The sequence below is a fragment of the Proteiniclasticum sp. genome (assembly GCF_032054185.1).
GTDB lineage: Bacteria > Bacillota > Clostridia > Clostridiales > Clostridiaceae > Proteiniclasticum.
The window spans coordinates 1-57671 of record NZ_DAMBTF010000006.1; the positions used below are offsets into that span (position 1 = coordinate 1).

General features: G+C 40.5%; 55 protein-coding genes, 1 other RNA gene and 1 pseudogene (1 of these 57 running past the window's edge). 8 read left to right on the forward strand and 49 right to left on the reverse strand.

The features are described 5' to 3' along the window. From RTX25_RS14585 to RTX25_RS04510, 5 genes and pseudogenes are all read right to left on the reverse strand, one after another. Positions 1-105 (reverse strand): annotated as a pseudogene (locus tag RTX25_RS14585) (RNA-guided endonuclease TnpB family protein); the annotation flags it as partial. Positions 106-550: 445 nt separating this feature from the next. Next, positions 551-1546, reverse strand: coding sequence for a siderophore ABC transporter substrate-binding protein (locus RTX25_RS04495; RefSeq protein WP_312650982.1), 996 nt, complete (start codon positions 1544-1546; stop codon positions 551-553). 73 nt (positions 1547-1619) lie between these two features. Next, positions 1620-2444: an ATP-binding cassette domain-containing protein gene (locus tag RTX25_RS04500; protein ID WP_312650985.1), complete on the reverse strand. Its 825-nt coding sequence runs from the start codon at positions 2442-2444 to the stop codon at positions 1620-1622. Further along, the gene (locus RTX25_RS04505) at positions 2441-3385 is read right to left on the reverse strand and encodes an iron chelate uptake ABC transporter family permease subunit (protein WP_312650988.1); all 945 of its coding nucleotides are present in this window, start codon (positions 3383-3385) and stop codon (positions 2441-2443) included. The genes RTX25_RS04500 and RTX25_RS04505 overlap by 4 nt, the downstream gene beginning before the upstream one ends. A gap of 1 nt (position 3386) precedes the next feature. After that, complete coding sequence (locus RTX25_RS04510) at positions 3387-4334, reverse strand: ABC transporter permease (protein ID WP_312650992.1); 948 nt, start codon at positions 4332-4334, stop codon at positions 3387-3389. Positions 4335-4509: 175 nt separating this feature from the next. Between RTX25_RS04510 and RTX25_RS04515 the strand changes: the two genes are divergently transcribed. Then, the gene (locus tag RTX25_RS04515) at positions 4510-5235 is read left to right on the forward strand and encodes an AraC family transcriptional regulator (RefSeq protein ID WP_312650995.1); all 726 of its coding nucleotides are present in this window, start codon (positions 4510-4512) and stop codon (positions 5233-5235) included. A 194-nt stretch (positions 5236-5429) separates the two neighbouring features. Next, complete coding sequence (locus RTX25_RS04520) at positions 5430-6377, forward strand: hypothetical protein (protein WP_312650998.1); 948 nt, start codon at positions 5430-5432, stop codon at positions 6375-6377. 66 nt (positions 6378-6443) lie between these two features. Here RTX25_RS04520 and RTX25_RS04525 read toward each other — a convergent pair whose 3' ends face one another. From RTX25_RS04525 to RTX25_RS04590, 14 genes are all read right to left on the reverse strand, one after another. Beyond that, positions 6444-6932, reverse strand: coding sequence for an immunoglobulin-like domain-containing protein (locus RTX25_RS04525; protein WP_312651000.1), 489 nt, complete (start codon positions 6930-6932; stop codon positions 6444-6446). Between the two features lie 142 nt (positions 6933-7074). Further along, positions 7075-7415, reverse strand: an RNA gene (gene rnpB / locus RTX25_RS04530) — RNase P RNA component class A. A 95-nt stretch (positions 7416-7510) separates the two neighbouring features. Beyond that, positions 7511-8311: a Nif3-like dinuclear metal center hexameric protein gene (locus tag RTX25_RS04535; RefSeq protein WP_312651003.1), complete on the reverse strand. Its 801-nt coding sequence runs from the start codon at positions 8309-8311 to the stop codon at positions 7511-7513. Further along, a complete protein-coding gene (locus tag RTX25_RS04540) occupies positions 8295-8996 on the reverse strand; it encodes a class I SAM-dependent methyltransferase (protein ID WP_312651006.1) in 702 nt (233 codons plus the stop codon). The genes RTX25_RS04535 and RTX25_RS04540 overlap by 17 nt, the downstream gene beginning before the upstream one ends. 48 nt (positions 8997-9044) lie before the next feature. Then, positions 9045-9857 carry a PH domain-containing protein gene (locus tag RTX25_RS04545; RefSeq protein WP_312651008.1) on the reverse strand — a complete coding sequence of 271 codons (813 nt, stop codon included), beginning with the start codon at positions 9855-9857 and terminating at the stop codon, positions 9045-9047. Between the two features lie 303 nt (positions 9858-10160). After that, positions 10161-11276: an RNA polymerase sigma factor RpoD gene (gene rpoD, locus RTX25_RS04550; RefSeq protein WP_312651356.1), complete on the reverse strand. Its 1116-nt coding sequence runs from the start codon at positions 11274-11276 to the stop codon at positions 10161-10163. A gap of 253 nt (positions 11277-11529) precedes the next feature. Then, positions 11530-13266, reverse strand: coding sequence for a DNA primase (gene dnaG / locus RTX25_RS04555; protein WP_312651010.1), 1737 nt, complete (start codon positions 13264-13266; stop codon positions 11530-11532). A gap of 50 nt (positions 13267-13316) precedes the next feature. After that, positions 13317-14342 carry a deoxyguanosinetriphosphate triphosphohydrolase gene (locus RTX25_RS04560; RefSeq protein WP_312651011.1) on the reverse strand — a complete coding sequence of 342 codons (1026 nt, stop codon included), beginning with the start codon at positions 14340-14342 and terminating at the stop codon, positions 13317-13319. Between the two features lie 208 nt (positions 14343-14550). Further along, complete coding sequence (locus RTX25_RS04565) at positions 14551-14733, reverse strand: hypothetical protein (RefSeq protein WP_312651013.1); 183 nt, start codon at positions 14731-14733, stop codon at positions 14551-14553. Positions 14734-14774: 41 nt separating this feature from the next. Continuing rightward, entirely contained in the window at positions 14775-15782 is a 1008-nt protein-coding gene (locus RTX25_RS04570) for a dipeptide ABC transporter ATP-binding protein (protein WP_312651015.1), read from the reverse strand. Positions 15783-15791: 9 nt separating this feature from the next. Continuing rightward, a complete protein-coding gene (locus tag RTX25_RS04575) occupies positions 15792-16775 on the reverse strand; it encodes an ABC transporter ATP-binding protein (protein ID WP_312651017.1) in 984 nt (327 codons plus the stop codon). A 7-nt stretch (positions 16776-16782) separates the two neighbouring features. Then, the gene (gene opp4C / locus RTX25_RS04580; protein WP_312651020.1) at positions 16783-17697 is read right to left on the reverse strand and encodes an oligopeptide ABC transporter permease; all 915 of its coding nucleotides are present in this window, start codon (positions 17695-17697) and stop codon (positions 16783-16785) included. An 11-nt stretch (positions 17698-17708) separates the two neighbouring features. Then, a complete protein-coding gene (locus RTX25_RS04585; RefSeq protein WP_312651023.1) occupies positions 17709-18686 on the reverse strand; it encodes an ABC transporter permease in 978 nt (325 codons plus the stop codon). Between the two features lie 88 nt (positions 18687-18774). Next, positions 18775-20499 (reverse strand): ABC transporter substrate-binding protein, encoded by a 1725-nt coding sequence (locus tag RTX25_RS04590; protein WP_312651027.1) that lies wholly within the window; start codon positions 20497-20499, stop codon positions 18775-18777. A 728-nt stretch (positions 20500-21227) separates the two neighbouring features. Here RTX25_RS04590 and RTX25_RS04595 point away from each other — a divergent pair. Next, positions 21228-21506 (forward strand): DUF1294 domain-containing protein, encoded by a 279-nt coding sequence (locus RTX25_RS04595; protein WP_312651030.1) that lies wholly within the window; start codon positions 21228-21230, stop codon positions 21504-21506. A 352-nt stretch (positions 21507-21858) separates the two neighbouring features. On the opposite strand, the gene ppdK is transcribed toward RTX25_RS04595, so the two are convergent. The 24 genes from ppdK to pgmB all read right to left on the reverse strand — a co-directional run bounded on the left by ppdK (position 21859) and on the right by pgmB (position 45626). Further along, positions 21859-24492: a pyruvate, phosphate dikinase gene (ppdK, locus tag RTX25_RS04600; protein ID WP_312651033.1), complete on the reverse strand. Its 2634-nt coding sequence runs from the start codon at positions 24490-24492 to the stop codon at positions 21859-21861. 292 nt (positions 24493-24784) lie between these two features. Then, positions 24785-25333: a hypothetical protein gene (locus RTX25_RS04605; RefSeq protein ID WP_312651036.1), complete on the reverse strand. Its 549-nt coding sequence runs from the start codon at positions 25331-25333 to the stop codon at positions 24785-24787. Positions 25334-25368: 35 nt separating this feature from the next. Beyond that, positions 25369-26013: a DNA repair protein RecO gene (gene recO, locus RTX25_RS04610; RefSeq protein ID WP_312651038.1), complete on the reverse strand. Its 645-nt coding sequence runs from the start codon at positions 26011-26013 to the stop codon at positions 25369-25371. Then, complete coding sequence (era, locus tag RTX25_RS04615; RefSeq protein ID WP_312651041.1) at positions 26013-26897, reverse strand: GTPase Era; 885 nt, start codon at positions 26895-26897, stop codon at positions 26013-26015. Before era ends, recO begins: the two co-directional genes overlap by 1 nt. Further along, a complete protein-coding gene (locus tag RTX25_RS04620) occupies positions 26890-27309 on the reverse strand; it encodes a cytidine deaminase (protein WP_397428517.1) in 420 nt (139 codons plus the stop codon). Before RTX25_RS04620 ends, era begins: the two co-directional genes overlap by 8 nt. A 59-nt stretch (positions 27310-27368) precedes the next feature. After that, positions 27369-28070 carry a diacylglycerol kinase gene (locus RTX25_RS04625; protein WP_312651044.1) on the reverse strand — a complete coding sequence of 234 codons (702 nt, stop codon included), beginning with the start codon at positions 28068-28070 and terminating at the stop codon, positions 27369-27371. A 4-nt stretch (positions 28071-28074) separates the two neighbouring features. Beyond that, a complete protein-coding gene (ybeY, locus tag RTX25_RS04630) occupies positions 28075-28587 on the reverse strand; it encodes an rRNA maturation RNase YbeY (protein WP_312651047.1) in 513 nt (170 codons plus the stop codon). Between the two features lie 18 nt (positions 28588-28605). Next, a complete protein-coding gene (locus RTX25_RS04635; protein ID WP_312651050.1) occupies positions 28606-30645 on the reverse strand; it encodes an HDIG domain-containing metalloprotein in 2040 nt (679 codons plus the stop codon). 119 nt (positions 30646-30764) lie between these two features. Next, the gene (locus RTX25_RS04640) at positions 30765-31745 is read right to left on the reverse strand and encodes an acryloyl-CoA reductase (protein WP_312651053.1); all 981 of its coding nucleotides are present in this window, start codon (positions 31743-31745) and stop codon (positions 30765-30767) included. An 83-nt stretch (positions 31746-31828) separates the two neighbouring features. Continuing rightward, on the reverse strand, positions 31829-32338 hold the full coding sequence (locus tag RTX25_RS04645; protein WP_312651055.1) for a hypothetical protein: 510 nt from the start codon (positions 32336-32338) through the stop codon (positions 31829-31831). A gap of 123 nt (positions 32339-32461) precedes the next feature. Beyond that, positions 32462-32908, reverse strand: a complete 447-nt coding sequence (locus tag RTX25_RS04650; RefSeq protein ID WP_397428518.1) for a GatB/YqeY domain-containing protein — start codon at positions 32906-32908, stop codon at positions 32462-32464. Between the two features lie 23 nt (positions 32909-32931). Beyond that, on the reverse strand, positions 32932-33108 hold the full coding sequence (gene rpsU / locus RTX25_RS04655) for a 30S ribosomal protein S21 (protein ID WP_031573182.1): 177 nt from the start codon (positions 33106-33108) through the stop codon (positions 32932-32934). A gap of 102 nt (positions 33109-33210) precedes the next feature. After that, the gene (locus RTX25_RS04660) at positions 33211-33552 is read right to left on the reverse strand and encodes a histidine triad nucleotide-binding protein (RefSeq protein ID WP_312651062.1); all 342 of its coding nucleotides are present in this window, start codon (positions 33550-33552) and stop codon (positions 33211-33213) included. A gap of 83 nt (positions 33553-33635) precedes the next feature. Further along, entirely contained in the window at positions 33636-34937 is a 1302-nt protein-coding gene (gene mtaB / locus RTX25_RS04665) for a tRNA (N(6)-L-threonylcarbamoyladenosine(37)-C(2))-methylthiotransferase MtaB (protein WP_312651064.1), read from the reverse strand. Beyond that, positions 34938-35675 carry a 16S rRNA (uracil(1498)-N(3))-methyltransferase gene (locus RTX25_RS04670; RefSeq protein ID WP_312651068.1) on the reverse strand — a complete coding sequence of 246 codons (738 nt, stop codon included), beginning with the start codon at positions 35673-35675 and terminating at the stop codon, positions 34938-34940. After that, a complete protein-coding gene (gene prmA, locus RTX25_RS04675) occupies positions 35668-36612 on the reverse strand; it encodes a 50S ribosomal protein L11 methyltransferase (RefSeq protein WP_312651071.1) in 945 nt (314 codons plus the stop codon). The genes RTX25_RS04670 and prmA overlap by 8 nt, the downstream gene beginning before the upstream one ends. A 265-nt stretch (positions 36613-36877) precedes the next feature. Next, positions 36878-38026 (reverse strand): molecular chaperone DnaJ, encoded by a 1149-nt coding sequence (dnaJ, locus tag RTX25_RS04680; protein ID WP_312651074.1) that lies wholly within the window; start codon positions 38024-38026, stop codon positions 36878-36880. Between the two features lie 116 nt (positions 38027-38142). Further along, the gene (gene dnaK / locus RTX25_RS04685) at positions 38143-39984 is read right to left on the reverse strand and encodes a molecular chaperone DnaK (protein ID WP_312651077.1); all 1842 of its coding nucleotides are present in this window, start codon (positions 39982-39984) and stop codon (positions 38143-38145) included. A 13-nt stretch (positions 39985-39997) separates the two neighbouring features. Then, positions 39998-40642 (reverse strand): nucleotide exchange factor GrpE, encoded by a 645-nt coding sequence (grpE, locus tag RTX25_RS04690; RefSeq protein WP_312651080.1) that lies wholly within the window; start codon positions 40640-40642, stop codon positions 39998-40000. Then, a complete protein-coding gene (gene hrcA, locus RTX25_RS04695; protein ID WP_312651082.1) occupies positions 40629-41687 on the reverse strand; it encodes a heat-inducible transcriptional repressor HrcA in 1059 nt (352 codons plus the stop codon). Before hrcA ends, grpE begins: the two co-directional genes overlap by 14 nt. Before the next feature lie 403 nt (positions 41688-42090). Further along, a complete protein-coding gene (locus tag RTX25_RS04700; protein ID WP_312651085.1) occupies positions 42091-43164 on the reverse strand; it encodes a DUF4236 domain-containing protein in 1074 nt (357 codons plus the stop codon). A gap of 273 nt (positions 43165-43437) precedes the next feature. Continuing rightward, entirely contained in the window at positions 43438-44217 is a 780-nt protein-coding gene (locus RTX25_RS04705) for a ribonuclease H-like domain-containing protein (RefSeq protein WP_312651088.1), read from the reverse strand. A gap of 15 nt (positions 44218-44232) precedes the next feature. Next, positions 44233-44961 carry an HAD-IB family hydrolase gene (locus RTX25_RS04710; protein ID WP_312651091.1) on the reverse strand — a complete coding sequence of 243 codons (729 nt, stop codon included), beginning with the start codon at positions 44959-44961 and terminating at the stop codon, positions 44233-44235. A 14-nt stretch (positions 44962-44975) separates the two neighbouring features. Next, complete coding sequence (gene pgmB, locus RTX25_RS04715) at positions 44976-45626, reverse strand: beta-phosphoglucomutase (RefSeq protein ID WP_312651093.1); 651 nt, start codon at positions 45624-45626, stop codon at positions 44976-44978. Between the two features lie 238 nt (positions 45627-45864). Between pgmB and RTX25_RS04720 the strand changes: the two genes are divergently transcribed. The 5 genes from RTX25_RS04720 to hpt all read left to right on the forward strand — a co-directional run bounded on the left by RTX25_RS04720 (position 45865) and on the right by hpt (position 49623). Next, positions 45865-46092 carry a ferrous iron transport protein A gene (locus RTX25_RS04720; protein ID WP_312651095.1) on the forward strand — a complete coding sequence of 76 codons (228 nt, stop codon included), beginning with the start codon at positions 45865-45867 and terminating at the stop codon, positions 46090-46092. Beyond that, positions 46092-47843 (forward strand): ferrous iron transport protein B, encoded by a 1752-nt coding sequence (gene feoB / locus RTX25_RS04725; protein WP_312651097.1) that lies wholly within the window; start codon positions 46092-46094, stop codon positions 47841-47843. The genes RTX25_RS04720 and feoB overlap by 1 nt, the downstream gene beginning before the upstream one ends. 9 nt (positions 47844-47852) lie before the next feature. Beyond that, complete coding sequence (locus tag RTX25_RS04730; protein WP_312651100.1) at positions 47853-48050, forward strand: FeoB-associated Cys-rich membrane protein; 198 nt, start codon at positions 47853-47855, stop codon at positions 48048-48050. Positions 48051-48178: 128 nt separating this feature from the next. Continuing rightward, the gene (locus RTX25_RS04735; protein WP_312651103.1) at positions 48179-49099 is read left to right on the forward strand and encodes a cytidylate kinase family protein; all 921 of its coding nucleotides are present in this window, start codon (positions 48179-48181) and stop codon (positions 49097-49099) included. Between the two features lie 2 nt (positions 49100-49101). Further along, positions 49102-49623 carry a hypoxanthine phosphoribosyltransferase gene (gene hpt / locus RTX25_RS04740; RefSeq protein ID WP_312651105.1) on the forward strand — a complete coding sequence of 174 codons (522 nt, stop codon included), beginning with the start codon at positions 49102-49104 and terminating at the stop codon, positions 49621-49623. Positions 49624-50151: 528 nt separating this feature from the next. Here the strand turns inward: hpt and RTX25_RS04745 are convergent. From RTX25_RS04745 to RTX25_RS04770, 6 genes are all read right to left on the reverse strand, one after another. Beyond that, a complete protein-coding gene (locus RTX25_RS04745; protein ID WP_312651107.1) occupies positions 50152-52092 on the reverse strand; it encodes an amylo-alpha-1,6-glucosidase in 1941 nt (646 codons plus the stop codon). Positions 52093-52352: 260 nt separating this feature from the next. Then, positions 52353-53084 carry a hypothetical protein gene (locus RTX25_RS04750; RefSeq protein WP_312651110.1) on the reverse strand — a complete coding sequence of 244 codons (732 nt, stop codon included), beginning with the start codon at positions 53082-53084 and terminating at the stop codon, positions 52353-52355. A 261-nt stretch (positions 53085-53345) separates the two neighbouring features. Next, positions 53346-53759: an arsenate reductase ArsC gene (locus tag RTX25_RS04755; RefSeq protein WP_397428520.1), complete on the reverse strand. Its 414-nt coding sequence runs from the start codon at positions 53757-53759 to the stop codon at positions 53346-53348. A 125-nt stretch (positions 53760-53884) separates the two neighbouring features. Then, positions 53885-55780, reverse strand: coding sequence for a glutamine synthetase (locus RTX25_RS04760; RefSeq protein WP_312651115.1), 1896 nt, complete (start codon positions 55778-55780; stop codon positions 53885-53887). A gap of 354 nt (positions 55781-56134) precedes the next feature. After that, entirely contained in the window at positions 56135-56755 is a 621-nt protein-coding gene (locus RTX25_RS04765; RefSeq protein WP_312651117.1) for a response regulator transcription factor, read from the reverse strand. A gap of 4 nt (positions 56756-56759) precedes the next feature. Then, positions 56760-57671, reverse strand: partial view of a histidine kinase gene (locus RTX25_RS04770; RefSeq protein ID WP_312651120.1) — the 3' portion only. 177 nt of this gene lie beyond the right edge of the window; only the last 912 of its 1089 coding nucleotides appear in the window; its start codon lies beyond the right edge, outside the window; the stop codon is at positions 56760-56762.

Here is a 57671-nt window from a genome sequence, read left to right on the forward strand (position 1 = left end):
AATGAGAACCGATTTGTCCTTGAATTTCAGCTTCACGTTGTCATTGTAGAACGAAACCTTCGATCTTTTTCTGCTTTTAAACCTGGGTTTCTTTGGCAACTTTTTCAGATGGTCCACGACAACATCATCCACAGAAACTGCTTTGAATCAATCTTATAAAATTTGCAGCTTTTCATAGCATTTTATAAGATTCTGGCAGCTGTTAAGTTACCTCTTCTCCGATCTATGAGTTTAATTTAACCCTAATGTATTCTTTGTCATCAGTCAAGGGTTGAACAATACTCTCCCGCGATTCTCTTGGAGGAGGTAGTCTTCCTGTTGGTTTATGATAAAAATACAACAATGAGAACAGAATAATGACTTATCAGATGAATCAATTACAGGTATTATCCCAGAAAATATTTATTTATCGGCTGATAACATCAATAAAAGCCCAGCAGAAAAACCGGGAGATGTTCCCGGTCTTTCTCTGCTAGGCTGAATTGGAAAGGAGTCCGTATATTTTAATTGTGTTTCTATATTTTCGGTTTAAATGAAATGAGCATGTATGCTATTTACCGAGCACCTTCTCCACTTCATCAAGCATCATGCCTGTACCGGTGAATCCACCTGAAGTGATGTACCATACTTCAGGGTTGAGGTAGTGAATCTTATTGTTTTTGAATGCTTCTGTCTCTTTGATGATGTCATTATCCATGGTGGATGAGGCAATCGTTTCCCCTCCTACCACAGCTGCTCTATCGATAATGAAGAGATTCTCAGGATTCTTCTCCAGAATGTATTCATAGGTTACACTCTGTCCATGAGTAGAGTCTTCAATATTCTCATCTGCTTCTTTGAATCCTAATGTGTTATGCAGAATTCCAAATCTTGATACTGAGCCATATGAGCTTAAAGATCCGTCATTCGCTAGTATGATCAGTGCATTTTCGTCCAGTTTTGCAACTTCGGCTTTAATGTTCTCTACTTTTCCGGTCAGTTCGCTGAACTTTTCTGATGCCTTATCTTTCTCACCGAAGAGTTCTCCGATAAGCTCTGCATTAGCCTCAACTGAGCTCATGTAGTCCGCATTGTCTACTGTAAGATATACGGTAGGTGCAATCTTTGAAAGCTCTTCATATGCCGCTGCTGTTCTTCCGGAGATGAAGATCACATCTGGTTCCATCTCAAAGACTGCTTCAAAATCTGGTTCTTTTAAGGTACCGACATTCTTATATACAGCTTCATCATTATACTTTTCAAGGAATGATGGAATATTTCCCATGGGTAGCCCTGAAACTTCAATTCCCAGATTATCCATGATATCGAGAAGTCCATAATCAAATACCACTACAGTTTCAGGATTCTTTTCAAGTGTCACCTCACCCAGTTCATGAGTTATGGTCATATTGCCTGATTCCTCCGATGTTTCTCCCGGCGACTGCACATTTGCATCAGTTGGCGTTTCCGCAGGAGTTTCTGCCTTTGCGCTGCTCCCGCATGCTGATAAAAGCATCACTGCTGATAGTAAAATACCGGATAACATAATATTCTTCTTGTTTGTCATGATTACACCTCATATTGTTATTTTTCTTTTTGTCGATTAATTATTATCATTTACAATTATTGATCTTTGCCGATTACTGAACGATGGTCAGATGACGGCTGTTATGGATACAGTCTCCATGTTTGCAGTCACAAGCACCTTCTTCATAGTAAGTACAGATTTTCTTTCCTCCGAGATGATGCACATTAAATTCCATATCGAATACGTCATTTAGCACCTCGGAATTGATGATTTTATCGGTATCGTCATAGTATCTGATTTTACCGTCCTGAAGAGCGACAATCTTATCTGAATAGCAGGAAGCGAAATTGATGTCGTGAATTACGATCACAACTGTTTTACCCAGATCATCAACGATGTTTCTGAGGATCTTCATGATTTCTACTGCATGCTTCATATCCAGGTTGTTTAAAGGCTCATCCAGCAGAATGTATTCAGTATCCTGCGCGATGACCATGGCGATATAGGCTCTCTGCTTCTGCCCACCGGAGAGTTCATTGATATAGCAGTCCTCGATGTCTTTCAGTTTCAGATAATCGATGGCCTGATCGATAAACTGATTATCTTCCTCAGTCAGATTACCTTTTGAATATGGGAATCTTCCAAAAGCGACCAGTTCTCTTACCGTGAGCCTGACATTCAGATTATTGCTTTGTCTGAGGATGGATATTTTCTGTGCAAGCTCCTTGGATTTCCAGTTCTTAAGCGAAATTCCATCAATCTGAACATCTCCATCGTTAGCTTCCATAAGTCTTGAAATCATGGACAGAAGCGTACTTTTCCCTGCTCCGTTTGGTCCGATGAAGGATGTGATCAATCCTTTTTCAATATTCAGAGTAACGTCTTTGACCACTTCCTTGTTTTCATATCTTTTCGTGAGATTTCTTACACTGATCATAACTGATTCTCCCTTAATAACAGATAGATGAAGTACAGTCCACCGATAAAGTTGATGATGACACTGATGGGGGTTGAGAAGACGAAAATTCTTTCCACCAGAAGCTGTCCGTAAACCAGCGCCGTCGAGCTGATCAGCATAGCCCCTGCGATGAGATAACTGTGTTTGTAGGTCTTGAGCAGTTCTCTTGAAAGATTCGTCACCAGAATTCCGAGGAATGTGATGGGTCCTACAAGAGCTGTGGATACAGATATAAGTATGGCCACAATCACAAGCATAGTATTCACGAGGCTTTTATGATTGACGCCAAGGTTTATGGCATTGTCTCTTCCAAGTGAAAGCACATCGAGTTCATTTGTCCTTGTCATCCCATAAGCCATAGCCGATACGAGAAAGATTCCCGAAATGACAAGAACTTCGGTATTCACATTGTTGAAACTTGCAAACAGGCTGCCCTGAAGAATCAGGAACTCATTCGGATCGATAATCACCTGTATAAAGGATGATCCGCTTCTAAAGAGCGTCCCTGTAATGATACCCACTAACAGTAAAAGGTAGATATTGCCTTTCACCTTTTTAAGAATCAGACCCAGTATTCCTACACTGAAGACGACCATTAAAAGAACAGAGACCATAAAGGTTATACGGCTGTCCACTTTTGCCAGAGCCTGAGATCCGATAAAGAATATGATGACGGTCTGGATGAATACATATAAAGCATCGAGTCCAAGTACACTCGGTGTCAATATCCGATTTTCCGTCACAGTCTGAAAGACCAATGAAGAGTAGGCAATGGCTGCACCCGTAAGAACGATGGCAATGATTTTCGGGATTCTCCTGGAAAGCGCATAAGCATAGTTCTTTTCACTGAGTCCCAGAAAAAGGAAGAGTGCTATACCGAGAATCAGAAACAGACTGAGAATAATGAGTTTCTTCTTCATGCTATTTCTTCACCCCCTTGAAAATCAGATAGATGAAGATGATGCTTCCAAGCACTCCAACAGTCAGGGATATGGAAATTTCATAGGGATAGATAATCACTCTGCCGAGAATATCGGCAAACAGAAGAAATACCGCACCAAGAAGTGCTGTTGTACCCAGACTGTTCTTGAGGTTATCTCCCCGAATCATGGAAACTATATTCGGCACCACAAGACCGATAAAGGGAATACTTCCGATGGTCACCAGAACCGCACTGGAAATCAGTGAGACGATGGTCAGACCGATATTGACCACAAGGTGGTAGTTCAATCCAAGATTCTTAGAAAAATCTTCGCCCATCCCCGCAATGGTAAATTTATTGGCAAAGAGATACGCAAGGATGCCAAGTGGAATGGTGATATAGATAATCTCATATCTTCCCTTGGTAACCATGGAAAAACTCCCCTGAAGCCATGAGTTGATGTTCTGTATGAGATCGAACCGGTATGCCACAAACGTGGTTACGGAATCAATCAGGTTACCCAGCATAATACCCACAAGAGGAATAATGATCACGTTTTTGACCTTCACTTTTTTCAGAATGAACATAAAAAGAAATGTTCCCGCTAAAGCAAAGATAAATGCGATGGCCATTTTTCCCATAACATGCATTCCAGGCATGAGCAGCATGGAAAACAGAATCCCGAATCTTGCTGAGTCCATGGTTGCAGCGGTACTGGGTGAAACAAATTTGTTCCTTGTAATCTGCTGCATGATAAGCCCCGAGATACTTAAAGCCATCCCGGTGACCAGAATGCTGATCAGCCTTGGCACCCTGCTGAGTACAAGGACAATCATTTCGGTTTCTCCCCCATTAATCAGTTCCTGAAATGAAATTGCTTTGGCGCCGATAAATAATGAAACTACGGATAAGATAACTGCTGCAATAATTAAGTGTTTATTCTTCATATCTTATAACGGAAAGCTCCATTACATTTGACACCTCACTTCAAAAATTGATATAATTGGACATAACGAAATTGATAATCATTCTCACTTATAATATCAAACAGGTGAAAGATTATCTAACTCAGTATTTGTTTTTTTATAACGATATTTGGGTAAAAGAAAGGAGAGGTCCAATTTGTTCATCGAAAGGAATCCCAGAGAAGTGGCTGAGGACTTCTATGCCGGCACGTTTATTGCCGTCAGCGCATATAGCCATGATGGTAAGATCCAGTATAGTGGTGGAGACCACTACAGATATGGAGATTATAGTATCATCAATAAACTGCTTGATAAGATGACGAGTCATTCAGACACAAGCTATACATCTTTGACCCTGACAAGTGAAAGCGGATATAATTATACAGCTTACTTTATCAATAAAACCCGGCCAAAAGACGGTTTCATCATCATGGGGCCATACAATCAGGATGATCTTGAACGGATCAACAGTCTTGACATCTGTTACTCGAATAATCTTTATATGGCTCCTCTTAACCAGACCTTAGATCTCTGCCCCAAGAAGGGATGTGCAGGATGCTACAGTCTTAATGTGAGAAGAGCGATGAATTATATACAGGCTCATTATAAAGAGAACATCACTCTTGACACGATCATCGGACATCTTAATCTCAATAAAAGCTATTTCTGTACACTGTTCAAGAAAGAAACAGGCGTAACATTCACCAGCTATGTCAATCTGGTGAGAATCGAAAAAAGTAAGAGACAGCTCCTTAAAGATAACCGTTCTGTTCTGGATATTGCTTTGTCAGTAGGCTTTTCCAATCAGAACTACTATACAATCATCTTTAAGAAGATGACCAGCATGACGCCAATGGAATTCAGAAAACAGGCATACAGCTGATTTCTTCCATTATACAATAATAGTTCTAGATTGTAACCATTATAAATTAAATTCAGTTATAATTTACAGGTTTATCTCATAATTTGGATTTCGCCATGACTTTCGGTGGCGATTTTTTGCGCGCTGTTAACAGATAATTTATGTGTCCTTATGATAGAATCTTCTTATAGCATTTAATCAACGGAGGTTATTTTATGAGAATGTTTGACCTGTTCTATGATGATTTCTTTAAAATGAAAAGGCAGGATATCCTTTCTGCCATTTCACAATCAGAAGGAAGAACCCTCATGTGTGAAACAATCATCAGCACGTTCCCCCTTCTTGATGGAGTTTCAAATCCTGAGACTGCTGCAGCGTTCAGCGCAGATATGATTACGCTCAACACCTTTAACTTCGATGCACCTTTCATATTCGGCTATGACGATTCTAAAATCAGTCCCTATCACGGTATACCGGAGTATGTTAAATCATTCGAGGATATTGTCCGACGGAACCTAAGCAACGAAAACTATATTCAGGATTTCAAAAAAATTGTGGGCAGGTTTCTCGGTGTTAATCTGGAACCTGTACCAGAGAACAGCACCTATCCTGCAGGGCTGAGATGCAGTGAAAAAAATCTGGAAAAAGTCAAAAAACTGGGTTTTGATTACATCGTCATTACAGCTAATCCAAATACTGGTGTAACCAGTCAGGGCATAACCGATGGCATCAGACGGGCAAGAAAAATACTTGGAGAAGATTTCCTCATTGTAGCCGGCAAAATGCATGGGGCTGGAGCCGGGAATATTTACGATCAGGAAACCATTAAAAACTTCGTTTCAGCCGGAGCAGATATCATACTCATTCCAGCTCCTGGAACCGTACCTGGATTTACGGTGGAACTGGTCAAGGGATTCGTGGATTCCATACATAATGAAGGTGCACTGGCCATGACAACCATCGGAACAAGCCAGGAAGGCTCAACCGAATCTTTCATAGAAAGTGTTGCACAGATGTCTAAAATGGCAGGTGCTGATGTTCAGCATACAGGTGATGCAGGTGTATCAGGTATGACACCACCCGAAAACATTTTAAGGCTCTCCATAACCATGAGAGGCAGACGTCATACCTATAGAAGAATGGCGAGATCCAGTCACAGATAGGAAGCAGCAAAAAAAGCGATGAATTTCATCGCTTTTTGTTATCCTAATTCATTTCTGTCAAACACCTTACTTTACAGGCAGTATGTCATTTTCAGTTACTTCGAATGATACTTCAGGAATATGGTCTTTGCCTTCTCTATCCATATACTTTCTTATTACATAGTATCTTCCTGGTTCTATTGTCTTTTCGATGAGCTCAAAACGGATTTCATCCGTGGCACTCTTCCCCGGTTCAACACTTGCAAGCATTTCAATAAACGCCATATCATCTGTAAGACCAGTTTCTTTCAATGTATTGTCTTGTGTAAGCTTCATCAGATTAAATGCAAACCCGTAATCTAAAATCTTACCCGTATTATTTTCAAGTTCATAACTTAATATATTGGTAGACTTATCATATTTGATTTCTTTTAATACGAGTTCCTCACTGAAATCCATTCCCTTAACATCCACTTTTACTGGTTCTTCTGCAGGCTGATCCCCTTTACCGCCGAATAGTGCATATCCGGAGATTGCTACTATAACAGCAAGAACAAAATATAAACTCTTTTTCATTTTCTTATCCTCCTATTGGTTGATATATCTATATTTATATTATATGGAATGCAACCCGTTGAGGAATGACAAAGCAGTTACTTATTGATGACAAATCAAAATAGCCCCAACAAAAAATGACTGGTTAATACCAGTCATCAATGGTGCAAGCAAATCTATAAGCCGAGTTCTGTATTTGATAATCATCTGTCTAGGCCATACATTTCTATATGGCTCAAGCGGCGCACCCGGGGACGGAACGAGCAGCTCCAAAATGTCCCTCTATTCGGCCTTGCATCAAATGGGGTTTACATAGCCGCAAAGTCACCATTGCGCTGGTGAGCTCTTACCTCACCTTTCCACCCTTACCTCAAAATGAGGCGGTATCTCTCTGTTGCACTTTCCTTAAGGTCACCCTCACTGGGAGTTACCCAGCACCCTGCTCTACGATGCTCGGACTTTCCTCTCCTGATTAAAATCAGCAGCGATTATCTGACTTACTTGCTTAATCATAATAGCAGAATTACGCTGTTTTGTAAACTTCAGCCGAGGAACCAACTTGAACGGCTCTACATTCAAGCGAAAACTGCAGTCCAGGATTATACAAACTTGTAAGGATCCTTCTCTATTTCGCTGAAGTAGACAGGCCCTTCATAACATACGGAAAACTCTTTGACCATCCGGTTCATTATATTGTAATAGACAAGTTTTTCCGAGAAGTAATGTCCCGGGTCCACTACTGCAATACCCAGCTCTTCAAGCTCCTGTACACTATGATAAGTGGTATCTCCGGTCAGAATACAATCGGCTCCTTGGGCAACCGCCTTTTTGAAATAACTCTGTCCGCTTCCGTTGATGATGGCGATTCTTCTGACACACTGGTCAAGATCACCGGAGTATCTCAAAGTCTCGACCCCAAGTACTTTCTTGGTTTTCTGTATGAAGTCACTAAGTTTAGTTGCTCGTCTAAGGTAAACGATTCTTCCGATTCCCGAGTCAAAATCAAAAGGACACTGATCAATAATATCGAAATCAATGTAATCAAACATTTTAACTATCGTGTCATTCATCCCATCCTTTACAGAATCAAGATTTGTATGGGCTGCATAGACGTTGATGTCATTTCGTATCAGCTCAATGATTTTTTTGCCCTGCATAGTTTTTGTTGTTATGCTTCTGGGTTTGACAAAAAGCATCGGGTGATGTGAAACAATAAGATTCGCACCCTTTTCCTTCGCCTCCTCAATGACACTTGAAGTGGTGTCCATGGAGAATAGGATGCCCTTTATTTCAGCCTTCTCATCACCCACCATAAGTCCCACGTTATCGTATTCCTCCTGATATGAAACAGGAGCATGCGACTCAACCATCTTCATAAAATCCTTAACCAGCGCTACCATCTCTTAATCTCCTTAGCTCATTTATTTTTTTATTGATTTCTATTTGTCTGTTTCTGGCATTTTCTGAAGACAAATCTATTTTGCTGAGAATCACTTCAAGCTCTTTTATTTTATCATTCAGAAAGTCTTCCATAAGGGGATGTTTTTTTCTGTACAGGATATCTCCTACACTGTAACCTGAAAGATTGTTCAGGCTGCATGTTTTGTTCTCATCATATTTAACCATGATGTATTCATAATACCTGCGATCTTCTTTTATGATCTCTTCATCTAAAACACTGAAATTATTCTCATAAAGAAATTTCCTCAAAATCTCGGGATTCTGCGCTGGCTGTAATAGGAGAAAATCAAGAGATTGTACGATTTCAGGAGAGCTCGTTATCAGCTCCTGTATCAGTATTCCACCCATTCCAGCAATAACTGCCCCACTGACTTCCCCCGGTGTAAGGGTATCAAACCCGCTTCCAAGCCGAAAATCAAGATGTGATGCAACACCTTCCTCTCTGGCGTTCATCATAGCCTTCTCAAGAGGTTTCTTCTTATTATCTGATGCAATACCCCTTCTGATTTTTCGTCTCTTCAGGAGAGCGATAAGAACATATCCATGATCGGTTCCGATATCTGCCACAGCATCACAATCGGGAATCATTTCCACCACATGATCCAGTCTCGAACTTATATCCATAAAAACTCCTTGTATTTATTATTCAATATATCAATTATAACACTGATTTCACAGCAATATGGGTATGAGGATATTTGCCAGATTCAGCAGTAAAAGGACACTGATCACAAGCGGAATCAGCATGACACGATAATAGTAAATCTTGTCAATTTTAGAATAGAACTTCGCAAGCACAAATGCAAGCAAAGCAATCATAAAAGCCATAATCCCATAAGCTACCGTGCTGTCCACATAAACTTTTGCCGGAACATAGGAAAGCATTGAAGTATCCAGCTGACTGATCGACACATATTCCGGTAAGCGCCCTAGGTAGAGCAGAACAATCGGTATTTCCACAAGTATAAGCACCATTACCGCATTCAGCAGAAAGAAATGTTTCAGCTTATCTGCACTTTCCCGGATGTCCTTATCCAGCACATCTCGTATGATGAATTCCTCTTTTACACCATTCTTCTTCAGAAGAGCAGAAAATCCCGCCATGTCTGCAGGCGATATTCCATAGTTTCCCTTTTCGGTTCCGAAAAAAATGGTTTTCTTGGAACTGGTGATATACATATCCACCTTACCAAGCCCTTCAATATAACCCTTGCCTACAGAAAACCTCTTACTCAGCATACCGGCAATTCCACTCTGATCAAGCAATGTAATTCTTTCAGTAAAATACACAATATTTTCTATTTTAATGTGTATATCTGTAAACCTGAAGATACTGCCGATTGTAACAATACCTTCTCCAACCTTATAATATAATGTCTTCATAAATATGAGAAAAGATGCGCCTACGATAAGTAAAGAAATGATGAGAAGCATCATTAAACTTTTCGTCAGAACATTATCGCTGACCTGAAGAATTATAATCATAACAATCAGACCCAAAGATAATAATGTCATGAGTTTATTTAAAAATTGCGCCTTTTCAGGAATAAATATCATAATAATCACCCACGATAATTATAGCATAGCAATATGGATAGTTTTTGAAAGTTCAGTGTCAAATTCGATGTTCTGTCAATAATATACTCATTCGGATGAAATCCTTACAGTGACTCAGTTCCCTATCTCTCCGGACTGCTCTCATGTAAAGATCCTGTAAATGTTATATACGGAATTGGCGTGAAAAAACAGAAGCACTTTTGTAGTGCCTCTGCTCTTAGTAGCCTTATATTAATCAAGATAATCTTTCAGCTTTTTGCTTCTTGAAGGATGTCTCAGTTTTCTGAGTGCTTTCGCTTCAATCTGTCTGATTCTTTCTCTGGTCACATTGAACTCTTTTCCGACTTCTTCAAGTGTTCTTGATCTTCCATCATCCAGGCCGAATCTGAGTCGAAGAACTTTTTCTTCTCTTGGTGTTAAAGTATCCAGAACACTGATCAGCTGTTCTTTAAGCATAGTGAATGCAGCAGCTTCGGCAGGTGCTAAAGCATCGTCATCCGGGATGAAATCACCAAGATGACTGTCCTCTTCTTCACCGATTGGTGTCTCCAGTGATACCGGTTCCTGGGCGATTTTCATGATTTCTCTGACCTTTTCAGGAGCCATCTCCATAATCTCTGCGATTTCTTCCGCCTGAGGAGCTCTACCCAGTTCCTGAAGCAGCTGTCTTTCTACTCTGATCAGTTTATTGATCGTTTCGACCATATGTACGGGGATTCTGATTGTTCTTGCCTGGTCAGCTATCGCTCTAGTGATTGCCTGTCTGATCCACCAGGTTGCATATGTCGAGAACTTGAATCCCTTTGTGAAGTCAAACTTTTCTACAGCCTTGATCAGACCCAGATTTCCTTCCTGAATTAGATCAAGGAAGAGCATTCCACGTCCGACATATCTTTTAGCGATGGAGACAACCAGTCTAAGGTTGGCTTCAGCAAGCTGCTTCGCAGCATATTCATCTCCTGCCTCTATTCTTTTTGCCAGTGCGACCTCCTGTTCGGAAGTTAAAAGTGGAACTTTACCTATTTCCTTCAGATACATTCTTACAGGATCATCTATGGCAACGCCTTCTGGAACAGAAAGATCCACTTCGGTTTCTTCTTCCTCTTCAACATCACCGATAATTTCAATATTCAGTCCTTCCAGTGTTTCATAGATCTTATCGATCTGTTCAGGGGAAAGATCAATTTCCTGAAGATCATCCAGTATCTCTTTTTCAGTAATGCTACCTGTCTTCTTGCCTTTATCGATGAGCTTTTTGACAACCGACATCTGGAAATCCTTATCATGGGTTTTCTTGTCTGATTTCAGATCATCATCATCATCATCAAGCAAGTCATCACTGTCCATATTTTCCTCATCAGGAACAATTTCAGAATCAGCTGATGTCTTCTTCTTTTTTCTGACTTTCGGTGTCTTCACATCTTTTGCTGTCTCTTCCAAAACTTCAGCATCCTCTATAATTTCGTTATCTGCTTTGGGTTTCTTTCTGGTTTTTACGGTTTTTACTTCTTTCTCTTTCACTTGTGGGTTTAACTCCTCTTCCAATATCTCTTCAGATATATTAATTTCATCATTTGTAGTCTTCTTCTTTGCTGCCATTTTAATACCTCCCTAAAGTCTTCTGAAGCTCGATCAATTTCTTTGCAAGTTCAAGTGATTCCTGTGTCCGCCCTTGCTTTTCCAGCTCTCTGATTTCAACCATGAGCTCCTTCTGGGTTAAAATTCCTTTATAGTGATTGATGGTTTTCATGAAATCATCAATCAGAATATCCACATCAATATCAGGTATTTCCACAAGTTCTGTTGTGATTGTCCACTCCTTTGATGTTTCAATATCATTGCAGTGGCTTTCAACATATCCAGTGATGTTTTCCTTTGGTCCTTCATATGAAGTGATGATCCGATATATTTTCCTGTGACTTGGTAAAATAAAATCTTCAAGCTGAATCCTGTCCTTAAGATAGGGTGCTTTAGACAATATCTTCAGAAGTGCCCTTTCTGCTTTGATATGGGCGGATTCAATATGGAGGGTCTTCTTCATGGATGAAGTATCCATGATTCTGATCCCTTCCTCATCACCCTTCATAAGACTCATCAGCGCGTTCTCTGATATGCCCGTATCTTCACTTACTTTCTGAACATAGACATCTTTCTCGATGGGATCCAGATCATTCAGGATACCCACTACTCTTTTGGCATAAGCGATTCTGCCTGAATCTTCTCTGATATTCAGTCCTTCTTTAGCTTTCTGAATTTTATAGTCGATGAGAGGCAGAGCCTTATTGACAAGCTGCAGATATTTGTCCAGTCCTTCTTTTCGGATATAGTCATCCGGATCTTTGCCTTCAGGAATGAGGATCACTTTTACATCGATTCCCTCAGCTCTCAGTATGTCAAGACCTCTAACTGTAGCCGCCTGTCCGGCATTATCCGCATCGTACGAGATATACACTTCTTCGGAGTTTCTTCTCAATAGCCTTGCCTGTATCTTTGTCAATGCTGTTCCCAGTGATGCAACCGCATTTTTAACTCCTGCCTGACTGAGGCTGATACAGTCCATATACCCCTCTACGATAATAAGGCTTTTTTCTTTGCTGTTTTTTCGAGCAAAATTCAATCCATATAAATGGGTGCCTTTGTTGTAGATGGGCGTTTCTGGAGAATTGAGATATTTGGGCTTGGAATCATCCATGACTCTGGCACCAAATGCGATCACTCTTCCTCTTACATCAAAAACCGGGAAAATAATGCGGTTTCTGAATCTGTCATATACTTTGCCTTTTTCATTTTTAGTCGCAAGACCACCTTTTACAATGTCGTCCTCTCTATAATTCATCGCTTTCAGATATTTGAGCAGACTGTCCCAGGAATTAAGTGCATACCCAAGTCCAAATGTCCTGATGGTATGGTCGGTAATACCTCTTCTGTAAAAATACTCTCGGATGTCCTTATGATCACTTAAGTTCTTGAAAAAAAATCTTGCAGCATCGACATGCATCTTGTAATAAATTTCAAGTCTGTCATGGCTTTTTTTATTCTCTGCAGTTTCTTCCAAGGTAATATTGGCTTTATCAGCCAGTATCCTTAAAGATTCATTGAAATCCAGATTCTTTGTCTTCATGATAAAAGTAATGACATTGCCGCCTTCACCACAGCCAAAACACTTGAATAGCTGTTTTTCTCTTGTCACACTGAAGGATGGCGTTTTTTCACTATGGAATGGACATAGTCCCCAATAATTACGTCCTACCCTTTTGAGGGGAACACTCTCAGAGATAATATCTACAATGTCATTACTTTCTTTGATTTTTTCTATTATCTCTTCTGCAACAAACAATTAATTCACACCTTTTTTTCATTGTACAAACATAAATTATAACATTAAGATCAGTAGATGACAATTTTTGGTACATATATCTGGTTGAACAGTATAATCGCATAATCATCAGTCATACCAGCAATAAAATCAGCTACCGCTCTTTCCGCACCTTCTTCTTCAGCAATATACCTGTAAAGTTCAGGCATATCCTGAACATTATCCATATAATTGTCAAACAGCTTACCCAATACAAATTTCGCTTTTTCTCTTTCATCTTTCAGATGCATACCATGATAGATGTTTTTGAAAAGAAAAGATCTAAGCCCATAAAGCGCATTGAATGTTGCTTCTGGCAGTTCTACACGCTTGATCCCGTCTGCGAGATTTTCATTGGTCTTATCCACAAGATTTCTGACCAGTGTATCGATTCTTCTGCTGTGGGTCTCACCAAGAACACCTGTGTACTCTTCTGGAAGATCTCGTGGATTTAAAAGACCAGCTCGTATAGAATCATCTATATCATGATTGACATAGGCAATCTTATCTGCAAATCGTGCTATCTGTCCTTCCAGGGTCCTGGAATCATCTCCGCTTTTCAGTCCGCTGTGATGCAGAATACCATCTAACACTTCAATTGTAATATTAAGACCTTTTCCATCTTTCTCAAGTTTTTTCAGTACTCTGATAGATTGTTCATTATGCCTGAATCCTCCAGGAAGCCTCTCATTCAATACTTCTTCACCATTATGTGCAAATGCAACATGTCCGATATCGTGACCTAGTGTTATGGCTTCAACAAGATCTTCATTAACAGCAATACCTCTTGCTATGGTTCGGGCGATCTGAGATACTTCCAGTGTATGAGTAAGTCTGGTTCTGTAATGATCTCCGGTAGTCTTGATATACACCTGAGTCTTATGTTTCAATCGTCTGAAAGATTTGGAATGTATGATGCGATCCCGATCATGCATAAAACAGGTTCTATAAGAGTCCAGTTCCTCGTAAGCTTCTCTACCTTTAGAATTCTTTGAAAAACATGCCTCTTCTATCAAAGTAAGTTCTTCATTTCTTTCAATTCTCTCTCTAATATTCAAGATCATCCCTCCTACATTTTATTATTCCACATATCTTCTCCGAATCCTTTAATGTGAAATCGAATGAGTATATTATAATGATATTATAGATATCTCAAACTCATTTATACTCAGTTGATCCGAAAAAGCAGCGCCATGATGCAGCAGGATTTGTGGTGAACAAAAAAAACACTTGCCACAATTTGGTGCAGCAAGTGTTTTTTTGATTCTAGTAAAACATAATCCAAGTCAGGAGGGCAAAGAAGCCGTAGATTCCAATTACAAGTGGAAATAAATATGAAGCCATCGCCATGGCCATTGCCATGAGGTCACCTTTTTCCATTTTTATATCGGCATCCATATTTGGTACTACATCATCAAATCGACGACCTTTTCCACCAAACATATTCATGATCATCCCTCCTTTTTCGAATATGATCTATTTCGGTTGTTCTAGATTTCACCAGCAAAGTGACATGCAACAAAATGATTTGGATGTTCCACTGGGCTGTATTCTCTCAGTATCGGAATCTCTTCTTTACAGATATCTTTAGCATAAGGACATCTAGTATGGAATTTGCATCCAGGTGGAGTATTGATGTTACTTGGCAGTTCGCCCATGATCGGTTCCATCTTCCTGATGTGTGTAGGATCCGGAACTGGGATAGCCGCAAGTAGCGCTCTCGTATAAGGATGAGCTGGTGTATTATAGAGCTCATTCTTGCTCGCAAGTTCCACCAAGGAACCTAAATACATTACTCCTATTCTATCACTGATATGTTTAACTACGCTTAAATCATGCGAGATGAAAAGATAGGATAAGCCCATTTTTTCCTGCAGATCCATCATCAAGTTAAGGATCTGTGACTGAATGGATACATCCAGAGCAGATACTGGTTCATCAGCAACTATGAAATCAGGATTCAGAGCAAGCGCTCTTGCAATACCGATTCTCTGTCTCTGCCCACCTGAGAACTGATGTGGATATCTGTAAATATGATATGGTGATAGACCACACATTTCAATGATTTCCATCACTCTATCTTTATACTCAGCACCTGGCTTAACCTGTTTGTGCGAAAGCAGTGACTCGCCGACAATATTGCTTACGTTCATTCTAGGATTTAAGGAACTGTAAGGATCCTGGAATATCAGCTGCATTTCTCGTCTCAGTGCTTTCAGTTTATCACCCTTAAGTGTTGCAATATCACCGTCAATTGCTTTACCATGATAGATAATCTGACCGTCTGTTGGGTCATATAATCTGACTATAGTTCTTCCCAATGTTGATTTACCACATCCTGATTCTCCTACAAGACCAATGGTCTCACCTTCATTCAGTTTAAATGTGACTCCATCAACAGCCTTAATGTACGTCGGTTTACTGAACATACCAGTCTTCACAGGGAAATATTTCTTAACGTCGTTAACTTCGAGTAACACTCTATTATTCTCTTTCATACTTCCCTCCTAATTTCCTTCGTACAAGAAACACTTGACTTGATGATTCTCGCCGTTTCTTTCTTTATCAATGAAATACAATCCTGGTTCCTGTTCCCAGCACTTATCCATTGCAAACTTGCATCGAGGTGCAAAATAGCATCCCTTTGGCAGCTCCATAGGATTAGGAACGACACCTTCGATACTGTTCAGTCTTTTCTTTTCTGACTTAAGGTCAGGAATTGAATCTAGAAGACCCTGGGTATAAGGGTGTTTTGGATTACCATATAGTTCTTTGACATCTGCTGACTCTACAACTTTACCAGAATACATAACGATAACATCGTCAGCCATCTGAGCCACAACACCAAGATCATGGGTGATGAGCATGATAGCAGTGTTCATCTTTTCTTTCAGATCATTCATGAGTGAAAGAATCTGCGCCTGGATAGTTACATCCAGTGCTGTAGTTGGTTCATCAGCAATAAGGATCTTTGGATCACAGGCAAGTGCCATAGCGATCATAGCTCTTTGTCTCATTCCCCCAGAAAGCTGGTGAGGATAGTCATAAACTACTCTTTCCGCTCTTGGAATACCGACAAGTTTAAGCATGTTCACTGCTTTATCATGAGCCTCATCTTTGGACAGATCCTGATGAAGTTTAATTGCTTCAACAATCTGGTCCCCGATTCTGAAAACCGGATTGAGGGAAGTCATCGGTTCCTGGAATATGATGGAAATATCATTTCCTCTGATTTTTCTCATTTCATCCAGAGGAATCTTTGTGATATCCTGACCGCCATAATTGATACTTCCATCAACTATACCACCATTTTTATCAATCAGTCTTAAAACACTCATTGCTGTTATACTTTTACCACAGCCAGACTCGCCCACAACGCCAAGTGTTCTACCTTCTAAGAGGTCAAATGTAACTCCGTCTACAGCCTTAACCACACCTTTGTCTGTAAAAAAGTGTGTCTTAAGGTTCTTTACTTCTAATATTTTTTTCATATTATACCTACCTAATTTCCTTTGGATCGAAGGCATCTCTGAGCCCTTCACCAAGTAGATTTATACTTAAAACTGTCAGCATAATCATTACACCTGGTGGTACCCAAAGCCACTGCATATTTCTAAACACGTCTGAATTTCTCGCTCTTTCGATCATGTTACCCCATGTTGGCGTTGGTGGTGTTACACCAAGACCCAGATAGGATAAGCTCGCCTCTGTTAAGATAGCTCCGGCCATACCAAGTGTTGCAGAAACTATGATATATGCGAATGTATTTGGCAGTAGATGTCTTGCAATTCTTGATCTTGTTGAAAGACCCAGAATTTCAGTCGCCTGCATAAATTCCTGTTCTCTGAGTGATAGAATCTGTCCTCTGACCATTCTTGCCAGACCAGGCCAGCTAAGAATACCGATCAGGAACATAACTATGTACATCTTGTATTTAGAATCTACACTGAACATCAGCGCACCAGAAATAGTGATTACTGTTGGTGTAAATGGAATGGAATAGACAATTTCCGCGAATCTCATCAGCAGATTATCCACTCTTCCACCATAATATCCTGCGATACCACCAATAGTCGCACCAATAAGCACTGTAAATCCGGCTGCAATCATACCAACGATAAGAGAGGTTCTTCCACCAAGGAACAGTCTGAGAAATACATCTCTTCCCTGCTCATCAGTACCTAACCAGTACTCAGATGATGGTGGCATCTTTTTCTGATCCAGAATAAAGTCATTGATGCCAAATCTGGAGAATACAGGTACGAATATACACATTAATACAATTATTAGAAACAGTATACCGCCGAACATGGCAGTTTTATTCTTTTTAAATCTATCCCAGGCGATTCTCCATGGTCCTACAATATTGGTAGCCTGGGTTGTCTTTTCATAGTTTACTTTCTTATCTTCCATAATCCAACCTCCTAACTAACCTTTACTCTAGGATCAACAAGCGCATAACTGATATCTGCAAGCAGATTACCTGCAAGCATAAGTACTGCGTAGAAAATATTGATCGCCATAACTAAAGAAGTGTCCTGCTTAAAAATAGCCTCATGTAATGTATTACCTATTCCAGGCCATTTAAAGATCGTTTCCAGAATAAGTGACCCACCGAATAACGATGGAATATAGCTTCCAAGTAGTGTAACAATTGGTAAAAGAGCATTTCTAAATGCATGCTTGTAAATTACAACCTTCTCTGAAAGACCTTTTGATCTTGCAGTTCTGATGTAATCCTGGTTAATTACTTCTAACACGGCATTTCTTACATATCTTGTCAGACTTGCAAGTGAGGATATCGTAAGTACGATAAGAGGGAGAATCATATGTCTTCCGACATCGACTATCTCAGCAAAGAAACTAGGGTAGCCTCTAACCACACTCATAGGATCTCTCATTAGTGTCAATGGTAGTCCTAATGGTATTCCGACAAAGAAAATAAGAATCATCGCAAAGAAGAAGGATGGCATCGATACGCCAAGTAGCGAAAATATGGTCCAGAAATTATCAAACTTTCCATATTTGTTGACGGCTGATTTAATACCTACCGGTATAGATATTGAAAAAGCGAATATCATTCCAAAAAAGTTGATGATAAATGTATTCCAGACGCTCTCGCCTATAATATCAGCAACAGGCGCTCTTTTCAGAATTGATCTTCCGAAGTCGCCTTTAAGTGTACGACCGATCCAGTTGATGTATCTTTCAACAATATTTCCATTTAAACCAAGCTGTTCTTTTAACGCTTGTTGCTGCTCTACGGATACACCCGATCCAACACCCAGATAGGCTTGGACTGCGTCTCCAGGCATGAGTTCCATGATACCGTATATTGCTATAGATATAACGATCATTACAGGAATCAGATGCAGCAATCTCCTTGCTATATATTTTAACATTATTTCACTCCCCATAGCTCCTATATATTTAGTAGTAGAAAGGCAGTCCTTATCAGACTGCCTTAATTTTTATTAAGTTTAAGGTATTCTATTCTTCGATTTTAGCATCCTTAACAGCCTTAACCCAGCCGTATAGTGAACTTGTCTTAAGGTCCTTAACTTTTGAATTGTATAGATCGAAGTATGTGTTAGCATAAACAACAACCTTAGGCATTTCTTCGTTCAGAATCTTAACAACTTCAGCATATAGTGGCTTAGCTTCTTCTGGATCCATTATAGCTCTAGCTTCATCAAGAAGTCTGTCAACTTCAGGATTCTTGTATCTAGCTGTGTTGTCCTTACCTGCACCTACGTCATTTGAGTGGAACTCAGTGTAGATTGAGTCTGGATCAGCACTTGTGATTGATGTTGCCAGGAAGAATACACTCCACTTGTCAACATTAGCATCTGAATCGTAGATAACATAATCAAGGATTGTATTGAACTCAAGGTATGAAACGTTAAGCTTAACACCAAGTTCTTCTCCCCATGATTTTTCCCACATTGGGATAAGTGTTGCAAGAATATCATGTTCTGGCATAGCTGCGATGTTCAGTTCTAATAACTTTCCACCCTTAGCTCTGATACCATCTGCTCCTGGAACCCATCCAGCTTCATCAAGAATTGACTTAGCCTTTTCGATGTCATATGAGTAGTCTATCAGTGAGTCAACCAGTTCATCGCTCATTACCCATGAAACCTGGGAGAATGGGTGATTCTGTGTTGTAGCAAGTACTAGACCTGTATCTGGATCTTTGTAGTAGCTGTTTACGAATGCTTCTGTGTCGAAAGCATATGTAAGAGCCTGTCTAACTGCAACTTCAGAAGTAGGTCCTGCTTCTGTGTTGAAGTTGATGTAACCGTAACCTGATCTTGGATATTCATTGATGGAGTATCCGCCATCTCTAGCTTCTTTGATCTTGGAAGGTTCGATAACACCAGCAAGAAGGTCAACTTCACCATTCATCAGCTGAACGATGTCTGTGGACTGGTCTACGAACTGAAGAAGGATTTCCTTGATCATGTAGCCTTCGCCAACATAGTTTTCATTTCTTGTCAGGAATATGAACTGTGCTTCTGAATATGTGTCAAGCTTGTATGGTCCTGAACCAACTGGTTCTGCTGAAAGAGCTTCAACGCCAGCTGTATTCTTGTAAGCGAAATCTGTGCCATAGTAAGCTTCTGGCATGATTGACATTGTTGTGTTTGCGAAGTTTGTTCTCTTACCTTCAGCAAAGTTGAATGTAACTGTGTAGTCATCTTCAGCAACTACGCCTTCGAACTCTTCAGTTTCACCAGCTGAGTAAGCTTCGTAACCTGCAAGGTCCTTAACCATTGTTCCATATCTACCTGAGTAGGATGGATCAGCCATAACTTTGTATGTGAATACTACGTCATTAGCAGTAAGTGGAGTTCCGTCTGAGAAAACTACGTCTTCTCTAAGATTGAATGTTATGGTCTTACCATCTTCTGAAATTACCCAATCTTTAGCAACTACCGGTTCGTATTCATCGCCTTCGAAATTGAGTGTAGCCAGACCCTGGAATACAAGATCAACTACATATCCATCATAAGATGATGAGTAGTAAAGTGGATTGAAGTTACCTGATGCTTCAGTAATACCAACCTTCAGTGTACCTGATGGTTCTGCGGATGGTTCTGAAGGTGTTTCAGCAGGTGTTTCTGTTCCTGGAGTTTCGCCAGGTGTCTCTGGTGTCTCCGTCTTAGGACTGCAAGCTGTAAATACTACTGACATAGCCAGTGTAAGAGCCAACAGTAAGCCTATTCTCTTTTTTGTCATTCTTTCTTCCTCCTTGAATAATCTTTTATTTTTAGATGCTGTCACCAGCAACTGAAAACCGAATGTAGTAATTTGTTAAGTGTTGTTGAAGATATTATTCATTTTATTATAAATAGCCACATTTATCAACTAATTTTTAATAATAGTTCATAATGTCCTTATTTAGCGCTAAAAATATATCGTTTTCTTCATTAAATCGGCAAAATTAACTTCTCTTTTGTCCATATGAATATCGAAGGCGAAATATATTGTGCACATTTTTAACAAATTCTAATCAGATATTTTAGGCATAATTATTAACTTTTCAAATAACTTTGGATGATGATCTCGCGTCAAGTACTGATAAAGCAGATTTTCAATACCGTAATAAACTTGACATAAATTAATTAAACAATTAAGTGTAACCCTATTTTACCACAACATATTAAAAACAGAAACTTTTTGTTTATACTATATTCATAATCAACACATTCAGGAATAAAATCAATGGGCTTATAATTAATACATTGTCTGCTATAATAACATTTACTACATAAATCATCAATTTGTCTGGAATTGTGCTAGTAAAGTCAATAAAATCATACTTTTAATAAAAATATTTGACCCCATTATGTATAAATCATGTAAAGGTTTATCACTTTATACGCAAATTTTAATATATATTCATGCACATATTCTCAAATTTGTTTTTAGGAGGACTTATGTCAAAATACATATATCTATACTTCATCACCATAAATACTATTACCGTATTCATAATGCAATCTGATAAGAGAAAAGCAAGAAGTCATTCTTGGAGAATTCCTGAATCTCTCATGTTGACCTTGTCATTATTTGGGGGTGCAATCGGTACTCTTCTAGGCATGGAATTATTCAGACACAAAACAAAACATATCAAGTTCAAATTTGGCGTACCTATAATAATCATCATCAATCTCGTCGTTTATTATTTAGTTCTTTCCTATATAAATGCTGCTTAATTGAAATAGATGATTTTCACCTATCAGATTGGGACCCAAACCTAATCTTATTATGTAAACGTTTCAACATAGTAAGTCGTTCAAAGTAATGTAAATGTTTACTTATGCTATTTCTATGCAGTTTCACACGTTTGCAAAGAGTTGATACAAAAATCTCATTGCTTGGGAAATCATAGTTTCTGATATCAGATTACCGATTTCAACCTAATTGAATTCCGCGCAAACACAAAAATTCCTGTGCTTTTTATCAATATAAAAGGTCTGTATCCGCCGGTATTAACCGATCTGATACAGACCTTTTTTAGTCTAATAAAGTTGAATCAGCGTCCTGATTGCATCTCTATTGTTTGATTTACTTCTTTCTTGGGTTTCTTACTTCAGCCTGAGCAGCTGCAAGTCTTGCAACTGGTACTCTGTATGGTGAACAGGATACATAATCAAGACCGTTGTCATGGAAGAAGTTTACAGATGAAGGATCTCCACCGTGTTCTCCACATACACCAAGCTTAAGTGTTTCCTTAACACTTCTACCCTTTTCAACTGCTATCTGTACAAACTGACCTACACCAGTCTGGTCAAGCTTAGCAAACGGATCAAAGTCATAGATCTTCTTTTCATAGTAATGCTTCAGGAATGTACCAGCGTCATCTCTTGAGAATCCGAAGGACATCTGTGTAAGGTCATTGGTACCGAATGAGAAGAAGTCTGCTTCCTTGGCAATTTCATCTGCTGTGACGCATGCTCTTGGAATCTCGATCATAGTACCAACCAGATAAGTAAGCTTAGCTCCTCTTTCAGCGATGATCGCATCAGCTGTCTTCTTAACTATGCTCTTAACAAACTTAAGTTCGTTAACCTCACCTACAAGTGGAATCATGATTTCTGGAACGATTGACCATCCCATTTCTTCATTGACTTCAATTGCAGCTTCAATTACAGCTCTTGTCTGCATTTCAGCTATTTCAGGGTAAGAAATCGCAAGTCTGCAGCCTCTATGTCCCATCATTGGGTTGAACTCATGAAGATCTGTGATTACGCCGTTAAGCTCATCAACTGAAATCTTCAGCTCTGTTGCCAGTTCTTCGATTTCCTTAGCCTGAGTTGGCAGGAATTCATGTAGTGGCGGATCCAGGAATCTGATTGTAACCGCATGACCTTCCATAGCCTCGTAGATACCCTTGAAGTCACTCTTCTGCATTGGAAGCAGCTTCTCTAGAGCAGTTCTTCTGGCTTCTTCTGTTCTTGCGACAATCATCTGTCTCATTGGGAATATTCTATCTTCTGCGAAGAACATATGCTCAGTTCTTGTCAGACCGATACCTTCTGCACCGAACTTGACAGCCTGTGCTGCATCGTGAGGTGTATCAGCATTTGTTCTAACCTTAAGTGATCTGATTTCATCTGCCCAGCCCATGAAAGTACCGAAGTGGCCAGAAATTTCAGGCTCTACAGTTTCGATCTTACCAGCATAGACATTACCTGTTGATCCGTCCAGTGAGATATAATCATCAGATGAATATACCTTTCCGTTAACGGTCATTGTCTTCTTCTTTTCATCAACCTTTACTGAACCTGCTCCTGCAACACAGCAAGCGCCCATTCCTCTTGCAACAACAGCTGCGTGGGAAGTCATACCGCCTCTTACAGTAAGGATACCTTCTGCAGCGATCATACCTTCGATATCTTCTGGTGAAGTTTCCTGTCTTACAAGGATAACGTTCTCTCCAGCTTCATGTCTTTCCTTAGCTTCCTGAGCTGAGAATGCAATCTTACCTGTTGCTGCTCCTGGTGAAGCTGGCAGACCTGTAGCGATTACATCGTGCTTTGCCATTTCAGCAGTATCAAATGCTGGATGAAGAAGTGTATCAAGCTGCTTAGGATCCATCATAAGGATAGCCTGTTCTTTTGTTACAAGTCCTTCTTCTACCATTTCAACGGCTATTCTTAGTGCTGCCTGAGCAGTTCTCTTACCGTTTCTTGTCTGTAGGAAGTAAAGTTTACCTTCTTCGATGGTGAACTCCATATCCTGCATATCATGGTAATGATTTTCAAGAGTGTTAACGATGTCGATAAACTCTCTATAAGTTTCTGGCATCTGCTTGTCAAGTTCTTCAATTGGTGATGGTGTTCTGATACCAGCAACAACGTCTTCACCCTGAGCGTTCATAAGATACTCAGCAAAGATTTTCTTTTCTCCAGTAGCAGGGTTTCTTGAGAATGCAACACCAGAACCTGATGTATCTCCCTTGTTACCGAATACCATTTCCTGTACGTTTACAGCAGTTCCCCAGCTTGAAGGGATATCATTCATTCTTCTGTACACGTTAGCTCTTGGGTTATCCCAGCTTCTGAATACAGCAGTAACTGATTCGATCAGCTGCTCTCTTGGGTCCTGTGGGAAATCTTCTCCCTTTCTGCTCTTGTAGAACTCCTTGAACTTCACGACAAGTTCCTTAAGATCTTCAGCTGTAAGCTGAGTATCCAGTTCTACTCCCTTTTCTTCCTTCATTTCATGAAGAATCTCTTCGAAGTCCTGCTTAGCTATTTCCATAACTACGTCAGCAAACATCATGATGAATCTTCTGTATGAATCATATGCGAATCTTTCATTTCCTGTTTCTTTTGCCACAACTTCTACTGTCTTGTCATTTAGACCTAAGTTTAGGATTGTGTCCATCATACCTGGCATAGAAGCTCTAGCTCCTGAACGGACAGATACAAGTAGAGGATTCTTTTCTCCACCAAATTCCTTACCGGAAATTTCTTCCAGCTTGTTCATTGTTGTATGGATTTCGTCGATAACATCCTGTGTAATTGTCTTGTTATCGTCATAGTATTTATTACAAGCCTCTGTTGTAACTGTGAATCCCATAGGTATTGGAATCCCAAGGTTTGTCATTTCTGCCAGATTGGCGCCTTTTCCTCCGAGGAGGTTTTTCATTGTAGCATCACCTTCGCTAAAAAGGTAGACATACTTCTTTGACATAGATTTCCCTCACTTTCAATAATTCATGCTTAGGCATATATTTGAATCCGGTAAACCGGGAGTTCACTATTTTACTGATTCTGAACGCATCAAAATCCTCATATATTATATCACAGTAACCCATTTAATTGTATAATCTTTAGAATGGTTTTTATTTTATTAACTTATTTCTTGTGTTACAATTATTGGATACGATTACACATAAAAGAAATTCATATTCCTTTTATGACATAATATAAGACTTCTCTATCATATCAGAGAAGTCTTATAGGAATATTAAGAATGTGAAAACTTAATAGATATCCGGAGAAAAATATCCTTCAAGATTGTCTTCTTCATTAAGATCTTTCTTGAAATGGATCTTATCTGTAAGATCATCAATCTTTCTTGATACTTTATTTTTGTCCAGTCCAAAAGCATTTGCCGTTTCCTTTATTTTTTCTCTTACCGGTTTCGTAAGATTCGTCTCCTTCAGCCCTCTTTTCAGTTTGACATCAACACCGAATGCCAGAGCACCGGCAGCGAGTGTCATAAGAAGTTTCGGCTTCCTGGCCAGCAGCAGCGTTCCAATCAGTGCAGCAGGAAGAGGTGCATCAAATGATTTGTCTTTAAAAGAGAATTCAACTGTTTCCTTAGTTGTCTTTTTTATGGATTCTACAGTCTTTTCCTTGTATCCTCTTAATTCGCCATACATTTCACCCTTCATGCTCTCAAGATAGACAACTGCATCGAGTGTATTGTAATCTGTGGCCTCAAGAGCTCTTCTGGCTTCTTCATAAGAAACTTTTTTACGTCTCCTGACTTCGTCAACTTTTGCGAGTAACTCATTATCGTGTTCCATGGGTTATTCCTCCTTGTTGATTTTGTAAAATCTGATTACATATATTTTAGCATATCTAAACTCTTAGGTCTCCTCTGATAACTGTCTTTCATGACGAAAGATGTAATTGTTTGCAATTCCTTCTTAGTTTTTTCATCAATTTTCAATACATGAATCTTAGCAAAGTCGGTTCTCAATAAAAACTCTGCCGTTTTCAGTGCACCTTGAGTGATTTCAAAAGGAACCATTTCTTTCCCGATGTTTAGACCTGTATAAGAGATCAGTTTAAACTCATATGCAAGGGTCAGGATTTCCATATCAAGTGCTCCTGACTCAAGTAAATATAATGCTGTAACAAGATTTCTGTAGATCATAGGCTGAGGTTCACCATCAATGCTGACGATATCGACCAGCTCGACATAATAGGATCCGTAAGTCAAAAGCTCAAGAGAGGTTGTTAACCTGGAAAAACTGTTTATGATATTGCCTTCGTTGAGACTGTACAGAGATTTCCCCCGATATAGCAGGAATTCTCCAAAAAGAAGAGGCCTGATCAGTGACTGAAACTTGCTTTTCTGAGAACGGACACCTTTACAGAGAACGGAGATTTTACCGAATTCTTCTGTAAATACCCACATCAGCTTATCTTTCTCTTTATAGTCCATGGTTTTGAGAACAACACCTTTGACCTTTTCCTGCATTACTCTTTATAACCAAGTTCCTTAAGTAGTGAGGCATTGTCTCTCCACTCTTTTCTGACCTTAACGAAAGTCTTCAGGTCCACATTTCCTTCAAGATAAACTTCCATGTCTTCTCTAGCCCATGTACCGATTTTCTTGAGGGTCTGACCACCCTTTCCGATTATAATCCCTTTATGCGAGTCTTTTTCACAGATGATATCTGCTTCAATCGCCCAGTTACCATTCTCCTTTTCCTTCATGGAGATGATTTCAACTGCTATTCCGTGAGGTATCTCCTGTTGGAGCAGTTTCAATGCCTTTTCTCTGATGGTTTCAGCTGCCATGAATCTCAGATGAACGTCTGCTACCATATCTTCAGGATAGTACATCGGCCCTTCAGGCATGTATTTCTTCACAAGATCCAGAAGATTTTCTGTGTTTTTGCCCTTTAATGCTGATATCGGTATGATTTCAGCAAAATCAACTTCTCTTGCATAGTTTTCAAGAGTCTTCGCGACTTTATCCTGAGTGAATTCATCCGTCTTATTCACCAGAAGGAAAACAGGCGTCTTAAGTCCCTTGAGCTCCTCCATAATCTTGGCATCTCCCGGATGGACCATACCGTTAGGTGTAGTGATGAAGATGACGAGATCCACCTGATTGAGTGTGTCTTTAGCCACATTGACCATATATTCTCCAAGCTTGTTCTGCGCTTTATGAATACCTGGCGTATCGACAAAGATGATCTGTGACTCGTCGTCAGTATAAATGGCATTCAGATTCTTTCTCGTTGTCTGGGGTTTGTTTGAAACGATGGACAGTTTTGCACCCATGAGGTGATTGATCAGTGTCGACTTTCCTACATTAGGTCTTCCGACCACCGTTATAAATCCTGATTTAAACATATTTTACTTCCTTTTCTGCATCCAGATCGATTTTAGTGAAAGCGCCTGGCAGAATATCTTCCATTGTCTTCACGAGATATTCGTCCTTATTCTTTATGATTATGATCGGTATTTCTCTGTTCTCAGCAAACTCGACCATAACCTGCCTGCATATTCCACAGGGATAAGTGAAGTTATGAATATCCCCTACTACAGCAAGAGCTTTTATTTTAGTGTGACCATGTGACACCGCGTTGAAAATCGCTGTACGCTCCGCACAGTTGGTCGCTCCGTAGGAAGCATTTTCAATATTGCATCCGTTGAATATTGTATCGTCCTCCATCAGCACAGCTGAACCGACCTTGAACCCTGAATAAGGCACATATGCGTTCTCTCTCGCCTCCAAAGCGGCGTCTATCAATTCTTTATACATTATTTTCCCTCTTTTTCTATAGATTTTATTCTCATTTTAACATGTAATGACATTATTAATCAGTACCCGAAGAATCTGAACAGTAATATTGTAATCAGAAACCCGAGAAGAGCCCCTACAAAAACCTCTTTTATCGAATGGACTTTTGAATCAACTCTCGACTGAGCCACGATGATAGCCATCAGAAAACTTAAGGTGATGGCGATGGTCGAATCTGACAGATAGCTGATCACCGTCGCAAGACTGAATGCCACCGCAGCGTGACCTGACGGCATCCCGCCCTTAAGAGGTGTACCTTCTCCTACCACAGCTTTGGTCAGGATCACAGAAAGCGAAACGATAATCAGTATGACAAGTACAAGATAAGGACTCGCATGTTTTATGAGCTGAACACCTCTGAATGTGAAGGTTGTGATTTCTTCCCAGAAGATGAAATAGCCCACAATGACGGCATTTATCGCTGTTACAAGCACTGCAGCCGCTGATGCGTTCTTGGCGATCTTTGCAAGCGGATGATAGTGATTGGTCGTGGCATCAATCGCACTCTCGATGGCTGTGTTAAGAAGCTCAGCTGACATGACCATGGTGATCGCAATACAGAGCACAAGAAGTTCAACTTTACTGATGTTTGTAAACAGCGAAAATACAATCACTATAATGGCTGTCACCATGTGAATCTTCATATTTCTCTGAGTTCTTACTGCATAGATGAACCCTGATATGGCATAATTGAAACTGTCCAGAAGTCCTTTTACATCCATGTATTCACCCTTCCAGATCTCTCGTAATCTTCAGTTCGTTCAGTATCCTCTCTTCTGTGCCCCTCATCACCTGTTTTTCTTCGTCATTCATATGCTCATATCCCAGAAGATGAAGCACGGAATGGACCGTCAGATAGCACACTTCCCTCTTCAGAGAATGTCCATACTCCATTGCCTGTTCAGCAGCCTTTTCCATGGAAATCACGATATCACCCAGAACGAGCGCATCTCCATCAAAATATTCCACCCCGAAATCATGATCGGCATAAAGATCCGTAAAGGTTTTTCCTTCCTCATAGTCGATCATCGGAAACGACAGCACATCCGTCGGCTTGTCGATGTTTCTGTTCTCCCTGTTGATTTCCTGAATTGTCTCGTTATCAACCAGGAGTACACTGACTTCTCCTTCATATGAAACACGCTGATCTTCTAAGGTAAATTCTATGGTTTCTTCAATCGCTTTAATCAGATCCTCTCCGACTTCAACGAATTTCTGTTCATTTTCAACTGTTATCATCTTCACTCACCCATTTCTTTATACATTCTTTTTTCTTTTATCTTCCGGATATTCAATTCTTTCATGATAGATCGATCCCAGGGTCTTCAGGAAATTCTTTCTGATTCTTGATACATCGCTGAATGTGATGTCACATTCATCAAGCTGACCATCTTCAAGTTTATCTTTGAATATCTTATATACCATTGCTTCCACTTTCCCCGCTGTAGGATCTGAAATACTTCTGACCGCAGCTTCGACACTGTCAGCCAGCATCATGATTCCAGCTTCCCTGGTCTTCGGCTTAGGACCGGGATATCGGAAATCTTCTTCTTTGATTGAATCAGGATCTTCCGCATTGTTCTTCATGGTCAGATAGAAATACTTGACAAGTGTTGTACCATGATGCTGCGCAATCAGATCCTTGATTTCTTCAGGAAGCTTCGCTTTTTCGGCCATTTCCAGACCGATTTTTACATGATTGATGATGATCAGTGTAGACAGATTGGGTGTGATTTCATCATGAGGATTTTTTGACCCGATCTGGTTCTCTTTAAAAAACTGAGGTCTGGATAGTTTCCCGATATCATGATAATAAGCTGCCACTCTCAAGAGGATACCGTTCGCATGAAGCTCTTCTGCTGCAGACTCCGCAAGATTTCCGACCATTATACTATGATGATAGGTACCTGGAGCTTCCATCTGTAGCCTTTTAAGCAACGGACTGTTTGGATTGGCAAGCTCAAGAAGCTTGATTTCGGTAACCACATTAAAAGTGTTTTCGATAATCGGCAGAAATCCGATCACAAGTATTCCTGACATCAGAACTCCACTGGCAACCAGAAGAGAATTTCTGAACGTATCGGTCACTGCATTTGAGAGCAGGAACCCCATGGCCAGTGCCAGAAGAAACGAGACGATGCCGATATAGAAACTGGATTTGATGATGTCATTTCGTTCTTCCACTTTATTGATGAAAATGATGCTGAGTACTGAAGTCAGCATCAGAATTATCAGAACCTGTACGTGAAAACCTGTTATGATGCTGATGAATATCGCACTGAATAAAGCCAGTGTCTGACCGATTCTTTTCTTCACCAGAATCGTGAGCAGCATCGGCAGGAAGGTATACGGAACAATGAACGGGCTGATGATGACCATAAATCTGGTCATGACAATGGTCAGATTCATCAAAAGAAAAATCAGCGAGATTCTTTTCAGATCATCATAAATAATCTTATAAAAACGTTTCAGATAAAAAATGATGATTGCATGTATCACAAGAACTGTTGCAAGAAGCCCGGCAAATGGAAGTGCATTGAATCCGCTCTCATTTAAAAACCCGAGTTCCGACAGCAGTGCAATCTGATTTGCATTGACCGGATCACCCTCTTTGACGATGGTCTGGTTCTTTTTGATGATTACAGGTGTAATGCTTTCTTTTGCCTCTTCCTTCAAGGCTGCGGTTGCTTCTTCATCAAAAAAGTAGTTAGGCCTGACAAGAGTGGATGCAAACTGCTTGATTGCTTCCTTGGCTGTATCATTGAAACTGAAGCTGTCTACAATATCTGCCAGTTCATTTTTCGAACGGGAGATTTTGCTCTCATCATCTTCTTCCAGAGGTGTTTCATATATTTTATTGATGCTGTTGTTTATCGTATTCAGCGCATAACGCAGATCACTGTTGTCTATGGCAAGCAAAGCAAGATATCCTTCAGCAGATATACCATATGTTCCTCTGTTTGCAAGCATTTCTGCAACTTCAGTAGTTTCAATCATCGGATTACGGGCATTGATGATTCCATTGAAAAAATCATTGGTCTCTTTCAAAGCACTTCTTCTGACTTCAAGTTCCTGACGATACTGATTCTGGACTGAATTTACGGCATCCTCAATTAAAGCCTCCGTTGTCATTTCATCAACAAGATCAGCAGATGCTCTGAAATCTACAGGAGCGATATCTCCTGCTTTTAAATCATATTTCTTATTTACAATACTGGTAACAAGAATCGCAAATGTGACCACAATGGACATCAGGAAAATTCCGCGCCTGATCCATTTTTTTCTTTCAATTTTCATATAATCTCCTCAGTATTAAGGGACATTTCTGTTCTCATAAAACTGTATAACATATTTGAGCTTTAATGACGACTTTATATATCCAGTTTATCAAAACTGCTAAACAATTACCACAACAACTAATCCATATGGAATGCAATCAAAGCACGTCCTGACTTCACACTGCTGCTCATCAGTTCATTCTTAAGATCAGAGAACTTCACTTCCCGATCACCCACCAGATTCAGCATTTCAGATTTCCATTCGCTTCCCAATTTTTTAAACAGCTGGATTTTCATATTTTTATCCGCATATACCGAATCAATCCCTTTGAGCGTTACCCCTCTTAGAATGAAGGGGAATACTGTCGATTCAAAGCGGATTCCTGAGAGATTGCCGCTGGCGGCAATGATTCCGCCATATTTTATTTCAGTGAGCAGATTGCCTAGTGCTTCTCCTCCTGTTGCATCAATTACACTATCCCATTTCTCCTGGGAAAGAGCTTTGTGTTTTTCTAGGAGCGTGTCAAACAGTATAACATGATCCGCACCTAAAGACTTCAGATAGTCAAAGTGAAGCTCACTTCTCGTCGCAGCGGTTACATCTGCACCAAGTTTCTTGAGTATCATGATGGCATGAGAAGATACCCCACCTGTTCCCCCGGTAACGAGTATCTTTTTCTTCGTCAGAGTCTCTGTCCCAAGAGCATTTACGGAAAGTGCAGCTGTAAATCCTGCAGTTCCGTATAGCATCACTTCTCTCAAGGAAAGACCTTCCGGTAACGGGCACAAATGCCCCGCATCTGCCACGACATATTCCTGATACCCACCACACCGTTCTGTACCATAACCCTGCCCTGTAAGAAATACTTCATCTCCTACGCCGAACTCATCGGATCGGGACTCCGTAACCACTCCGGAAAAATCTATCCCAGGAACCATCGGAAACTGCCTGATTACTTTTGTTGCAGGTTCTATCGCCAGTCTGTCCTTATAATTAATACCCGAGTAGGCGACTTTCACACGCACTTCTTCTTCCTTAAGTTCCACAAATTCCATATTTCTCTCGTTAAGTTCAATTCCATTATCCGTTTTTTCCATAACCATCGCTTTATATTTCATATCTGACCTCCATAATTAACTTTGTCCGAAAAAATCAGGTTATAATCTACACTCCATTATAACCTGATTTCTTCAGCTGATGATTATTTTATTTTATTTCCGGCTGCAATATGCTTCAAATTCTCCTGGTTTCGTCTGTAATTCAAAACGTAAAGCAGATAATAGAACAAAGTCGAAATGATGATAATCAGGGTAACCTCATAAAGAATAGAAATCAGTCTGACAGGTCTGTTATAAGTTTCATAGATTTCATCAAGTCTTAAGACCAGCAGATCGCTCCTGAAATCAGCAGGGACATTTAGATATTCAAGCTCCCTATCAATTCCCGCTTTTGCTTTCTCGATATCCAGATTGTTGTGTGTAAGTAAATCAAGAGACAATAAAGTTTCTATTGTATAGCCAGATCGGTCTGAAGCGGTATTGAGATTTTTCAGATTGACAAATTCATACATGGGATAGTCACGTCTGATCTGATAAGACATGATTCTGGGATACGCACCGAATTCTCTGGGAAGAATAGCAGGTACTATAAGAATCCTTGCCAGAATTACAATGAGAAGAGCAATAATATTCAACTTATATTTTCTCCACATAATGCCTCCTTGTATTTACAAGTCTATCTTACTTTATTGAAGTTTTATTATCAATAACAAAATTCACTTCTATACAACGAAAAAAAACTCATCCTGAATCCGAAGAACCAAGATGAGCTATTTTTATTTCGTTAAGTAATTTTTCACCAGACTGCTCACTAATTTTCCATCAGCTGTGCCTGTTGTCAATGGTTTGAGTGCTGCCATGAGTTTCCCCATGTCTTTCATGTTATTTGCACCGATTTCTTTAGCTGTATTCTCAACCAATTCAATTATTTCATCTTCTTTTAACTGCTTTGGTAGATAACTTAATAAAGTTTCTATTTCGAATTTGCCTTGTTCGACTAGGTCATTTCTGTTTCCTTTTTCGAACTCGGCTACAGCATCTCTTCTCATTTTGACTTCTCTGGCGAGAATTTCTATGATCTGGTCTTCAGACAACGTGGATTTTGCATCTTTCTCAGCATAAAGAATAGCAGACTTTGCCATACTCAGCACACTTGCTCTCTCTTTATCCTTGCTTTTCAGCGAATCCTTCCAGTCAGACTGAATTCGTTCTTTGATCATCATGATCACACCTTCTTAAATAGGAACTATTTGAACTTTCTCTTTCTCGCAGCTTCTGATTTAAGCTTTTTCTTTACACTTGGCTTCTCATAATGTTCTCTCTTTCTGACTTCACCAAGAATTCCTGATCTGGCACACTTCTTCTTAAATCGTCTAAGAGCATTCTCTAGAGACTCATTTTCTCCAACTTTGATTTCTGACATTCATTATCCCTCCCTCCGCTAGTTAAAAATATAAATATCAGCCTTTGGGTCAAAATAACACACTGACAATTATAGTATAAAAAAACTAATCAGTCAATGTTTTTAGCCTGGAGGCCACGATAAACTTCTTCCACCCAATAAGTGGAAATGAAGATGATCTACGGTCTGCCCGCCATCCTTCAGCGTATTTACAACGATCCTATAACCTGTCTCATTGATTCCTTCCTGCACCGCAATGTTTTTGAGTGCAAGATATGCCTCAGAAACAACCTTTACGTTCTCATCATCGATCTGATTGACTGACTGGATATGCTTTTTAGGAATCAGAAGGATATGGGTGGGTGCTTTAGGGTCTATATCCCTGAAGGCAAACAGATTTTCATCTTCATATACCTTAGTAGATGGTATCTCGCCTGCAGCAATTCTGCAGAATAAACAATCCATTACTATCACCCCTTTCCTACTATTAATTAGTATTATTATACACTTTAATACATACAATAGTCAGGAATATGAAAATTTACTTTTTAGAGGCTAATGATTTCACCCAGAAGATCTGTTTTATCCATCCCTGTAATTCTTGTCCTCAGATACATTCCTTGAATATTTTCTTGAGAAAGGACACGTACCTTAAGATAGTTTTGCGTGTATCCTGCGTGAACACCTTCTCTACCTTCCTCATAAAGCACTTCGCACACTTTACCGATATACTTTTCAAGAAATGCCTTCTCATGGACATCGCTCTGCTTCATAATCATTTTGCTGCGTCTGTTTTTCTCTGTCCCACTTACCTGATCAGTCATATGATATGCAGGTGTACCCTTTCTTGGACTGTACTTAAAGGTATGCACCTTATTCAGTTTCATTTTCTCTAGAAAATCATAGGTCTCCTGGAATTCTTCCGCTGTTTCCCCTGGAAAACCCACAATCACATCAGTCGTAATCGACGGTTCTTCCAACCTGTTCCTGATTTCTGCAACCACATCCGAAAAATCCTCAGGTGAATATCTTCTATTCATTCTCTTTAAGGTTTCCAGACTTCCTGACTGAAGGGACAGATGAAAATGCGGACAGAGTTTTTTCAGCTTCACAATCCTGTCCATACGCCCATCTTTAAAAAACATGGGCTCAATGGAACCGATTCGCACTCTTTCTATTCCGTCAACAACTTCAATTTCTTCAAGAAGGTCCAGAAGATCAGGTTTTTCTGTCAGGTCATGTCCATAGGAAGCTATATGAATTCCAGAAAGTATGACTTCTGAAAAGCCGTCATCAGCAAGCCTTCTGATTTCACGAAGAACGCTCTGCGGCTTTTTACTGGATATTCCGCCTCTAGCATAAGGAATGATGCAGTATGAACAGAAGCGGTTGCACCCGTCCTGAATCTTTAAAAATGCACGGGTTTTGCCTTCATAACTTGTAATCCCCAGGTCTTCAAATTTAGAACTGAGAACGAGTTTGTCGGTCACCTGCACAATCTGTCTGTTTTCAGCTCTTGACTGATTGACATGAAATACAATGTCACTCTTGTTTCTTGACCCTAAGATGACGTCTACTCCGGGAATTGCAATGACATCCTCCTTGCTGACCTGAGAATAGCACCCCACAACAGCTACAGTGGCATTTTTATTCGTTTTTTTCGCTCTACTGATGAACTGTCTTGATTTCTTGTCACCCATATTCGTTACTGTACAGGTATTGATGACATAAACATCTGCGTAATCCTCAAAATCCACCAGTTCGTATCCGTCCTTCTTGAACATTTCAATCATGGCTTCAGTATCATAGACGTTTACTCTGCAGCCAAGGGTCTGAAATGCAACTTTCATTTATATTTTTCCTCCCATATCTCCATAAAGCAGCTGAGTTAAAGCAATAGCCGTAAACCCGGCTGTCTCTGTTCTGAGTATCCTCTTACCGAGCGTCACGATTTTTGCCCCTCGCCCTTCAAGAATTCTGATTTCCTCATCCGAAAATCCTCCTTCAGGACCAATGAGAATCCCGCATGACCGGATCTCAGCCAGTTCTTTCTTGAGCAAAGCAAAACCGTAATTCTCCTGATTCTCATAGGGAACAATCAGAATCTGACTTTTTTTCATATCCTTCAGCATATCCTGAAAGGATATCGGTTCCTCAATGACTGGAATCACACTTCTTTTAGACTGCTTCGCAGCCTCAACTGCGATTCTCTTCAGTCGATCCAGCTTTTTGAATTCAGTACTGTTTTTCACAACCACTCTTTCGGTGAGGACAGGCACGATGCGGCTTACACCAAGCTCTGTAGATTTCTGAACGATAAGATCCATCTTGCCCGCCTTAGGCATGCCCTGGTAAAGTGTGATTTCGACTGTACTTTCATTATTCTCGAGCATTTTATTCTTAAGTTCGATTCTGGTCGTGTTTTTATCGATATGTTCAATAATACCAAGATAATCAGTACCCAGGAGATTGTTGACAAGGACAGTATCTCCTTCCCTAAGTCTCAGCACACGGGACAGATGCTTATGATCATCTCCGGAAATATAAGCAAACAGCTCATCGATTTCATCCGTGAAAAATTTATGCATGCGACACCTCTGATACGATGCAGACCCACTCTCCCTCTCTTCTTACTTCGATGATGCTGAATCCTTTTTCAAGAAGAGCCTGAGTGACCATCGCTTCCTTTTCTCTTATGATACCTGACGAAATGAATACCCCATTCTCATTGATCATTTTCTTCACATCATCAATGAGTACAAGAATGATCTCAGCAATAATGTTTGCCACGATGATATCCGCTGTACCGTGAACCACATCCATCAGATTTCCATGAAGGATTTCAACATTATCAAGCTTATTGTATCCGACATTCTCTTTAGCAGAGTCAACTGCAACGATGTCAAGATCGACACCGACCACATCCTTGGCGCCAAGTTTTGATGCTCCGATAGCAAGTATTCCTGATCCCGTTCCGATATCAAATACTCGGGTGTCCTGCTTCATATAGTCTTCAATCGCTTCAAGACACATTCTTGTGGTTTCGTGGGTTCCTGTTCCGAAAGCCATGCCGGGGTCCATATGAAGGATTATCTCGTCTCCCTTGGCTTCATATTCTTCCCACAGGGGTTTTACAACAAACTTTTCTCCTACTTTTATGGGCTTATAATATTTCTTCCACTCATTAGCCCAGTCCTTTTCATTTACTTCTTCAGAGAAAATTTCGTAGCTGCCGAAATCTACACCAAGTGCTTTCGCATTTTCAATTTTTTCATGGATTTCACGGATGATTTCTTCAACATTCACATCAATATTGAAATACGCTTTTACTACCGCTTTGTCTTTTCCGTACTCAAATATATTGATATCGGCAAAATCCCATGTAAGAGGACCCTGTTCCCTGCCAAGGATATCACTTGGGTCTTCAATCGAGACACCTTTTACATCCATGGTATATAGAACCCCCTGTATATACTCCAGATCCTCTTCTTTCAAAACAATTTTGATTTCGTTCCATGTGCTCATAACTTATTTCTCCAATCATATTTATTTATAATGGGTCAGACAGAACATTCAAATCCTATAACAGCTGCTGAGTACATCTTAAGATGCATAAAGATTATTCATGAACCTCATGAGGATGCACCAGGCAATACCAAATATTACTAAAGCAGACACCACATCTCTTTATTAATCCTTATTATAATACACTGATGTGAATAATAAAGTAAATCATTACAGAAAGTAAGACCCCGGTTATAGTCTCACCTACAGCCAAGGTCTTCATTATCTATTTAAAAATATTGAATTTCTTTTTGTCTTTCTTATCTTTTCTCTCTTCTGTACCCTCACGGCTGACAATCTGTCCGGAAGCTTCCATAAACTGATACAGTGCTTCTTTCTGTGCATCGTTCAGTTTTTTAGGCACATCCACAATCACATTGACATACTGATCGCCTCGGGATCCACTTCTTGAGTTGACCATTGTGACGCCTTTACCACGCAGTCTGAAAAGTGTTCCTGACTGAGTTCCGGCAGGAATATCATAGGATACATCTCCATCAATTGTAGGAACCTTCACTTCTTTGCCAAGTGCCGCTTCTGCGATATTGATGTGGGTATCCACATAGATATCGTCACCTTTTCTGATGAAGAATTTATGTGGCTTCACATTAAGTACAACGTGCAGATCTCCATGAGGTCCACCCTTTGCACCTTTATCACCTTGACCTCTTAGCGGCATGACGTTACCGGTGTCTACGCCTGCAGGTACCTTGACACTGATCTTTCTTCTCTGTCTGACCTGTCCTTTGCCTTTGCAGCTGTCGCAAGGATCCGTGATGATTTCACCACTGCCTCCACAGGTATGACATACTGCTTCCTGAACCATATTTCCAAAGAGAGTCTGTCTCTGTACTCTTACCGTTCCTGAACCATGACAGGTTTTACAGGTTTCCGGTCTGGATTCTGTTTTAGCTCCAGTTCCGTGGCATACATCGCAGTCCTCGGTTCTCGTTACACTGATATCCTTATCCGCACCAAATACGGCTTCTTCAAAAGTAAGATCCAGACGATATTCGATATCGGCTCCTCGCCTTGGTCCAGTTCTTCTTCTTGATCCTCCGCCGCCAAATCCGCCGCCGAAGAAGGATTCGAATATATCACCGAAGTCACCGAAGTCCTGAGCACTATACCCAGCCCCAGCACCACCGGCATTAAAGTCTGTGGTTCCGAACTGATCATACTGGGCTTTCTTCTGAGGATCGGAAAGCACCTGGTAGGCTTCATTGATTTCCTTGAATTTTTCTTCAGCTTCCTTGTCACCTGGATTCTTATCAGGATGATATTTTATCGCAAGCTTTCTGAAAGCACTCTTAATCTGTTTTTCATCGGCACCCTTCTGAAGTCCTAGGACTTCATATAAGTCTCTTTTTGCCATTATTACACCACCTATTATCTCGCACTGCCTTCAGTCAAGGCATAGAATACGGATTAATTTCAATTAGGGAAGGGCTTTTGAGCCCATCCCTATTGAACACCTTTAGTATTATAACCTTATTCCTTGTCATCCTCAACCTTGAAATCAGCATCTACGACATTGTCACCCTGTGGTCCCTGTGATCCGGCGTCGTTAAAGTCTTCTGCACCCTGATTCTGTGCAGCTTCTGCCTGATAGATCTTGGAGGAAACATTGTAGAATTCGTTTGTCAGATCTTCAGTTGCCTTCTTGATGGCTTCGATGTCGGTGCCATCCTTAATGTTTTTCAGAACTTCAACCTTTTCTGTAACCTTAGCTTTATCTTCTTCGCTTACTTTCTCCTTGAGTTCTTCGAGAGTCTTCTCAGTCTGATAGATTGTCTGGTCAGCATTGTTTCTTGTTTCTACTTCTTCCTTCTTCTTCTTGTCTTCTTCTGCAAATCTCTCTGCTTCTTTTACTGCCTTATCGATTTCATCATCTGAAAGGTTTGTTGAAGCGGTGATTGTGATATTGGCTTCCTTGTTGGTTGCCTTATCAAGAGCAGTAACCTTTACGATACCGTTGGCATCGATGTCGAATGTCACTTCGATCTGCGGAATTCCTCTTCTTGCCGCTGCGATTCCTGAAAGAGTGAATCTTCCAAGTGTCTTGTTGTCGGCAGCCATCTGTCTTTCACCTTGTACAACATGCACTTCAACAGATGTCTGTCCGTCTGCGGCAGTTGTAAAGATCTGGCTCTTCTTTGTAGGAATTGTTGTATTTCTTTCGATGATCGGAGTGGATACTCCACCATATGTTTCAAGACCAAGTGTCAGAGGTGTTACGTCAAGAAGCAGGATATCCTTGACTTCTCCTGTCAGTACACCAGCCTGGATTGCTGCACCAAGAGCAACAACTTCATCTGCATTGACACCCTTTGAAGGTTCTTTGCCTGTAAAGTCCTTGATGGCGTCGATTACTGCAGGGATTCTTGTGGAACCACCTACAAGGATAACCTTATCGATATCATTCATGGTAAGACCGGCATCGGATAATGACTTCTTCATCGGTTCGATGGTTGATTTCACAAGGTCGCCTGTAAGTTCATTGAACTTTGCTCTTGTCAGTGTCATATCGATGTGCTTTGGTCCTGTTGCATCTGCAGTGATGAATGGAAGGTTGATTGAAGTTGATGTTGATGAGGACAGTTCAACCTTAGCTTTTTCAGCAGCTTCCTTCAGTCTCTGAAGAGCCATCTTGTCTGATCTCAGATCGATTCCGTTGTTCTTCTTGAATTCCTCAGCGATGTAGTTCATGACTCTGTCATCAAAGTCGTCTCCACCTAGCTTTGTATTTCCGTTTGTGGAGAGCACTTCAAATACGCCATCTCCAAGATCAAGGATGGATACGTCAAATGTACCGCCTCCAAGGTCAAATACAAGAATCTTATGTGCTTCATCAGTCTTATCCAGACCATAAGCAAGTGATGCGGCAGTAGGCTCGTTGATGATTCTAAGGACTTCAAGCCCCGCGATTCTTCCTGCATCCTTTGTAGCCTGTCTCTGTGAGTCATTGAAGTATGCAGGAACTGTGATGACAGCCTGTGTCACCTTTTCACCCAGGTAGGATTCAGCGTCTGCTTTCAGCTTTCCAAGAACCATTGCTGAAATTTCCTGTGGTGAATAATCTTTTCCATCAATGTGATACTTCTTATCTGTTCCCATATGTCTCTTCGCAGAAGCGATGGTTCTGTCAGGGTTTGTGATTGCCTGTCTCTTTGCTACCTGCCCTACCAGTCTTTCTCCATTAGCCTGGAAAGATACGACTGATGGTGTTGTTCTTCCACCTTCTGAACTGGTGATGATGACTGGATCTCCACCTTCCATAACTGCGACTACTGAGTTTGTTGTACCAAGGTCTATACCGATTACTTTTGCCATTTTAATATTCCTCCTAATTTGCGACTTTTACTACGCTATATCTGATTATTTTTTCATCTCTCTGATATCCCTTTAGAAAAACCTGTACGATTTCCTTTTCTCCGAGGGCCGGATCATCCACATGCATTACCGCATCGTGGAAGTTCGGATCAAAAGGCATTTCTGTATCAATCGCTTTGACGTTCAGCTTTTCAAGCGCATCCATGAACTGGGTACGAGTCATTGTGACACCCTTTCTTATGGACTCTACATCCTTTGCTTCAACCTGAAGTGATGCTTCAAGATTGTCCAGAACAGGGAGAAGTTCTTTGACCACTTCTACTATGCTGTCTGAATAGATACCTTCTTTTTCCTTCTGTGTTCTTTTTCTGTAGTTGTCATATTCTGCACTGATCCTGGCCAGTCTGTCTTTCAGCGCCTGATTTTCATTTTCAAGCTTTCTTATACTGTCGAGCATTTCTTTTTTCTTTCTGAACAGTTCTTTCATATCGATCGTGTTTTCTGCCTGGTCTTCATTCTTGACCTCATCTGTCTCAGCCTCTGCAGAATCTCCTTCAAAAACCTCTTCGCTTATCTCCGCATCATTTCCAACGGGTTCCTGCTGCTCTTCTTCCTTTTTCAAGGCGTCATCGAGATCTTTGTTCTTATCCTCCGTCATTTACATCCTCCTCGTTGAGCTTTTTAGAAAGCTCTTTTTTTACGTTGTTTATGATAGACACTACCTTTGAATAATCAAGACGTCTCGGTCCGATCAGATTGATCGTTCCCATATTCTCGTCATTGATCTTGTAACTGGTAGTGATAATCGTAAAGTCTTTGGCCTCGGGCAGACTTAATTCATCACCTAAAGTGATGACCATCTCATCCCTTGAATCTGAATGTTCCAGATCATGAAAAAGCAGTTCAGGCTGTTCTAGTAGCCCTAAAAAGTCCTTCATCTTACTGATGTCCGAAAACTCGGGATAATTCAGAATCTTGGATGTTCCATCCACAAAATACTGATCTTCGTTGGCTTCTTCATTCAGACTGTCATATACTGCTGACAAAATGGAGAGAAACAGCTCATCATACCCTTCAAGATCATTCTTTAGACTGTTCACGATATGAAGATTGATGTCTTCAATACTCATACCCTTCAGCTTCAGATTGAGAAGGTTACAGATATTCGTCAGAACCTCAGGTTCCGGGGTGTGATTCAGTTTGATCAGTTTGTGGGTGATTGTCCCATGATCTACCATGATCACAGCCAGGATGGTATTAACCTCCACCTGTATCAGCTGGATGTTTTTGACATGTGCTTTTGAAAAATTCGGCTTCTTTGCAACGACTGCAAGATTAGTCAGCTCTGATAGCATCATCGCTGTCTGTTTCATGATTTTGTCAATTTCAAAGGCTGCCATGGTGATGATCTTATCTTCAATAAATTGAGCTTCTTCAGCACTCAGCGATTCAAGTGTCATCAGCTTGTCGATGTACATCCTGTATCCTTTTGCGCTTGGAATCCTTCCTGAAGATGAGTGAAGCTGATCAAGATACCCAAGTTCTTCAAGATCTGCCATCTCGTTTCTGATGGTCGCGGAGCTGATTCCTAATTTATATTTTTTCTCCAGCGTTCTGGATCCGACGGGTTCACCGGTCATGATATAGTCCGTGACAATCGCCTTTAGAATATCCAGTTTTCTCCTATCCATCTCATTTGACATTTCTTTTCACCTCTTTATTAGCACTCGCACTCTTTGAGTGCTAACAGCTACGATATAAAAATAACATCTCAGATGTTATTTGTAAATACCCTATGATAACCTAATTGCACCCAACTTCATCATTAACGTAAAATAGCTGTTTTTTCCTTTGATTATCTTCAAATTACTCCCATTTTCCGGTTCATTTAAATGACCACTGATTCAATATTCTCCTATTGTATCCCGCTCAGATTAAATCAGCATTAAGACGTGTGAAGTGAATTCACATCATATTCATGACTTTAAAAAGAGACGCCCACTAGCGCCTCATTTTCAAATTATGACCTGTCTTACCAGTCCGAGTCTCTGAGTCTGAATTTGGCATCATGGCCGTACGGACTCACCAGACAGAAATAAAGGAGAATTATTTTGAAAGCTCTCCTACCTCATTGAATCCTCTTGTTCTGACAAATCTCACCTCATGCCTGAAATATTCCAGAGCATCGAAGGGGTTAACCTCTTCCATTCTGATCTTTTCAAACGCTTCTCTGTCCACAAGAATAGAAAGAATTCTTCTCTTTTCTTCCACATGGCTGTATTTATTCTCTTCACTCTCCCATACATTGACTAAAACATCCTCAATGGGCAGCAGATTGAAAAGATTTCTGGACAGTCTAAGCACAAGACCGGAAACAAACTGGTTTGCAATTTCATAATAATCAGTTTTGGTATACTTCTTCACCGATAATCGTCCGGTGGGCGTCAGCGTTTTATACTCAACCGGAATGAAGTCGTCGATACTAAGGGACAATTCCACATTCAACGAATCGTCATCCGTGTAGCTGAAATCCATGCTTCTTATATAGTAGCCAAGTTCTTCACTTATCTTGATATCTTCAAGCGCCTCCAGATAACTTTCCCTGTCATTTGTGAGAATACGATCGGCAATCTGTTTATTGTTCTCCCATGCTTTGTAAAGTTCATCATCCATCTTTCTGGCTTCTTCCAGAATTTTCTCCGATTCTTCTTTAAATGCACTTTTTGCAATTATCCGTTTAAACAGACCAGGTTTGTTTTTATCGATCAGAGATAGAGCCTCTTCTGTATTCGGACCTGTCTCGCCTATAGCAAAAGGAGCATCTTCATTCTTCACTTCATTCCAGTCTATACCACTTGGATAGTCTTCAAAATGATGCAGTGTGGTAATCAGTGCAATATCGTTCTCATATTCGCTGACTTCAGCTTCAGGGTCAGCTGATGCTTTACTGGTGTCGAATACGGATCGGTTTGCGCCCTTCTTAAGCAGTTTTTTTGCACTCACTGTCTTGCTGTAGGAAAGACCTGTTCCGGGTATACTGAAGGTCGTCCTTGCATTCCCGCGGGTACTGATGCTTTGCCTGAATCCTTTCCCTCCAAATGAAATGCTGGCACCAGATTTCCCGATGTTCAGATTGAACAGTTTTCCAAGTCTGATTCTTTTTCTGAAATTAAATCCCATGAACTTCACCTTTGGACCATATGTCCATATCCTTCTGATTATTTGTTCTCATCATGGTCATCAGTAATCTGTCTTTCTGAAATCCCATGAGATGCTTTTATGATTAGTGTCTATAACCATTTTATCCAATTGATCCCCGGTTATCAATCACTCATTTTGAGTGATAACGGAAGGTCCTTCATAGACAATGTCTTTCGATTTTCCGCATTATAAAACCTGCACTATTACATGCAGGTTTTATAATGCCTTCTTTGTATAGAAGCATATTAAGTTCTAACTGAGTTCTCCTGCCATGTCATCCATCTGGATCTGATTTTCGCTGTTCCTGTCCAGCTCTTCCTGAAGCAGCCGTTTCATTTCAAGTTTTTCAAGCTTTTCTTTCAGAAGTTTCTCTTCGAGCACCATGACATCGTCGATAGTCACAGCTTCCCAGTGATTCATGATGTTAAAGAGATTCACGACATCCTGTTCGTTGTATTTCAGAATCTTTGTGATCTTTTCAGCTGGCATTCTCTCAATATAACCTCGGTCTTTGATGATTTTCGAAAAGGTCTTTGCGAGTGTCATTCCCGAAATAAGTTCACCGTCTCTTTCAATCTGATGAAGCTTCTCAAGATTTTTAAGTCCGATATTCTTCTTGAATTTAGTTTCATATTCTTTCTGGATATCCACAAGTTCAAACTCTTCATTGAAATCATAGTCTATCTCAAACTTTCTGAACAGGTGACTGACCACCAGAAAATCATTGTTTCCTGAAAAAGTCACAAGATACTTCTTTCCGCTTTTTTTCATCGCTGTGAAATACTCTTTGGTCATATTGAGAATCACTCTTGCATCCTTCTTGTTTTCGATCATATACTGTGTTGTCTTGATGACCTTTTCATCCTGATGATAGATTGCAGCACCAAATACACCAATGGCAATCGGTTCTTTATACAGATAATGTTCAAGATCAAAGAAAATCGAATCACTTATGATATCCTTGCCTTTATATTTCAAGGTACTTTCTTCACTGTTGATCAGTGCTGGTATGTTTTCGTTCAGAATCAGCATTTTTCATCCCTCCTTTCATTTATCCAGATCCAGATCATCTATTCTGACCCGGTAAATCACATCTTTTCTTTCCACCGCCACTTCCGCCTTCTTTCTCACATCAGGATCACTCAGCACGAGGTTTATGAGTTCCCTTGTCGGATTTACAAGCACAGGATGTCCCACCAGTTTGAACATGGTGAAATCACCTGCTGTATCGCCATAGGCATAGGAAGCATCAAGATCGATGTCATATTTTTCTTTCATTTCAAAAATCGCATTCTGCTTGGATTTACTGTCCCACATAGGTATGACCTCACCGGTGTAGCGTTCCTGATCATCCGTAGGATAGACAGAACCTCTATAATCGTCAAAATCATGTAGTTTAGCCATTTCCTTCACAAGTTCTATTGGACTTCCGGATATGGTGATCACCTTATGTCCCTCATCCTTATGCCATTTAATCCGGTTACGTGTAAACAGATAGTTCCTAAGTCCCATATCTCTCACGACATTATGTATGATATGTTCGATGAAACTGCGATGGAATCCTGTTATAGCCACCGTATAGATGTTCGCCATCTTGATCAGGTAGTCATCATAGGAACCTACTCTTCGGTCATACTGATCATAATATGGCTTGACCTGTTTAAACCACTCTTCCTCTTTTATGATTTCACTTCTGATCATTCTTTTGAAAAGTTCCTTCATGAACACTTCTCGATAAAGCGTTCCATCGATGTCAAAAAAAGCTGCTGTCTGCATATCATTACCTCCTCTTATCTGCTCGAGAATTTGAGAACATCCATGTCCAGATTTTCAAGACTTCTAATCCACTTGTCGGCGACACCTATGGGCCTCTCACTCACTGCAACCACATGCATACCTGCGCGTTTTGCAGCCAGAACACCTGCTCTGCTGTCTTCAAATACTGCACATTCATTGGGTTCCAGATTAAGCGCCATGGCACTGACAAGATACACTTCCGGATTCGGTTTGGGCGACTTTACCTGATATCCGTCGATCACCACATCAAAATACTTCTTCAGACCAGTGAGTTCGAGAATGATTGATGTATTGTCACTTGTCGAGGCGATTGCAGTTCTGTAACCGTTGAATTTCAGCAGTTCCAGAAACTCCTCCACTCCTGGAAGTATGGATTCTCTGTCAACCTCAGTGACATATTCAAGATACCAGTTGTTCTTCTTTCGAAGAACCCTCATCTTTTCCACTTCACTCATATCGATATCTTTCATTTTTAGAAGGATTTCCAGAGATTTCAGACGAGCCACGCCTTTAATCTGCTCGTTGTCTTCCTGTGTAAATTCTTTTCCCAGTTCCCCTAAGATTCTTTTCCACGCCTGGTAATGAAATCTGTCCGTGTCGACCAGAACACCATCCAGGTCAAAAACGACAGCCTTGATCGCCATAATAAACCTCCATCCAAAATACAATACTTTCAATAAAAACGCCTGAATAATAATAACTATAAAATAAATAATATCATATTTATCCTCTTTTATTACATTATAACCCATCTTTTATGGTATCCATAGATTTTCCATCTGTTAATAAAAAGACAATGAGAATACATATTGACGCACAACGTTCAAAGTAATATAATATGAATGTAATTGATAATGATTTTCAATAAGGACGGTGTAAATTATGTGCGTTAATGATTTAAAGCTGGGCGAAAAGGCATTTGTGCAGAATGTTTTTGGCGATGAAAAGCTTGTTAAAAGATTATCTGCCCTTGGTTGTACAGAAGGTTGTCAGATCGAAGTCGTAAACAGAGCTCCCCTTGGTGACCCTATCGTGCTTTCACTTAGAGGTTCAAACATGGCTATCAGGAAGAAAGATGCCGGAAACATACTCGTGGAGGCCATATTCTAATGAAAAATATTGCACTGATCGGTAACCCTAATGTGGGAAAAACCACACTCTTCAATCTTCTGACAGGCTCCAATCAATATGTCGGAAACTGGCCTGGAGTAACTGTGGAGAAAAAAGAAGGTTACCATAATGACATTAAAATAACCGATCTCCCAGGTATCTACGCATTAGATACCTATTCTAATGAGGAGAAGGTTTCAAAAGACTTCCTGGAAAACGGCAAGCCCGATCTGATTTTAAATATCGTGGATGCATCGAATCTGGAAAGAAACCTCTACCTCACCACTCAGATTCTGAAATATAATATTCCAATCATCATTGCGATGAATATGCTCGACATTGCAGACCTTAAAGGTCTTGATATAAATACTCAGACACTTGAAGAAGAACTCGGAATTACAGTGATTCCCATCATGGCGACAAAAGGGCAAGGCATTGAAGAGCTGAAAGAAGCTCTTCTGAAAAAAGAGAACATCCTGATTCCAAAACTGAAGGATTATGAAAATGAAAAAGTCGCATACGAGGAAATCAATAAGGTACTGCTGAAAACCGCGAAACTGGTTAAAGAGTCCCAATCCATGACCCGAAAGATCGATAAAGTGGTACTGAACCCTCTTCTTGCATATCCCATATTCATCCTGATGATCTATGGCGTATTCAAGCTCACTTTCTCATGGCTGGGCGCACCTTTATCCGATCTTCTGGATGCATATGTACTGACCGGCATATCCGATTTCGTCTCCAATCTTCTTTCTCAGAGCAGCCCATGGTTCCATTCGCTCATTGTGGACGGAATCATCGGCGGTGTAGGGGCAATCCTTGTATTCCTTCCCATCATCATGGTCATGTTCGCAGCCATCTCCATACTGGAAGATTCCGGATATATGGCTAGAGGGGCACTGATCATGGATAAGCTCATGAGAAAAATCGGACTGTCGGGTAAAGCATTCATTCCCATGCTAATGGGATTTGGATGCACCGTCCCTGCCATCATGTCCGCAAGAACTCTTGAAAGTGAAAAAGACAGAAAGCTCACTGCTCTGCTTGCACCTTTTATGTCCTGCAACGCAAGGCTTCCGGTATTCATCCTCTTTGGAACGATTTTCTTCAGAAACAATGCCGAAATCGTCGTGATGTCCCTCTATCTTTTAGGCATCATCATGGCCATTCTCATCGGACTTGTTTTCAAAAACACCATATTCAAGAAGGATGAAGAACCCTTTATCATAGAGCTTCCAGAATACAAGATCCCATCCATGAGCCTTGTTGTAAACAGCACATGGGACAAGGGTAAAGGATTCATCAAAAAAGCTTCTACGATTATTTTCTCATTATCTGTGCTGGTCTGGTTCCTTTCAAACTTCAATATGAACGGGCTAACCGATATGAGCAGCAGCTTGCTTGCATCCATCGGTTCAGTTATGGCTCCGGTTTTCGCACCGCTTGGTTTCGGTACATGGGAAGCGGCTGTAGCTCTTGTCACAGGTATCATGGCTAAAGAAGTGGTTCTATCCACTATGGGTGTCATCTACGGTGGTGATCTCGCAGCTATCCTCCCTACCATTTTCACTCAGCTGACTGCGATAAGCTTTCTGGTCTTCGTTCTGCTTTACACACCATGTGTTGCAGTAATTGCGACCATAAAGAAGGAATATGGCGGAAAATTCGCCGCAGCAAGTTCTTTCTTCTATTTTGCAGTGGCATGGATCACTTCATTCCTTATCTATCAGATCGGATCGTTTATCCTATAGGAGGTTGAAATGGAAATCGTAATTACCATTGCCATAGTGGCTGCAGCTGTCTATTTCCTGGTAAAGAAAATAAAAGCCACAAAAGCCGCCGACTGCACGACATGCTCTGCATGCAGTACAGACTGCTCGGTTTACACCCCTGAACGGGCTATGGGCATTGAGTTTATCAGCAAGCAGGGAAAGAATACTGATTTACATAATAACTGATTTAATGAAACCTGATGGATTTTTTTCCATCAGGTTTTTATCTTTATGAAAATAATGTTCCTTATCTAAATGAATGGTATTCATGCTAAAATGGAGTAAAACCACAGAAATTACAGGCGGTGATGATATTGAAATTCATTACGATTTCAAGACAGGCAGGTAGTATGGGAGACGATATCGCAAAGCTTCTCGCAGAAAGGTGCGGCATGATCCATATCACCAGAGATTTTGTCTTAAAAAACTGGTTTCCTGAAATCGCAGACAGGCATGAACTCCATATGCTTACAGAAAGCCCCGGATATTTCCTGAGAAAATCATCCACGGGAATCACGTTTCAGGCGTTCCTTGAAAAGAAGCTTTTGGATCTGGTCACTGAGCGTTCAGCTGTAATCAGCGGACTGGGTGCACAGGTCATATTTCAGGATCATCCAGATGCACTGCATGTTAAAATCATCGGTTCCCTCAGCAGACAGATCGCACGTCTTGTGAGTCAGGCAAATCTCACAGAAAGCGATGCGGAGAAAATCATAGAAAGTACTGACAGGCGTCACAGAAGATATATTCAGATGATCTATGGCAGAGACTGGACAGATCCGAGTCTCTACCAGCTCACTATAAATACCGATACCCTGAGCTCTGAATCCTGTGTGGAACTTCTCACCTCCTTTATGGGCAGCCAGAAGTCCTATGATCTCCCTCCTGAAGTAAATGAGGAAAAAAAGCGCACCTCGATCATCTTTAAAAACGAATCAGAAGAGGAGTTTGCCAAAGTACTCGACATGTATAACCTCGAATGGGACTATGAACCAAGAACTTTCCCTCTTAAATGGGATTCCGACGGAAATATCACCCAGGCTTTCTCCCCTGACTTCTATCTGCCCAGATTCGATACCTATATTGAACTGACCATAATGAATCAGAAATATACATCCACGAAAAAAAAGAAGATGGAACTTCTGAAGAAGCTCTATCCGAAAACAAATATCAGCATTGTCTATAAAAATGATTATCATAATCTGATCAGAAGATTTGCGGAATGGGGAGAATAATAATGAATGGACTGGGAAAAATCCTCTATACTGAAGAAGAAATTCAATCACGTGTAACTAATGTTGCAGAAGAGATCAATCAGCACTATGGCAGCGAAGAGCTTGTGGTGATCAGCATTTTAAAAGGATCCATCTTTTTTCTTACTGATCTTACAAGGCGCCTGACCATGCCACTTGAGATGGATTTCCTCTCCATCGGCGTGCGTAAAGAAGAAACGAGACAAAGGACCATCACCTTCATCAAAGATCTGGATCTCAACGTAACAGGACGTCATGTCCTGCTCATTGAGGATGTCATTGGAACAGGTCTCACCTTGGGATATGTCCTGCAGCATCTGGAATCTTTCAAGCCGAAAACCCTTAGGGTCTGCTCACTGCTCGATAATCCAGCAAAGAGACTCCTGAATTTAGAAGTACATCATACCTGCTTTGTGATGCCCGACGTTTTTGTTGTGGGTTACGGCCTTGATTACAAAGAAAAGTACAGGAACTTTAGAGACATCATAGAATATAAAAAAGACTGAAAAGAGGCCATCTAAAAGACGGCCTCTTCTTTGTGTAAATGAAAAGCTCCAACGAACCTTCATCAATCTCTGTCTCGTTTCCACTATTTCTTTGTTTCCCATAATATTCAAGTGACTGGATTACTTCTTCTGCTAAGGTACTAGTTACTAATTGTTTACTATAGTCGTATTTTCATCTCTGTTTATAGGCACCTAGATTTTTCTGTGTGTATATATCTTCAATGTTTTGGACTTATGGTAATTCGATTTTCTCATTCTCTTCTCAGGTATAGCAGATTTTGGTCTACAGTAATCAGTTTACATATTATGTTGTGTTTCTGAATATAGCTTCCAAAAGATTTTAATTTTAGGTATTCCTTGGAGCTCATCTTTATATTAACAGAATTTGCTGATAATTTAAACCCCTGAATTAGTCAATTATGCTCCATTCTCTCAATTTCTGTATATTTATCTCCATTTATCGTTAATTATCGTAGATTTATACGTTATTATAAAATAAGCTTGAAGACTATTGAATATTTATGCGTTTTATTCTTCCGCTTTCTTCAATGCACGAAGTACTTCACCCACACTCCATGCCTGAGCAAAACATCCTTTGGAAGTTCTTGGATGATCACCGTCGAAGATTTCGGCGATCTGACCGATACATCCTTCACGCATTGTGCCTTCAATCTGTCCGATCTGATCAATGACTTTTCTCTTAGCATCTGGACTATAATCATTTATTTTGAGATAAGCAAGGTAATATCCGCCCAGAGGGAATCCCCAGACAGTTCCCTGATGGTATGCAGTGTCTCTGTCCCAAAGAGAACCTCCATAAAACCCTCTGTATTCCTTGTCATCTGGAGATAAGGACCGTAGACCATACGGGGTATAGAGCTCCCGATACACCTTATTCACAACACTTCTTTCTTTATCACGGTCCAGCATACCGAACGGGACGGATACCGCCCATATCTGATTACATCTGACCTGATTGTCCGTTTCACATCCGGATACCAGGTCTTTCAGACAGTTTTCTTTCTCATTCCAGAATTCCGCTAGAAAAGAGGTTTTCACCTTTTCAGCCAGCTTCAGGTACGGAGTTCCCTCCTGACCACTGAGATTTTTGAAGTAAGCGATGATCATCAGATCATTATACCAGTAAGCATTAATTTCCACAGGTTTTCCATGTCTTGGTGTGGGCAGCACATCATTGATTCTCACATCCATCCAGGTAACCTGTTCAAGACCGCTTCCGGCAGAAATCAGAGAATCCTCATCCATTCGAATGTGAAAATCTGTCCCTCTCTTATAAAACTCAATGATCTCTTCCATCGCTGGCATAGCTTCCAGAACAAATGAAAAATCCTTGAACTCATTATAGTATTCATACACCGCGTAAATGAAAAGCAGTGATGCATCAACAGTGTTATACATCGGCTTCTCATCACCTTCAGGAAACATATTGGGCATTATTCCATTTTTCATATATTTCATAAAGCTTCTGAAGATATTTTCAGTATCTTCCTTCCGCCCTGCTGCGATGCAGCAGCCCATGACTGCAATCATCGTGTCCCTACCCCAGTCTCCAAAGAAAGGATATCCTGCAATGATGGTCCTTCCTCCTGTGGACTCACGGTCCACAACAAATGCGTCAGCAGACAGCGAAAGCGTCCTGCCAATGTCTGATGTCATCATTGAAGACTTGATGATCTGCTCTTTTCGTTCAGACTCATAAAAAATAATCTCATCTGGAGTTTCCTCAATAGAATTCAGACTGTAAATGACATGTGCTCTTCTCCTCTCACCGGCTGCCAGTCTGTAATCATACCTATGATTGGAAAAAACACTTCCCACCGCATCTCTAGCATCTTTTGCATCGTCCTCAAAATACTGGTCTTCTTTCCAGATTTCCGCATCCAAAGTCAATATACCATCCGTTCTGTAGAAAAGCGCTAAATCGTCGCTGTATATCGTATCCTCGGTAATATTAAAAGCCTTCCCCTCTTTCGGCATAATTCCTTTTGGTGTAAACCTCATCCATGGCTTAAGAGAAATCTCAGCATCATGATCATTATGATTCTCAAAGACATAATCCACCAGAACAAGATTCTCCTCATACTTCATTATGACTGTTTTTTCTATAGATACTCCACCTGCAAGGTAAGACCATCTGGGAAAGTATTCGAATGAGAAAGCATTAAGATATCTGAACCCCTCCTGATTCCTGGTGTATCCCACATATTCCTGTGCCGCAAGGCTGATTTCACCCTGTCTGGTCCTGATGATTTCTTCAATATTCCCGATGTACTGTACCCACTGATTAGGCGCCTTCACAGCTGCCATAAAAAGCACATGTTCATTTCTTGAAGATGAGCCCGCCATACTTAATGATGAGTAGCCACCCTTACGGTTGGTCAGTAAATAACAGTTCTCCTGAGCTCTTCTTATATCTGTAAAGTGATTTTTTCCATAAACAAAATTCATTTTCGCCTCCATATTACCTTTGACCTGACATTTCGCTGCATTATCCCCATTCTTTCTAAAGCCAGTCATATTATCTTTCATCTTTCATCTTTCATCTTTCATCTTTCATCTTTCATCTTTCATCTTTCATCTTATTCATTATATCGTATCTTATGTTAATCCATCAGCTCATTTTGTCTGATTCATAAAAAAAGAAACAGCAAAAAACTGTTTCCTTTAGCACACTTCCATCATCATTAAATAATATCTATCTGTTCTTCTTAAAGAATGACATCGAATTCCTTCGGACTGACCATGAGAAACCTGGAAATAAATTCCGGCTTTTTATCGATGAGCATATCCGTCTGCTCCACACCTTTACTCCTCAATCTATGGATCAGATCAATTAAGAAAGGATCACTGCCCACAATGTAAAATATCGGCTTATCCCCATAATTCAGTTCTTCGATGAAATCATGGAGTTTATCTCTGCCATCCAACCAGAGATTGCTGTAGCAGTCGCAGACCATATGATCCAGATCTTTTCTGTAAAGAAAATCACCAGTGGCATCCACATTGACATTCATCATCATCGGAATTCCCTGGCTGTTTTTGCTGTATGCCAGAACCAGCGGTCTCATTGTGGCAATACCGACACCCATAGATAGGAGAACGACAGGACGGTCTTCTCTTCTTAATGTCATCCTGGATCCCGGCTTGAATACGACAATTTCATCTCCGATTTCAGACTGGAACAGTTTCTCCTTGAATTCTGAACAGTTTGCTCGCTTTCTTGTGGTGAATCCGATCTTATTTTCATCAGGCAATGTCATGATGGACATATGTCTTATCCATTCTTTAACAGGAGTTTCCCCTTCATCAAATCCCGCTAGCCCGATATGTGCATGAGAACCTTCATCCCATATGAAATCTTCAGGCATATTCATGTAGTATGTTCTCGTTCCTTCAACCTCGTCAACTATATCTGTAATCTTCAATCTATATTTAACCATTACGCTCATCCTTTGACATATTATTTGATTGCATGCAATCTTTTTGAACCATAAGAATATTATAGTTAATCCCCGAGGATATGTCAAAATTTAACAATGTCATTTTTCCTCGGTGCACAGGAGTAATCCTTCAGATTACCAAGACTTAACGGTAATTGGATTGCTGATATCGTTGTCTCCAGAAGTCAGATAAAGCCCCAGACCGGCAGTTATTCTAGGCTGCCTTATCTGGGGCTTTAATATTCTGGATACTGAGAAAACTTAAAGACTGATTTCTCCAGATTCTATTCTCTCTTTCAGATCAATAATTTTTTCTTTTATCAGATCTGCTATCATATGAAATGCCTCATCCGGTTTTCCCGAAGGATCATCCAGACCCCAGTCTTCCCGATGCTTTGAGGGAAGATTGGGACATTCCACATTACATCCCATAGTCACCACGATATCAATCTCCTCAGGCAGTTCAGCGATAAGTTTGGAATACTGTGAATCTTCCATATCGATACCATATTTTTCTTTGATTATTCTTACGGCATCCTGATTGATCTGCGGTTTTGTTTCCGTTCCTGCCGAGTAGGACTCAAATACTTCCTGAGCTAAAGCCTTTCCCAACGCCTCCGCCATCTGACTTCGACATGAATTATGTACACATACAAATGCAACTTTCGGTTTCAATATGATCATTCCTTTTTTTCTTTCAGTATATCAAATAACCTTACCGCTTTTGTTAACTCCACGTTATTTCATCAGTTTAAAAGGCAGGAACTGAAGATTCACTCAGTTCCTGCCTTTTTCTGCTCTTAGAGGAGATCCAGAAGATTATTCTTGTACTCCTTGTAAGCCAGTCTCAGCTCATTCATCTTTTCATACATCAGCTTCTGAGAATCGCTCAAAGTATCATAATCATGCTTCAGAATGGCATGTCTCATATAGTTGAAAATTCCTTTGCCTTTGTCTGTGTTTTTCATCAGGGCGATTTTCAGTCTCTCCACTTTATCCCAGTTTGCGCGGTCATCCAGAAATTCTCCGTCTTTATGAAACTTCTTGAAGCTTCTGATTTCGCTGACAAAATTCGGAATGATTCTGTGGTCGATTTCTGTATACCATTTATAAAGAAGTCCGTCTTCATAGCTGTCAATGATTTTTTCGCTGAATACGTCGTCTCTTTTCAGAACCGCCACCTTTTCAGGATACTGTGAAAATGCCCGAATATTTTCATAGACAGTTTCGGGTGCGATTCCAAAAAATCTTTCTCTGTCCTCATCACTGAAATCGTCATAGACATCCTTTTCTGTCCTGTAAGCCCTTTCCTTTTCAAGGTATTCCGCATCATCACCAGGTTCCTTTGACAGCTCTTTCAGAAGCTCTGCACAGGATCTGTCTTTGGCATACTCTATACCGTCAGTCATGGCCATAAGAAGCGATGATATGCAGAGGAAGGTATTGGTATGAGGATTCGGTGCTCTCAGTTCAAATCTTGTCGCCATCGGACTGTTCTCATCTCTGATGAGACCGATAAGAATTGTACGGTTACGTGAAGGAATATCCGGCTGATAACCCAGTGAAGATACGATGGAGATCGGCGCTTCATAACCTTTCTTCAGTCTCTTGAATGCCTCATTTGAAGAAGTGACGAACGGATTGATCACTTCATAGTTTTTCAGGATGCCCATGAGCGAACCATAACCGATTGAGCTCATGAAATCCTTCTGTGTGGTGTTGAAAAGATTGACGCGTCTTCCGTCTTTAAGCTTCACCAGCGCGCTGATATGGGTATGTTCGCCGCTTCCTGCAATCCTGTCCAGAGGCTTCGCAAGGAAAGTGACCTCCAGTCTGTATCGGATAAAGACTTCTCTGACAAGATTTCTCACAAATAGCTCATAATCACCTGTCTGCTTAGGGCTTGAATACTTCCAGTCGATCTCCAGCTGTTCAAGGACCCCTTCAAATCTTCCGTCGTCATTCAGCTTCGCTCTGACTCCGCCAACTTCCTTATGCCCCATTTCAGGTTCGATGCCATAGAGTTCCATAAGAATCAGAGTTTCCTCCACAGCACTTCTCACGGCTCCTCTGGTTTTGCTCCAGTACTGTTCCTTCAGTTCCTGTGACGTGCTGAGCGCGTCAATATCAGAAGATGCACTGGGTGACTTCACCCAGAATTCGAGCTCTGTTGCTGAAGTGATTTCCACTTTATCGATATCATCTGCAGAGAAACCGAATTCTCTCTTCAGGTTTTCACTCTCTCTGAATGCTTTGAGCAGATTCTCAGTGAAACTCTTCTCAGCTTCTGTAAGAATATGTCTAGAGTCCACAGGAATGCCGTCATGATAGAGATAGCAAGGGATTTTCAGGGTTCCTACAGGTTTTTCCGTCTCAGCATCTTTCAGATCAACGTTATACTCGACAAACCAGCACACATCAGTATCTGCTTTCATATCCACTTTGGCATTGTTGAGTGTGGCGATTTTCGGAAGGAATACAGAAGATCCGTCAGTCTGAGCGGCAAATCCGTGCAGATAGGTTTCTATGTTGTCAATGAACAGACTGGCCGGTATTTTGGTATCTGTTTCATGGCCGATGAGATCCACTGCAGCCAGGGAGACAAATCGGATTTCAGGATGCTCCTTCAGTTTCTGTATTAAATTCTCTTTATTCAGGTCCTCTTTCTTAAACGTGTAGATCAGATCTTTTCTCATGTCTGGCACCTCTTCCTTTTCATCTGTTTTTTTCATTAATGAAAAAAGATTAACACAGGGAAAACCTGCCGTAAATTGTTTCGAAACAACTTCTAAGGATAATTTTAAATCAGTACATTTCACTTAAGATTACGTGAGATATAACGATTACAGAATAATAATCTAAAGCACAACAGGCATCATATGTTCGTATTTTGATCTTTCCATGAAAATATCACTTTAATAAATAAAGTAACTTCTATGACCAGCTGATATTTTAAGGTCTTTACCCTTATTTTTTAAATTCGTTAACCCTTTAACGTATAATTTACTGGAATTACGAAAGAAATGTTCGCTATCTAAGGAGGTATTCTCTCACTGATTTATGTGTCCAGTCTTTGTCTGCCAGTAATAGATCGCTACTTGGGTCCTGTCCCTCAGCTGAAGTTTTTCAAGAATCACGGAAAGTGTGTTTCGAACAGTACCTTCACCGAGGAAGAGCCGTTCGGCAATCTCTCTGTTGGAGAACCCGTTGGCGACAAGTTCAAGAATATCACGTTCTCTGGATGTCAGAAGACTTTCCTGTGTCTCTTCTCTGAACCCCTTCAGAGCTTCCTCGCTGATTATAGGCAGTCCTGAATGAACTGCTTTAATGGTCATTTTCTGTTTCTGTGTGTCATCTGACTTCAGAAGATAACCTGAAGCACCAGCTTTAAGGGATAAATGGATATTCTGATAATCATGAAATGTAGTCAGCATGATGACCCTTGTCTTCTCATGAGCTTGGATGATCTTCTCAGCTGCTGCGATTCCGTTCATTTTAGGCATCTGGATATCCATCAGAACAATATCCGGTTCCAGTTCTTTCATCAATGCCACCGCTTCTTCTCCATTCCCTGCTGTACCGATGACCTCGAAATCCTCATCATAATCCAGTATGATCTTAAGACTTTCTATAACGAGTTCATCATCGTCTACAATCACGATTTTAATCATTTCATCACCCCTTCTGTAAAGGTATTATGACTATAAGAAGAAAGTCATCTTTCCCTTTCTGCGTGCTCAGACTACCATGGACCGCCTCCAGACGCTTTCTCATATACCGTATTCCGTTTCCGGAATGTATTGACCGTTCCTCATAAACACCGTCATTTTTAACCGTAAGCCTCGCAATGTTATCCGTAACTTCAAGACCGATTTCCACTAGACTCGGATGGGCATGTTTGGTGACATTTGTCAGAGCTTCTTTTAGAGACATATGAAGAAGCTGCCTGACGTACGGTTTGAGCTGCCGTACATCTCCCTCTATTTCCATTTTGACAGGAACAGGAAATCTGTCCGTCAGCTCCTCAAAATTCAGACTGAGATTATCCTTTTCCGGTTCAAGCTGCCTGACTGATTCTTTCAGCTGTGTGAGGCTTTTCTCAAGCCTTTCCAAAGATTTTCTGATGGGAACTTTTGCGGGTGTATCTTCACTTTGAATAATTGTGTCAGCCGCTTTCAGAGACAGGTGGGCGGCCGTAAGCTCATGTCCCAGATTGTCATGAAGAATTTCAGCGATTCTCTGTCTTTCTGCAAGCCTGCTCATTCTTTCTGTATCCTGATAATCAAGAAGAAGGGTTGCCTCCGTTTCCTCCAGCTGGTAGATTCTGTTCCTCAACTGATCCGCATTCTCCCGATATTTTCTGCTTTCTCTCTCCCACAGATAGAGGGTTATGCCAATGAGAAGTACCCATGTATAGAAAAGACTTTCACTACCTCTGCTGAAATACAGGCCGAAACTCAAGGGATACATCGCAAAAAGAAACCTGCCGTGATAGGTGAAGTAGAAGACTGGAAGAGTAAGAAATATGCTCTCACCAGGATAAAGAAGCGACAGCACGATGTACAGACTGACATCATACATCATCAT

Coding starts and splice junctions, on each gene's coding strand:
- RTX25_RS04495 (WP_312650982.1), bottom strand. CDS start 1,546: ATGACAAACAAGAAGAATATTATGTTATCCGGTATTTTACTATCAGCA.
- RTX25_RS04500 (WP_312650985.1), bottom strand. CDS start 2,444: ATGATCAGTGTAAGAAATCTCACGAAAAGATATGAAAACAAGGAAGTG.
- RTX25_RS04505 (WP_312650988.1), bottom strand. CDS start 3,385: ATGAAGAAGAAACTCATTATTCTCAGTCTGTTTCTGATTCTCGGTATA.
- RTX25_RS04510 (WP_312650992.1), bottom strand. CDS start 4,334: ATGAAGAATAAACACTTAATTATTGCAGCAGTTATCTTATCCGTAGTT.
- RTX25_RS04520 (WP_312650998.1), top strand. CDS start 5,430: ATGAGAATGTTTGACCTGTTCTATGATGATTTCTTTAAAATGAAAAGG.
- RTX25_RS04525 (WP_312651000.1), bottom strand. CDS start 6,932: ATGAAAAAGAGTTTATATTTTGTTCTTGCTGTTATAGTAGCAATCTCC.
- RTX25_RS04535 (WP_312651003.1), bottom strand. CDS start 8,311: ATGGTAGCGCTGGTTAAGGATTTTATGAAGATGGTTGAGTCGCATGCT.
- RTX25_RS04540 (WP_312651006.1), bottom strand. CDS start 8,996: ATGGATATAAGTTCGAGACTGGATCATGTGGTGGAAATGATTCCCGAT.
- RTX25_RS04545 (WP_312651008.1), bottom strand. CDS start 9,857: ATGATTATAATTCTTCAGGTCAGCGATAATGTTCTGACGAAAAGTTTA.
- rpoD (WP_312651356.1), bottom strand. CDS start 11,276: ATGGACAGTGATGACTTGCTTGATGATGATGATGATGATCTGAAATCA.
- RTX25_RS04565 (WP_312651013.1), bottom strand. CDS start 14,733: ATGAATATGTTTGGTGGAAAAGGTCGTCGATTTGATGATGTAGTACCA.
- RTX25_RS04570 (WP_312651015.1), bottom strand. CDS start 15,782: ATGAAAGAGAATAATAGAGTGTTACTCGAAGTTAACGACGTTAAGAAA.
- RTX25_RS04575 (WP_312651017.1), bottom strand. CDS start 16,775: ATGAAAAAAATATTAGAAGTAAAGAACCTTAAGACACACTTTTTTACA.
- opp4C (WP_312651020.1), bottom strand. CDS start 17,697: ATGGAAGATAAGAAAGTAAACTATGAAAAGACAACCCAGGCTACCAAT.
- RTX25_RS04585 (WP_312651023.1), bottom strand. CDS start 18,686: ATGTTAAAATATATAGCAAGGAGATTGCTGCATCTGATTCCTGTAATG.
- RTX25_RS04595 (WP_312651030.1), top strand. CDS start 21,228: ATGTCAAAATACATATATCTATACTTCATCACCATAAATACTATTACC.
- ppdK (WP_312651033.1), bottom strand. CDS start 24,492: ATGTCAAAGAAGTATGTCTACCTTTTTAGCGAAGGTGATGCTACAATG.
- RTX25_RS04605 (WP_312651036.1), bottom strand. CDS start 25,333: ATGGAACACGATAATGAGTTACTCGCAAAAGTTGACGAAGTCAGGAGA.
- recO (WP_312651038.1), bottom strand. CDS start 26,013: ATGCAGGAAAAGGTCAAAGGTGTTGTTCTCAAAACCATGGACTATAAA.
- era (WP_312651041.1), bottom strand. CDS start 26,897: ATGTTTAAATCAGGATTTATAACGGTGGTCGGAAGACCTAATGTAGGA.
- RTX25_RS04620 (WP_397428517.1), bottom strand. CDS start 27,309: ATGTATAAAGAATTGATAGACGCCGCTTTGGAGGCGAGAGAGAACGCA.
- RTX25_RS04625 (WP_312651044.1), bottom strand. CDS start 28,070: ATGGATGTAAAAGGACTTCTGGACAGTTTCAATTATGCCATATCAGGG.
- ybeY (WP_312651047.1), bottom strand. CDS start 28,587: ATGATAACAGTTGAAAATGAACAGAAATTCGTTGAAGTCGGAGAGGAT.
- RTX25_RS04635 (WP_312651050.1), bottom strand. CDS start 30,645: ATGAAAATTGAAAGAAAAAAATGGATCAGGCGCGGAATTTTCCTGATG.
- RTX25_RS04640 (WP_312651053.1), bottom strand. CDS start 31,745: ATGAAATATAAAGCGATGGTTATGGAAAAAACGGATAATGGAATTGAA.
- RTX25_RS04645 (WP_312651055.1), bottom strand. CDS start 32,338: ATGTGGAGAAAATATAAGTTGAATATTATTGCTCTTCTCATTGTAATT.
- RTX25_RS04650 (WP_397428518.1), bottom strand. CDS start 32,908: ATGATGATCAAAGAACGAATTCAGTCTGACTGGAAGGATTCGCTGAAA.
- rpsU (WP_031573182.1), bottom strand. CDS start 33,108: ATGTCAGAAATCAAAGTTGGAGAAAATGAGTCTCTAGAGAATGCTCTT.
- RTX25_RS04660 (WP_312651062.1), bottom strand. CDS start 33,552: ATGGATTGTTTATTCTGCAGAATTGCTGCAGGCGAGATACCATCTACT.
- mtaB (WP_312651064.1), bottom strand. CDS start 34,937: ATGAAAGTTGCATTTCAGACCCTTGGCTGCAGAGTAAACGTCTATGAT.
- RTX25_RS04670 (WP_312651068.1), bottom strand. CDS start 35,675: ATGCATAAATTTTTCACGGATGAAATCGATGAGCTGTTTGCTTATATT.
- prmA (WP_312651071.1), bottom strand. CDS start 36,612: ATGAGCACATGGAACGAAATCAAAATTGTTTTGAAAGAAGAGGATCTG.
- dnaJ (WP_312651074.1), bottom strand. CDS start 38,026: ATGGCAAAAAGAGACTTATATGAAGTCCTAGGACTTCAGAAGGGTGCC.
- dnaK (WP_312651077.1), bottom strand. CDS start 39,984: ATGGCAAAAGTAATCGGTATAGACCTTGGTACAACAAACTCAGTAGTC.
- grpE (WP_312651080.1), bottom strand. CDS start 40,642: ATGACGGAGGATAAGAACAAAGATCTCGATGACGCCTTGAAAAAGGAA.
- hrcA (WP_312651082.1), bottom strand. CDS start 41,687: ATGTCAAATGAGATGGATAGGAGAAAACTGGATATTCTAAAGGCGATT.
- RTX25_RS04700 (WP_312651085.1), bottom strand. CDS start 43,164: ATGGGATTTAATTTCAGAAAAAGAATCAGACTTGGAAAACTGTTCAAT.
- RTX25_RS04705 (WP_312651088.1), bottom strand. CDS start 44,217: ATGCTGATTCTGAACGAAAACATACCAGCACTGATCAACAGTGAAGAA.
- RTX25_RS04710 (WP_312651091.1), bottom strand. CDS start 44,961: ATGCAGACAGCAGCTTTTTTTGACATCGATGGAACGCTTTATCGAGAA.
- pgmB (WP_312651093.1), bottom strand. CDS start 45,626: ATGGCGATCAAGGCTGTCGTTTTTGACCTGGATGGTGTTCTGGTCGAC.
- RTX25_RS04720 (WP_312651095.1), top strand. CDS start 45,865: ATGTGCGTTAATGATTTAAAGCTGGGCGAAAAGGCATTTGTGCAGAAT.
- feoB (WP_312651097.1), top strand. CDS start 46,092: ATGAAAAATATTGCACTGATCGGTAACCCTAATGTGGGAAAAACCACA.
- RTX25_RS04730 (WP_312651100.1), top strand. CDS start 47,853: ATGGAAATCGTAATTACCATTGCCATAGTGGCTGCAGCTGTCTATTTC.
- hpt (WP_312651105.1), top strand. CDS start 49,102: ATGAATGGACTGGGAAAAATCCTCTATACTGAAGAAGAAATTCAATCA.
- RTX25_RS04745 (WP_312651107.1), bottom strand. CDS start 52,092: ATGAATTTTGTTTATGGAAAAAATCACTTTACAGATATAAGAAGAGCT.
- RTX25_RS04750 (WP_312651110.1), bottom strand. CDS start 53,084: ATGGTTAAATATAGATTGAAGATTACAGATATAGTTGACGAGGTTGAA.
- RTX25_RS04760 (WP_312651115.1), bottom strand. CDS start 55,780: ATGAGAAAAGATCTGATCTACACGTTTAAGAAAGAGGACCTGAATAAA.
- RTX25_RS04765 (WP_312651117.1), bottom strand. CDS start 56,755: ATGATTAAAATCGTGATTGTAGACGATGATGAACTCGTTATAGAAAGT.